Raw genomic sequence first — 57,671 nt, forward strand, 5'->3', positions numbered from 1 at the left:
ATTGCATATCTTCCGTACTTCCCCGACTGGCGCTGTCCTAGAGCCTCTACTGTCCCTATTCAAGCCACCTCCTACTGCTCCTTTCCGAAAAGGCTTTGGCTCGCTGGTTACAGTTGGATAGTGTGACACATTGAAAGATCAAGGTCTGCCACTGTGATGAGATTTGGTGTGTTATCGCGTATTGTACGGCGGGAAATGTGATTATGGTCACTTTTGATTTCAGATCTACTGGTGAAAAGTACCTTTCAGGATCTCAATTTTCGCTAAGTCATTTAGAACCAGTAGCCGAAATTAGTAACTAAACCTTGTAATCCGGTAATACAAAAGTGACGTACATCACTTTTGTACGCATTACCCATCATTAGATTGTCATAAATTGCTGCTTACTTTTGAACCAGAATCAACAATTTAAGTAATGCAGTTAGAGCAATTTAATTACGACAACAAGATTGTCAGGAATTTCGGAATCGCTACCATTATTTGGGGAATAGTTGGTATGACCATAGGATTGCTTGTGGCGACGCAGCTTGTTTGGCCCCAGATGAACTTCGGATTGCAATTTACTACATTTGGCCGTGTACGTCCTGTACATACCAATGCGGTGATTTTTGCTTTCGTGGGTAACGGTATTTTTATGGGAGTTTATTACTCCTTACAGCGGGTGCTTAAAGCAAGAATGTTCAGTGATGCTTTGAGCAAGCTCCATTTTTGGGGTTGGCAGTTAATTATTGTTGCCTCGGCTATTACACTACCACTCGGTCTTACTTCAAGCCATGAGTATGCCGAAATGGAATGGCCTATTGATATCGCAATTACCCTCATTTGGGTGGTATTCGGAGTCAATATGTTCGGTACTATTATCAAACGACGCGAACGTCACATGTATGTCGCTGTTTGGTTCTATATTGCCACATTTGTTACAGTAGCAGTATTGCATATTGTTAACTCCATCCAATTGCCTGTAGCTGGCTGGAAAAGCTATTATGTCTACAAAGGCGTACAGGATGCACTGGTACAATGGTGGTATGGTCACAATGCAGTTGCTTTTTTCTTGACAACTCCTTATTTGGGAATGATGTATTATTTCCTTCCTAAGATGGCCAACCGTCCCGTTTACTCTTACAAGTTAAGTATTCTGCACTTTTGGTCTTTAATTTTTATTTATATCTGGGCAGGTCCTCACCATTTGCTCTATACGGCGCTACCGGGTTGGGTACAGTCTTTAGGGGTTGTATTCTCCATTATGTTGATTGCTCCAAGCTGGGGCGGTATGATCAATGGTTTGTTGACCTTACGTGGTGCTTGGGATAAGGTACGGACAGAGCCTATGTTAAAATTCATGGTCGTGGCCCTTACTTGTTATGGTATGGCGACTTTCGAAGGCCCTATGCTATCCTTGAAACAGGTGAATGCGATTGCTCACTTTACCGACTGGATCGTAGCGCACGTACACGTAGGTGCTTTGGGATGGAATGGGTTTATGACATTTGGTATTCTGTACTGGTTGATACCACGTATATATAAGACAGAATTATATTCTAAAAAATTGGCATCAACACACTTTTGGATAGGTACCTTGGGTATTTTGTTCTATGCGATCCCGATGTATTGGGCAGCCGTAGTACAAGGCTTGATGTGGAAAGAATTTACACCAGAAGGGGTCTTGAAATATCCAAACTTCCTGGCGACAACATTGGAAATTCTGCCGATGCACATGATGCGCGCACTAGGTGGTGCACTTTATCTGTCGGGGGTCTTCCTAATGACCTTTAACTTGATCAAAACCATGAAACAAGGGAAGCTCTTGGCCAATGAGCCAGCAGAAGCTCCTGCATTATTGCCGGTTCAAGTAAACGAACAGTCTCAACACCGTCGCCTTGAACGTAAGCCAATTTTATTTATGGTACTGGCTCTTATCGCCATCCTCATCGGGGGTATGGTGGAGATGGTGCCGACTTTTACAATTTCTAAAAATGTTCCAACAATTGCGAGCGTAAAACCTTATACAGCATTGGAACTGCAGGGACGAGATCTCTACGTTCGAGAAGGTTGTGTGAACTGTCATACGCAAACTATTCGTCCTTTTAGATCCGAAACCGCCCGTTATGGGGAGTATAGCAAGGCGGGTGAGTTTGTTTACGATACACCGTTTTTATGGGGTTCGAAACGGACAGGACCTGATCTGCATCGCATCGGTGGTAAATATCCAAACAAATGGCACTTTGATCACCTGTTGGATCCAACGATTACCTCGCCTGGAAGTATCATGCCAACATATCCGTGGTTAATCGATCAGAAATTGGATAATGCTATTCTGCAAGATAAAATGAAGGCGTTACGGAAATTGGGAATCCCCTATACCGATGCGGAAATTGAACATGCTGAACAGGATCTCACCAAACAGGCACAGAAAATTGCTGATGATCTAAAACAAAATCAAGTGAATGTGTTAGCTGACCGTGAGATTGTGGCTGTAATTGCCTACTTACAGCGATTAGGAACAGATATAAAAGCAGCTCCAAAAGTAGCTGATAATGTTAACGCAAATCAATAAAGCCATGTTTAAGCAAATAACAAATCTAAACGGCAGTGAGCTTTATCTAATTGCATCACTTTGGATCTTCTTGGTATTCTTCATTTCAGTAGCAATCATGTTGTTTCGAATGAAAAAAGACTATGTTACTTATATGAAGGAATTGCCTTTGGAAGAAGATGAAACAGAAAAGGAACTGAATCATTCACCTGAAAGTCTATAATATATGAGTTTATTATTGGATACTGCACCAGCTACCGCAGAAGTTGTTCAATCTACGATAGGATTCGGTACAGATAATTTATACACAGATATCTTAATTGTTGTATTGATCGTTGTGATGCTGGCTCTTCTTGCTTCGGCATTGATGGTCAATCGCGCGATGAAATCCATCATTAAGATTACCATGCCTGAATTGGCCCAGGAGGAAAAACTCAAAAAGGTGGCGAATAAGGGCTGGATGAAAAGGTCGTGGAACAAGATCATGGGGATCAGACCGATTTCAGAAGAAAAGGATATTGTCATAGACCATGAGTATGATGGTATCCGCGAATTGGACAATCCGATTCCGATCTGGTTCAATTTCCTTTTTTATGGAACGATTTTTTTCGGCCTTGTTTACTTATTTGTTTATCAGGTGTCGGGTATCGGAATGAACCAGGACCAGGAGTATGAACATGAGATGGTCATTGCCGAGAAAGAGCGTCAGGCTTATCTTACTGCTTCTGCGAGTAATGTAGACGAAAGTAGCGTGGAGTTTCAGCCGGAAATGGCAGCTGATGGAAAAGCGATCTTTGCAGCAAACTGTGTCGCTTGTCACGGAGGTAGTGGTGAGGGAGGTATCGGACCCAACTTGACCGATAAGTTTTGGCTACATGGTGGTGAGATTAAAGACATCTTCAAAACCATTAAGTATGGTGTTCCTGATAAAGGAATGGTACCATGGGAACAAACGTTAAGTCCCGCTCAAATCGCACAGGTTGCCAGTTATATTGTCACCTTAAGGGATACAAACCCTGCTAACCCTAAAGCTCCGCAAGGTAATGAGGTATCCTATGGCGGTAGTCAGGCGGCAAACGGAGAGAAAGCAGCGGATGATGCCAAAACAGGTCCAGCTGAAGCAGATAAAAAAGCAGAGTAGTAAATTGAAATAGCAATGAGTACAGCAGTCGTGAATAATGCCAATAACGGTGAATCTAAGTCAAAAAAAAGACAATGGATTTATGCCAAAAAACCGCAGGGAGAGCTTTACAAAAAAAGACAGTGGGTTGGGTATTCACTACTGCTGTTCTTGTTTATCGTTCCTTTTATCAAAATAAATGGTGAACCGTTTCTCATGTTCAACATTATTGAGCGAAAGTTTTCCATCTTAGGAAATCTTTTCTATCCACAAGATCTCTACATATTCGTATTCGGTATGTTAATCGTGATGGTATGTGTGGTTTTGTTTACTGTTGTCTTTGGACGGGTATGGTGTGGATGGACTTGCCCTCAGACCATTTTTTTGGAATTAATATTTAGACGAATTGAATATTGGATCGAAGGTGACTGGCAGCAACAAAAGAAATTGGATGCGGGACCAAATACGGATCAAAAACAATTGAAAAAAATTTTGAAACATGGTATATTCTTGATCATATCATTTTTCATTTCAAATATCTTTTTGTCTTATATCATCGGTGCTGATGCGCTGATGAAGATTATCACTGATCCATTGGACCAACATATCGGTGGATTGATATCAATAATCATATTTACATTGGTTTTCTATGGTGTGTTTGCGTACGTCAGGGAGATTGTATGTATTGCAATTTGCCCTTACGGCAGATTGCAGGGCGTACTCCTGGATGACCAAAGTATAACTGTCGCCTATGATCATCGACGTGGAGAGCCAAGAGGAAAACAGCAAAAGGATGCAGTGACGACGCAAGGGGATTGTGTGGACTGCAAGCTTTGTGTACATGTATGCCCCACAGGAATTGATATTCGAAATGGCCTTCAATTGGAATGTGTAAGTTGTACAGCCTGTATAGATGCCTGTGATGCTGTCATGGACAAAATCGGAAAGCCTAAAAAGTTGATAGGCTTTTATCCAATGGGTGAGATTGAAGGAACACTGAAGAAAAAAAGCAATACGAGAGCAATAGCTTATTCGGTCGTGTTGGTTGCATTAATGTCGGTCTTTGGTTTTCTGTTGTTCAATCGTTCTCAGGTGGATGGAAGGTTGCTCCGGGCAAAGGGAAGTACCTACCAGCTTCGCGATGATAAGACAATAAGCAACCTGTATTCTTTGGAATTGATTAATAAGTCTGGTAAAGAAATGCCTTTTAAATTGGTCTGTGATGATCCGCGTTTAAAGATTCAACTGGTCAATCCTATTCAAAAATTGAGTAAAGATGGGCATGCGACACTGAGCTTTTTTCTAATTATCGCAAATAAGGATGTTGAGACTTATAAAAGTAATGTAAAATTAGCTATCTATTCGGGCGATAAGAAAGTGGAAAGTTTAAAAACCACTTTTATAGCACCTCCGGGTATGAATTAAAATGAAAAACAATGAATTGGGGTACAAAGATTTTTTTAACCTTGGCGGTATTTATGTTGTGTATAGTCGGAGCGGGAATATACATGGTGAGTCACGATTCAGATAGTCTGGAAGAAGACGATTATTACGAGCAGGGACTAAATTATGATCAAGCTTACGACAAAAAGCAAAATGTTTTGATGATGAAAGAATCACCGACAATCGAAATCAGGCAAGATACCTTGTATATTCATTTTGTCTCCAAAGAAAATAAAGGAAAATTGCTGTTTCGAAAACCTTCGGACAATCGATTGGATAAAGAATTGCCATTTCAGACAACAGGCAATTTATATACACTGCCCATTTCCACGTTCGATAAAGGCATGTGGAATTTGTATATCGACTGGAAGAGTGTAGGTAAAGATTTTTTGTTTGAAGAGCATATTTTATTTTAAGGAAATGAGTTATACCTACTTTGCATTTTTCATGGGATTGTTTGGAAGCATACACTGTGCGGTCATGTGTGGTCCATTAATTTTCGCCATTGAAGGAAGGCAAGGCTTTGGTTGGAACGTTTTCTTAAATAAAGTACTGTATCAATCCGGTAGGGTACTGACTTATGGTTGTTTGGGACTTTTACTGGGTACGATCGGAACATTTGCGCAGATCCAGGGCTGGCAGCGTAGTCTAAGCTGGGCTACAGGTGTCATCCTGATTGGAATTGCTTTATTTCAGCTTATTGGTAAACATAATCGAAAAATTGCCAGCTGGCAGACGAAGGCTGTTCAGCCAATCGTACGGTTATTGTCGAAATGGCTCTATAAACCGGGCGGTAGCTTTGTTGCCGGTGTACTGAATGGATTGTTGCCCTGTGGTATGGTCTACATGGCGCTTATGTCGTCCATAAATGCGGATAGCCCACAGCAGAGTTTCTTTTTTATGTTGTTTTTTGGCTTAGGTACTATCCCGCTCTTGTTTGCGTTTTCTTTTTTGGGAAATTTCTCCCGATCTTTCAAAATTGGATTTTCGAAATGGGTTCCTTTTCTCTATTTCTTATTGGGGATATGGTTTATACTCCGGGGTGCCAATTTAGATATTCCCTATTTAAGTCCGTTCATTCATGTCGATGGTGCAATAAACTGTGTTTAACGACAAACAATATGTCGATGCTAAGTATTATATTTGGTAAAACCCTTAGCACACAATATGGAGGTACTTCATCATATTTTACAGATTGCATTAACCTATTATTGGATTCCCTTACTCATCCTTTATATTGGTGTAATCGGGACGATTTTGATCGAAAACCGTAATCCTTCCAAGACCATTGCCTGGATTATGGTCATTGTTTTCTTACCTGGCGTTGGTTTGCTCAGTTACTATTTCTTTGGTCAGAAGTTTAAGAAGGTCAAAAGGATGAAACGTGTGTATCGCGAGCAGTCCAAAAAGTTAATGGATGCCTGGCGTAAGGAATCCGAAATTATGGAGGAACATATCGATACGTTAAATGAGCGGATCGGTAGTTTGGCCATGGTATACCGCTACCTTAAAAATCAAAAGATCTCTACTTTTTCCCTCAACAACGATGTCACCCTGTTTATCAATGGGGAAGAAAAGTTTCCAGTACTTATAGATCGCCTTAAAGCTGCGCAGCATTCCATTCACATGGAATATTATATCTGGGAAATGGATGATGTGGGGCAGGAAATCTTACATATTCTAGAAGAAAAAGCAAAGGCTGGCGTGACTGTTCGCCTGATATTGGATAGTTTTGGTGCTCCGGATGTGATTAAATATTTACGGCGGCATAAACCCGATTTTGTGTTTCAAGCCTTCCTTCCGGTGACCTTTAGTTCCTTAGCGAATAGCAACTACCGAAATCACCGTAAGATAGCTGTGATCGATGGGAAAATCGGTTTTGTCGGCGGAATCAATATTTCAGATCGATATATCAATAACGGAAAAAATGAGATTTACTGGCGGGATACTGCGATGATGGTTGTCGGCGCAGCAGTAAATACCTTGCAAATCCAGTTTTGGAACAGCTGGAACCAGACAGATGCAGAACCGTTTGAATTGGGCCGCGGTTATTTAAACCGATTTCCACTTACCGATGAAGATGAGAGTGGAGTAGGATTTACAGCCAGTGATCCTGGATCGCCAGCACCTTTCAATATGGAAGCAATTATTGCCGGTATCAACGAAGCAAAAGAATATATACAGTTGTGTACACCTTATTTTATTCCCAGCGATCAATTGACGACTGCTTTAATGCTCGCGGTATCTTCCGGTGTCCGTGTGGACTTGATGTTGCCGGCCCAGTCTGATTCGTTTTTTGTACAGCATGCCTCCTTCTCATTTATAAAACCACTACTGGAAAGAGGAGTTAATGTATACCTCTATACAAAGGGATTTCTGCATGCCAAAACCATCTGCATTGATGGGAAGCTGGCCTATATCGGTACGACAAACTTGGATATCAGAAGTTTTTACATCAACTTTGAAATCTCGGGAATTGTATCGGATAAAGAGCTTTGCGACCGTCTTAATGCACAATTTTTGACTGATATCGAAGTTTCAGACCTGATTACAATTCGAAAGTGGATGCAGCGAAGCCGCTGGAAAAGAGGAGTAGATTCTATCTGTAGGCTTTTGGCTCCATTGCTCTAATTACTTTTAGCGCGTCGGAAATCGTCCCATGAATAGGTATAATAAATGTTAAAAATACCCCAATGCGGTTGGTCTTTGCTCAAAATTGAATATATTTAGCTATTCATTTTTTATTCTAAGACTTTCAATGAAGCACATAAAACTATTGACTTTATCGATAGGACTGTTAGGAATAGGGACCACTTATGCCCAGACTACACCTACATTGCCTATTAATACAATCGTAGAACGAGTTCAGAAATATTTTCAGGTTTACCCAGTTGAAAAGGTACATTTACATTTCGACAAGCCTTATTATGCTGTAGGGGATACTCTCTGGTTTTCAACCTATTTATCCCGCAATTTGGCCGAATATGAGCCGAGTAAAATAGCTTACGTGGAAGTGCTGAACAGTCGCGATTCCCTGATTCAGACACTAAAAATTCCATTGGATAAAGGGGTAGGAAATGGGCAGATTGTACTTGATCCTCAATTTATGTCTCAGGACAATTATCGCTTTAGGGCCTACACAAAATGGATGGCCAACTTTGATAATGCTTACTTTTTTAACAAAGTGGTGCCAATCGGGGATGTAATCAATAAGAAATTGATTACGAACATTGAATTTCAAAATAACATTGGTGGTAATAAAACCCAAGCTGTCATACAGTTCCGCGATCGTACGGGAAAACCGATGATCAATTCAAAAATCAATTGGGAGTTTGTGTCGGGATGGGAAACCTTCGACAAGGGCAAAGCTGAGACCGATGGGCTGGGGAAAGTAACCATAAACCTGTCTGCAAAAGAAAAGGCAAATCTGGAGAAAGGACAACTGAAGATTAGCATTCAGGAAAATAAAAATGAAAAACCTTTGTCCAGTTCCTTCTTGCTCAAAAATGCCTTGTGGGATGCAGATGTGCAATTCTTTCCTGAAGGGGGTGATATTATCGCTGGATTGGCCAAAAAAGTTGCATTTAAAGCCATTGGATCCGATGGTAAGGGGCTAAAGGTAAAAGGTAGTATTTTGGATTCAAAGGGCAAGTCGGTAGCGGAGTTTGCAGACTTTGGAACTGGAATGGGCTATTTTTCTCTTCTGCCGCTCGCAGGAGAAAATTATCAAGCTGTTGTGAAGTTTGAGAATGGACAGGAGCGCAAATACAAATTGCCGGCTGTTGTCAGTGACAAGGCAAATGTTGTTTTTGTAAAACAGGATGCCACGAATGCGGAGTTTGCCGTGGTAACTAGCGAGGAGAATTTTTCAAAGAACCCGGGGCAATCTTATTATGTTTTGGTTCAGTCGAATGGCCATCTCTGTTTTGGCGCACAGGTGAATTTAAAATCTTCGTCTGCATTGGTCAATATTCCGAAAGAGCGTTTGCCAAATGGTATTGTTCAGGTAACCTTATTGAGTCCGGACGGAAAACCTATCAGCGAACGCTTGGCATTTGTTCAAAGTGAAAAGCTTTTAAATATTCAAGTTACCAGCGATAAGCAAAGCTATAAGGCTAAAGACTTGGTCAATCTTAAACTTGCTGTGGACAACAATGGGCAGAAGTTCCCCGGAAGCTATTCAGTCGCTGTAATAGACGAATCCAAAGTTCCTTATAATGATCAGGCAGATCTCTCTATTGTGAGCAACTTTCTGTTGACTTCGGACCTCAAAGGAAATGTAGAAAACCCAAATTCATATTTCGATGAAAAGAATCCCAATCGGGATAAAGCGCTGGATGCACTATTAATGACACAGGGATACCGTCGATTTGACTACCCGACACTTATATCGGAGAAGTTGCCACAGATCAGTTTTCTTCCCGAGCAAGGAATTGAATTATCCGGTATACTTCGGATGAATACTGGACGCCCTTATCCAAATGGAGGGTTACTTTTATCGGTTCCTTCGCGTAATATTAAGAAAGACGTTTATACGGATCAGAATGGACGATTCACCTTTAAGGATCTTGTGTTCCCGGACTCGTCTAAAGTAACGGTTAATGCCCGCTCTAACGACAATTACCGGAGCCTGGTTATTAATATGGATCAGAGCTTTTACCCGGAGATCGATAAGAATAATGGCTATAAAAGTTATTTTGTGCCGAATATAGACCAGGCTTTTGCTCCTTATTTGGCGAATAGCCGAAAAGAGTATCGAAAATCGATCCTTCTGGATGAGGTCGAAGTGACAGGCGTAGTGAAGAAAGCAATCACCAATAAAGATTTTCCATCTATTTCGGGCTTATCCATGCCGGAACACCGTATTGAACCCGAGCGTTTGACCGGTTGTAACGTGTTGACCATGTGTCTTCAAACGGTATTGACTGGCATTACTTATGATCCGCAGACATTGAAATATTATGTTTCCCGCGATTATAATGCGGGGGGACGTACGCCTGTTCAGTTCTTTCTGAACGGTATGGCTATTGATGAGCCTGGATTGAACAGCATCAATGTCGCGGATATCGAAGGAATCGAAATCTTCTTACGTGATGAATTGGGAACAGTCTCCAGAATGTATCAAAATAATGGTGTTGTGTCCATTTATACGAAAAAAGTGGAAGCGAAGAAACCGCGAATGTCATTGAGTGAAATTGAGAGCATGTTGCCAAAATCAAATGTGATCGATATGTATCCTCTAGGTTATATTAAAGAACGCAAATTCTATATTCCAAAATACGATACGCCGGAAAGAAAGGCTGTAAACGATTTGAGAACGACCATTTACTGGAATCCGAAAGTCTCAATCACAGAGACGGGGGAAGCTGCCATTCAATTTTATAATGCCGACGGAAATGGAAATTATAAAGTCATTGTCGAGGGAATGGATCAAACGGGGAACATTGGCCGTAAGGTCATCAACTACGGTGTTCAGCCTTAAACCTTGTATATTGGAGTTCATGAAAAAGAACGCTGTGCTCAGTAACTTGGGACAGCGTTCTTTTTTTGTTAAAAAAAACACCTCCTTGATGGGCAAGGAGGTGCTAACTAACCAATTATAAACCTAAATTATGAAAAGTATTTTGTCGCTATTAAAAGCGTTAATCTTCTTATTTATAAAGTATATTTCAAATCCTATGCCAAATAGCGTTTATGGTCCTTTTGGCAGATTTTAGTTAACTTTTTGGATCATTTACTTATTCAAGCCGAAATAACAGGGTCTACACCGTGGTTCATAAGCTTCTTTTTCACCCAAAAGCACGGTTTCCGTATCCTTGGTCAGGCGGTAGGAATAATTCGCTGGAGCGCCACATTGCATGCAAACCGCATGCACCTTCGTGACGTGTTCGGCTACTGCCATTAAATTGGGAATTGGACCAAATGGTTGCCCTTGAAAATCCATATCGAGACCGGCAACGATCACCCGGATACCACTATTTGCCAATTTGACACATACCTCTGTCAAACCGTCATCAAAAAATTGTGCTTCATCGATTCCGACAACTTGGGTCGATGAACTTAAGAGTAGGATCGCTGAAGAATGATCAACGGGTGTTGATGGGATGCTATTGCTATCGTGAGAAACGACCAACTTTTCATCATATCGCTTATCAACCGCTGGTTTAAAGATTTCGACATTCAAACGTGCATATTGTGCTCGTTTTAGCCTGCGAATCAGTTCTTCAGTCTTGCCCGAGAACATCGATCCACAGACAATTTCAATGCTACCATATTGTGCGGGGCGCAAAGCCAAATTATGTTCGGAAAAAAGCATTTGATTAATTTAATTTTGTCGGAAGGTCCGCAAATAAGGTGATTTTTGTAAAATGACCTCCCATTATATTCTGTTTTTGACACCGCTAATATCAGAATTAAATATTAAATTTGGGTAGCAAAAATTGGGCGTAAATCCAAATATTTCTAAATCAAAGGATTGGGTTTTCCACTTTTTGATCGGTTGCAGGTATAAGTGTTATAAATAATTAATTGGTGATTTCAAATAGAATTATGGGTACTAAAGAGGAAATTTTTAATACGATAGGCGATTTATTACAGGATTTAAATGGACAGTATCTGACCTTGTCGGAACAGGGCAGCTTGTCCGAAATTAACGAATTAGTAACACTGGAAGCGAAGGCACAGGCTGTGGCTGCCTACATAACTTTACTTAAGACCAAGGCCGTTCTTCAGGGAGCTCAATCGCAGCATACGTTAAGTACTGCTGCCTTAGACAGTAAGAAGATTGCTTTCAACGACTATTTTACACCGCCTTCCACCCTTAGATCTTCAGCGCAGCAAGTTGTTGCTGAACCCACTGAAAGCGAGATTCAAGAAGCTCAACCAGTTGAAGATTTCAACCGTGGAAATGAAGAAGCCATTGTAGCAAATGAAGAAACCAGTGTGGAGGAAAACGAAGTCCCATTTGTTTCTGAACGTGAACCGATACAATCGGGAGAGCCTAGCCCTGCAATTGCTGAACCTGTCGCGCCGCCAGTTGTTGCAACGCCACCGGTTTTTGAGGCTGCTCCAGTGGAGGAATTAGCTTATCAGGCAGAAAAGGAAGTTACAGCGCAAGTTGAAGAACCTACTGTCTTCGTTACAGAAGTCATCGAAGAACCAAAAGAAGTCGTAATTGAGCAGCCGCAAGAAGTGTTTATTCAGGAAGAAATCAATACGGTCATTGAAGAAGCTCCCGCGAGACCATTGACCTTAAATGAAATTATCTCTCAACAGAAGCAAGCTGGCGTGCAGAACCGTGTTTATCAGGTAAATCAATCTGGACATAGCGATAAACTCACAGATATTAAAGCAGGAATAAGCTTAAATGATAAGCTCTTATTTATTAAGGATTTGTTTAATGGGTATAGTTTAGCGTATAGTGAGGCTGTCGAATTATTGAATAGATTTACAAGCTATGCGGAAGCGGATGCATTTTTGCAGACAAATTATGCGATTAAAAATAAATGGGCAGATAAACCGCATACCGTTGAAAAATTATACAACGTCCTACGCAGAAGATACAACTAAAATTCTAAAGTATAAAAAAACAGCTCCCGTTCTACTGGAGCTGTTTTTTTATACCTATATTTTTGGTTTTTTAGCTTAGTTGAAATTGTAGCCAATCGTTTCCTTCATGACCATACACAAAATACTTTGGCTGAAGAATTTCGGCTAAAGATTCAAGTTCTCTCAAATAATTATATCCGGGAATCTGTGCAAATTGTTTATTGGTCATGATGAAGACCTGATCGAGCTCGATAGCTTTGGATGATGCGATAGCTGCCGAATTCAACAATTGTGGAATTTGGATAAATGTCTGTTCTCCCTGACCGATGACAATGATTTTATCGGCTTCATTTTCTGTTGTAACTGGAATACCACCGGCTATTTTTATGGCTTCCTGCAGATAGGCAGAACGGTTTATTTCAAGCGGCTGTATTTGGTCCAGTACCAATACCTTGGGCCTGTCAGTAGCCGAAATAAACTTAAGCTTATGGATGAGAATACTTGTTTCGTCTTCAATTTTTTCAACCAGTTCAACTGTTTTATCAATGGCATCGAGATCAGTCCCGATACGTTTGATATAGGAGATCATATCGTCAATGTCGACAAGTTGAGGGCGATCTGAAATTAATGTGTCGTAGGTTTCAGCTGGAATAGCTGCCGGATTTAGGTCCAACTGGTCCAAAATATGGGCGACTAGTTTTTCTTGATTGCTTTGCATGTTGCAAAAATACAAAACCTTCCTGACTTCGCAGACACCAAGAGCAATGAAAGCGAACTGAAGGTTCTTTCTGGCCAATAAGATCAGACACCTTCAGAAAAAAAAGGGAAGCATTGGCGAAAGTAAATTAGCAATAGTAGGTATGCGCAGATTTTTGTAAATTGGCCTGAAATAAATGATATAAATATGTTTGACAAATTATTTCAAGCCCAGCAAAAGGCGGAGGAAATCAAGAAAAGATTGGATTCAATTTCTGTGTCTGGTGAAGTGGAAGGTGGTTTAATCCGTGTGGTAGCGACAGCAAACAAAGAGATAAAAGAGGTTACCATCGATCCTGTATTTTTATCAAACGCAGATAAGGAAGAATTGGAGGAGTTGCTTGTGGTTGCTCTGAATAAGGCAATTGCGCAAGCTGAGAATATCAGCCAGGCTGAAATGCAGGCAGCAAGTAAAGATATGTTGGGTGGACTAGGAGGACTAGGCGGATTATTTAATCAATAGCGATATTATCATGAAAGCAACTTATTACGGACAGTCTTGTGTAGAGTTTGATTTTGACGGAACGAAGGTTCTTTTAGATCCATTTGTTACTTATAATCCACTTGCAAAAGAAATCGATGTAAATACAATTAAACCGGATTATATCTTTTTAAGTCATGGACATCAGGACCATGTGGCCGATATGGCGACAATTCAAAAAAACAGCGATGCCACTGTTTTAGCGATTGTTGAAACTGCAGGCTGGGTGAGAAGACAGGGCGTACCTGACGATAAGGTGATCGAATTCAACTTGGGCGGAACAGTTCAACTGCCTTTTGGTTCGGTCAAGATGGTGTATGCTGCACATACCAATAGTACACCTGATGGTCAATACGGCGGGTTTCCTGTGGGATTTGTCTTCCATGTAAAAGGCAAAAAAATTTATTTTGCCGGCGATACCGCACTGACTATGGAAATGAAATTGCTGGCAGACATGAACCTGGATTGGGCATTTTTACCTATAGGTGGGCACTATACAATGGATGTGGATGATGCAATTAAAGCGGCTGAGTTTGTGAATTGTGCTCGGGTAGTTGGTATCCATTACGATTCATTTCCGCCAATAACGATCGATAAACAACAAGCTTTGGATAAATTCCAAAATGAGGATATTTCATTGTCATTGCCGAAAATCGGTGCGACATTTGAACTATAAACACTAAAACAAAGCCGAGNNCTCGGCTTTGTTTTAGTGTTTTCCTGATTATATGCAGATCTCTGTTGTGTTCATTAAGACATGACAATCTTTATGAGATGACAATCTTTTTAAGATCTTCCAGGCTGAAAAGAGGGATATCGATGATTTTATTCTTCAGGATTTGTTCTTTATTTTCTTCAAAATAGAACAGCTTCCATTCCCCATTTTTATATTCTAAACTACTGAGGTTTTCAATCCAATCTCCTGAGTTCATATACGTGCAGGTTCCTTTTCGGGTAATGACTTCTTTGATTTGAGGCTGGTGGATGTGTCCACAGATAACGAAATCGTAATTTTTTTCAATCGCTAGTTCAGTCGCTGTATGTTCAAAATCTGATATATACTTGACGGCCTTTTTAACGGAGTTTTTGATCTTTTTAGAAAGAGAATATTTCTCCTTACCCATTTTATCTAGGCAATAATTAATGATATTATTGAGCTGGATAAGTTTGTCGTAACCCCATCCACCGAGTTTGGCCAACCATTTAGAATGATGAATGGATGCGTCGAAAACGTCTCCATGAAAGATCCACACTTTTTGATTATTGAGTGAAAGAAGGAGTTTATTGCTCAGCTTGATATTACCTAATTTTAGATCGGTAAACTTGCGCAACATTTCATCGTGGTTGCCCGTGATGTAATGTACTTCTGTCCCCGAAGAGCTCATGTCAATGATTTTTTTGATGACTTTTAGATGTTCTTGCGGAAAATAGCTTTTTTTAAATTGCCAAATGTCTACGATGTCTCCATTGAGTATCAGTATTTTGGGAGATACGGACTCTAGATAAAGTAAAAGCTCTTTAGCTCTACTACCGTAAGTACCTAGGTGTAAATCTGAGATTACAAGTATATCAAGGCTTCTTTTCATTTGCAATAAATTTGTTTATTCATTTATGTCTACCAAGATGTCCTTTGTAGATTTTTTTTCTATGCGTCTGTTGAGGACTATATTTGACCTTTGCCGGATTTGTCTGAAATGAATCGATCATAAACGACCTTTTTTACCGTTTTTGAAGTTATTCTAAGCCGCAATATTTCATTTAATCAATCTGTTAACTTCTATTACAAAAAAAAGATACTTTTATTTTGTACCGATGAAATTCCTGTTATTAAATCATTAAAATGTCTTGTAAAACGGTATGAGTTAGTTAATTGGAAATTAATATTAGTAGGGAATTTTCGGTACGGAGAATATTGGGAGGTCGGAGGACTGGGGGAAGAGCAATAAAAAAGGTATCCAATTTTATTGAATACCTTTCCTTATGTTAAAGATTATTTTTCTTTTTCTATTTGGCAGTCGCTGCTGCTCTATCGATGTGGAATTGTACTAAATCGTCGATAGGGGAGCGCAAGATCTTGCCTACTTTCATTCCATATTGCTCAGCTTTTTCTGCTAATACATTTCTGAAATTGTAACCAACCGAACCGATACAGTTGAAAGTATAGCTTTGATAATTAGGGTATTTGCTGACAAGATTTCTGAAAAATGCTTCAAAAGCTTCATCAACAATATTGCGTGTGTATTCGATATTTACATTGTTGTCATAGACAAATTTGCTAAAGCTTGCACAGAAACGATTTGGCATTGGTTTGGTATAAACCGCGTCCATAATTTCGTCCTTTGTCATTTTATACGTGTTATAAAATACTTCTTTAACATCTTTAGGCATCAAATTACGAACATAATCTGCCAGTAATTTTTTACCAATATAACTACCAGAACCTTCATCACCTAAAATGTAAGCACCTGAGTCGATGTTTAATGTGATTTCTTTACCATCGTATAGACAAGAATTTGTTCCTGTTCCTAAGATCGCAGCAAATCCGGCTTGAGTTCCTAATAATGCTCTTGCTGCTGCAAGAAGATCGTGTCCTACTTCAACTTCAGCTGTAGTAAATACTTGTTTTAAAGCATCAACAACAATTTGTGCTTTTTCCTTGTTATGAACACCTGCACCATAATAGTTTACCTCTGAGATTTTTTCAAAAGGTAAATCTTGCGGTAGTCCTTTTTTTAGGGAGTTTACAATGTATTCACTATCAACAAAATAAGGGTTGTACCCTTCCGTATTGAAGTAGATTTTTTTATTCGAATCGTCTAACAAACACCAGTTTGTTTTTGTTGATCCCCCGTCAGCAATGATTATCATTATTGAGTAGTTTTAATTGTGTTTATCGTTATAAAATGAGTAATCAATTCATTAATCAATTCCCCGAAAATACATTTTTTAATTTTAAATATCATAATTTATCCGCTTATTTTTCAAAAAATAAATTTTTGTACTTTGGTGACTATATAAAAAAACTGGCTTAACGGTGTTGTTAAGCCAGTTTTTGAGCTGTGTAATAAAATTGTTTAAATAGTGTACTATTTACAATTAGTGAGGGGTGTTAATGGCCTCCTTCAGCCTCTATTTCATCAATATTGATTCCTTGTTTTGTTAATATTCCCTTAACAAATATCGCAAAGAAAACAACATAACAGAATCCGATTAATGGTAGAATATACGAGTTATGGATACCGATAATATCCGCTAATTTTCCTTGTATCGGAGGAAGAACACCACCACCAAGAATCATCATCACAAGAAATGCCGAACCTTGAGCGGTATATTTTCCTAAACCTACAATGGACAAACTGAAAATTGAGGACCACATAATTGAACATGCAAGACCGCCTGATAAGAAAGCATAGATTGCAATAGTACCCGATGAGAATAGGCCAATTAACATCGCAATGATTCCAAATAATCCAAAAATAATCAATGTACGAGCAGGTTTTTCTTTACTTAGGTAGAATGCTACAATTTGAAGAATAATACATATGACGTAATAATACAGATGTGACATCTCAAATCCTGCAAGCGTATTGACGCCGATGATAATGGAGAATGCAATCAGAGGAACGATAATCAATAATCCATTTTTAGTTGATTTACTCAAGTTAAATGCTGTAATAGCACCAGCCCAACGACCGATCATCATACTTCCCCAATACATGGATACATAAGGTGTAATTTGAGAGGATTGCAAATGACCAAATTCCTTCAATGTTAATAATTCGCCGAGGTTACTACCGATTGCGACTTCGATACCGACATAGATAAAAAGCGCGAGCATACCCAAAGCCAATTGTGGATATTTCATCGCACCCCAACCTTCTGGATTTTTTTGCGCGCTCTTATTGGAGAACAATAAACCACCGATCACAACGACCAATGCTCCTGCCAACCATAACATGCGTTGCATTTCGAGTGGTTTGGCAACTTCTTTAATGTGCAGTTTGAGTTGATCGATCTGAACCTGATCTGTTAAACTTGAAACCTGTTTGTGTAACTGCTCTACCTGCAAGGCTAAGTCGCTCTTATAGCTTAAAAACACTGGCGTGAACATACCAAAAAGGAGGATGGTCATAATGATCAAGGTACGTAAAGCTTTATTCGCTTTTTCCATTGGCTCATCACTAATTCCAGCAGGAACTTTTTTACTGAAATTAAATAATGCTGCAGCCAACAGGAACAATAGACCAACACCTATATAAAGATAAACAACCTTGTTTAGCGGAAGGTTGGCGATCTCGGAGTCAGAAATAGGCTCAAAAGTTCCGAATAAGGAAAACCCGATAACAAGAGGGCCTATTGTTGTACCAAATGAGTTGATACCACCGCCTAGGTTCACACGGGAAGCACCCGTTTTTGGATCGCCCAATAAAACGGCAAATGGATTTGCTGCAGTCTGTTGTAATGAAAAACCAAGGGCTACAACGAATAGTCCCAACAACATACCAACATATAAGTTTACTTCGACAGCAACAATCATGGCTGCGGCACCCAAGGCCGAGAAAAGTAAACCGTAAACTATACTCTTTTTATATCCCCATTTTCCAACCAGGTCCTTTCCCCCGATTGAACTGAATATAAATAGTAACAATGCACCAATATAATAGGCTGTATAAAAAGCAAAGTCTATTAACTGGGATTGAAACTGGTCTAAATGAAAGTAATTTTTGCAGAACGGTATAAAAACACTGTTCCCTGCCGCAATGAACCCCCAAAAGAAAAACACAATAATCAATGTGTAGAGTGCGGGGTAATTGGTTTTAGTTTGTTGCTGTTCCATATAAGGGATCTAAAAACTTAAATTTTGAAAGGTACGAACTTATGAAAAAAAATATAAAATTCAATCTAAAAATGTTGTTAAATCGTTTTACTAGCTACAATAGTAAATATTTTTTTTGAAATATTTTGAAATAACAAAATTTGTTTTTTTCTTTGTCTAGGTTCTCAATATTTAATCCACTTCGGGTTTAAAAGAAATCATTAAGTTCTTCATCTCACTTAATCATGGAAACTTGTTTAAGTGTGTAATCAGAATTCAGAAAAAAGCTCAAAAAAAAATCCAAAAATCATACACAACACATTAATGGATATTAACGAATTAAACGCTAAACTCGTATCGGAATTGCGCGAGATTGCTAAGTTGATCGGTATCGCAGATGCTGATAAATTGCGTAAACAAGAATTAATCGAAAGAATTAGCAATACTGGTGGGGAAGAGGAAGCAGCACCAGCGCCAGCTGAAAAAGCAGCTAAAGTAGAGGAAGATAATCAGGAACATGCTGAGCGTACACGTAAACGTGTGCGGACCGTAAAAACTGCGGAACCTGTCACGGTAAGAAAACGTGAAGTTTCTGAGCATGACGAAGCCCCGGTTGCAACCGAAGATACACCAGCAGCAGATAAAGGCCCCCAACCTGAAAAAGCAACACAAACTCCTAAAGCAGAAAACACTTCTTCAAGTACAGATTTCGATAATGTGATCGTTAATGAGGGTGTATTGGAGATCATGCCTGATGGTTATGGCTTCTTACGTTCATCAGATTATAACTATCTGACTTCTCCTGATGATATTTATGTATCACAATCTCAGATCAAATTATTTGGTTTGAAAACGGGAGATACGGTACGTGGTTGTATCCGTCCGCCTAAAGAGGGTGAAAAATACTTCCCTCTGGTACGGGTTGAGGCTATCAATGGACAAAATCCGGCTGAGGTACGCGATCGTGTGCCATTTGATTATTTGACACCATTATTCCCTGATGAGCGTTTAAATTTAGATATGGGTGTTGGAAATTACTCTACACGTATCATGGATTTATTTACGCCTATAGGTAAAGGTCAACGTGGATTAATCGTTGCTCAACCGAAAACGGGTAAAACAAACTTGTTGAAAGAGGTTGCAAATGCTATTGCAAAAAATCACCCAGAAGTTTATTTGATTATCTTATTAATCGATGAGCGCCCTGAGGAGGTTACTGATATGGCGAGAAGTGTACGCGCGGAAGTTGTTTCTTCGACATTTGATGAGCCGGCTGACCGTCACGTTAAAATTGCAAACATCGTGCTTGAGAAAGCTAAACGTATGGTAGAATGTGGACATGATGTCGTTATCTTGTTAGACTCGATTACAAGATTGGCACGTGCCTATAACACAGTGGCGCCTGCGTCAGGTAAAATTTTGTCAGGTGGTGTGGATGCGAATGCTTTACACAAACCAAAACGTTTCTTTGGTGCTGCCCGGAATATTGAAAATGGTGGTTCATTGACGATCTTAGCAACAGCATTGACAGATACAGGTTCTAAAATGGACGAAGTTATCTTTGAGGAATTCAAAGGTACAGGTAATATGGAATTACAGTTGGATCGTAAGTTGGCAAACAAACGAATTTTCCCTGCGATCGATATCACCGCATCGAGTACACGTCGTGATGATCTATTGACTGACAAAGAAACATTACAACGTATTTGGGTACTTCGTAACCACTTATCGGATATGAATTCTACAGAGGCCATGGAATTTTTACAAGGTCAATTGCGTGGAACTAAATCAAATGAAGAATTTTTGATCAGTATGAATGGGTAATCCCATCAAATTTTGATATTTTAGCCATCATTTTTAATCAAATGATGGCTTTTTTTATAAAATAGATCCTGTACATGAAAAAACATATCCCAAATCTGCTGACTTGTCTAAATTTATTTAGTGGCTGTATCGCTGTATTGATGGCATTGCAAGGCAATATTCAAGTTGTCACTATTTGCGTATTTGCTTCCGGGATATTCGATTTTTTTGACGGAATGGTAGCGAGACTACTTCATGTTAAATCGCCAATAGGAAAGGAGCTGGATTCGTTGGCTGATATGGTCAGTTTTGGTTTTTTACCTGGGACAATCATGTTTACCTTGTTGACAAAGGTATTTCCTGATGGTTCTCTGTTACCTTATTTAGGGTTTATCATTACTGTTTTCTCGGCTTTACGTTTAGCAAAGTTCAACCTGGATGAGCGCCAAACTTCGGATTTCATTGGTTTGAATACGCCAATGAATACATTTTATGTGCTTTCTCTACCTTATATCGCAGACAAATACCCACAATTGGTTTTAAATCCGATTGTATTAATCGGTAGTGTTCTTTTAACCAGTTATCTTTTGGTAAGTGAAATTAGGTTGTTTTCGATGAAATTTAGTTCGATGGATTGGAAAACGAATAAATTTCGCTTCATATTTTTGATCCTGACGCTGATCTTGTTTATTGTTGGTCAATTTATGGCTTTACCGATTATTTTAATTTTATATTTCCTATTATCAGCATTGCATTTTAATAAAAAAAACGATCTGGTTTAGATCGTTTTTTCATATTGTTCCAATTCAAATAGAAGCTCTTTCATTTCAATATCGATAACACCAAAAGTGGCCCGAAGGCTGTCAAGAGATGCTTCGTTCTTTGAATTGGTCTCTAATTCCTCAAATTTTTCTTTTAGATGAAAGGCACCGATATAGTCCATAGTCGGCTTGATATGATGTGCAGCATCGCCAATCTTTTGAAGATCTCCCTCAGCCACTGCTTCGCGGAGCTTGTCGAAATCGACAGGTGTTTGAATAAGATACATGGATACAAATTGTTTGATTAAGTCTTGGTTGTCAAACATGTTTTGGTTGATCAGTTCAATATCGATATGGTTCATCGTCGCTAATTTTCTTTACAGGTAAGTCGTCTTTGCATTTATTCAATAAATATACGTTATTTTTTTTGTAAACGGGATGGATATAGGCTGGTGCTATTTCCACTAAAGGCTCCAGTGTAAACCTGCGATCAGCAATAAAAGGGTGTGGAATCTGCAACGATGGCAGATCGATAATTTCCTGGTTAAAGTAGAGTATATCAATATCAATGACTCTTTCACCCCATTTTTTTATACGGATACGTCCTAATTCCTGTTCGATGTGTTGTGTCAGGTTTAAGCATGCTAAAGGCTGTAACCGGGATGCCACTAAAACGACCTGATTTAAAAAGGGCGGTTGGTCTTCAACTCCCCAGGCCGCTGTTTCATAGATCGAAGAAGCTTCAATAATTGCTCCAACATGTGTTTCAAGTTGTTTTCTCGCTAGATCAAGCTGTTGAAAACGATCCCCAAGGTTAGTGCCCAATAGTATATAAATCTGATTCATGATGCTAAATTAAGATTTTGTGAAACTTAGTTGTTTGAATTTCGGCTATTTTTTGGATTTAGTATATTAATGGTCTATGGATATGTAAATTTCTTTCAGGCTATGAGCCTTAATTTCGCGAATAAAATGTGGGGTAGATGAAATAAAAGACTGGGTGAATAAAAAATATTGCATTACCTTTAGTGAAAATAAGTCTTTTCACAGGAAGATCGATTATGGATCGGATTTAATTACAAAATATGAAATCATTTTTTAAGTACGTACTGGCAACAATTACGGGGATTGTGATCTCTTTTGTTGTGTTGTTTATTGTTTTGATGGGGATTATTGGGGCCATCATCAGCTCGGCATCCTCGGATCAGGAGATTGTTGTTAAAAGCAACTCGGTTTTATACCTATCCTTTGATTATGATATTTCAGAGAGAAGCGAAGCGAATCCTTTGGGTAGTCTCAATCTTCCAGGTTATTCCACTAAAAATATTGGTCTAGACGATATTTTGGCGAGGATCAAGTATGCGGCGACGGATGGGAATATTAAAGGGATCTATTTAGATGCTAGTCATATCGGAGTTGGCTTTGCAAGTTTAAAGGAAGTGAGAGACGAACTTTTGGCTTTTAAGAAAACCGGGAAATTTGTTGTTGCTTATAATGCGGGGTATGACCAAAAGGCCTATTATGTAGCGAGCACCGCCGATAAGGTGTACGTTAATCCGCAAGGGACGATTGATTTTAAAGGTTTGGCAAGTTCTACGATGTTCTATAAAGACCTTTTGGACAAGGTTGGGGTGGAGATGCAAATTGTGAAGGTAGGTACATTTAAAAGTGCTGTTGAGCCTTTCTTTTTAAATAAAATGAGTGATCCCAATCGCTTGCAGGTAACATCATATTTGGGAAGTATATACAGTACCTTTATTAATGAAATAGCAGCGAGCAGAAATATTGCTGCCGATTCATTACGGGCTATTGCGAATGACTATCGTGTCCGGGATGCGGACGACGCGGTAAAATATAAGCTTGCAGATGCCAAGTTGTATAAAGACGAACTTTTATCGGATTTGAGAAAACGTTTGAAAATTTCGGAAAAGGATGAGATATCGTTTGTTTCCCTGTTGGATTATAATAAAAAGTTAAAAGATGATGCGAGCGGATCTGAAGTCGCGGTTCTTTATGCTGCCGGAGAAATTGTTGATGGTGAAGGAACAGGACCAGGTCAAATCGGTGGTGATAAATTCTCCCGCGAACTACGAGAATTAAGAGAAGATGATGCTGTTAAAGCTGTTGTTTTGCGTGTGAATTCACCAGGTGGATCTGCTTTAGCGTCCGATATTATTTGGCGGGAGGTTATTTTGACCAAGAAAGTGAAACCCGTAATCGTGTCGATGGGAGATTTAGCTGCATCAGGTGGGTATTATATCTCGGCGGCAGCAGATTCGATATTTGCTGAACCAACTACAATTACAGGATCTATTGGTGTATTTGGTGTGATTCCTAATTTCCAAAATCTGATGAACAATAAAATTGGAGTGCATTATGATGGTGTAAAGACGGGTAAGTTTGCTGATTTGATGACTTCTTTCGATCGGCCGTTGACAGCAGAAGAAAGGGATATCATCCAGCGGGAAGTGGATAAAGTATATGGTACATTTACTAAAGTTGTTGCAGACGGCCGTAAATTATCCATTGCTGATGTAGATAGTATTGGGCAGGGAAGAGTTTGGACCGGTGCGCAAGGTGTGAATAATAAATTGGTTGACCGTCTCGGAAACTTGGATGCCGCTATTCAGGCTGCCGCAAAAAAGGCCAATCTGAGTAAATATAAAGTGTCCCAATATCCGGAGAAAGAAGATCCTTTTACCTCGATATTAAATAATTCAAAAGAAAAAGTCCAAGTTTGGATTGCAAAAGAGCAAATGGGCGAATATTATCGTTATTTTGATGTCGTGAGAAAAGCTACAGCACAGACGGGGGTGCAGGCGAGAATGCCTTATAGCGTTGAGATTCACTAGTAATTGATTCGTAAAGGAAGTCCAATCGTGGTATGGTTGTAGGTGATTATAATTTATAACGATGCCGGTAATTCTTACGTTGCGTGCGGAGAAGTTCGATCCAATGTACGGATTGCCATGAATAAATAATTATTTCTAATGAAAGCAAATGCTTTTTTTTATATTTAGCTGTTCGTTTGACAAAACGACCTAATCCCAAATCAATAAAGTTACAGAATGAAAACAGTAGACGATTTAAATTTTGCAGGTAAAAAAGCCTTGGTACGTGTGGATTTCAACGTGCCTTTGGATGAAAATTTCAATATTACGGATGATAATCGTATCCAGGGAGCGGCTCCAACAATAAAGAAGATCTTGAACGATGGTGGAAGCGTGATATTGATGTCCCATTTAGGAAGGCCAAAAGATGGTCCTACTGATAAGTATTCATTAAAACATATTGTTGCTCATCTTTCACAGGTTTTAGGTACTGATGTTCAGTTTGCCAATGATTGTATCGGTACAGAGGCCGTAGAAAAAGCGGCAGCTTTACAAGCTGGTCAGGTTTTATTGCTAGAAAACCTACGCTTCTATAAAGAAGAAGAAAAGGGAGATGTTGAATTTGCTGAGAAGTTGTCAAAATTAGGTGATATCTATGTGAACGATGCTTTCGGTACAGCCCACAGAGCTCATGCTTCGACAGCAATTGTTGCGCAATTTTTTCCAGGAGCTAAATATAGCGGTTACTTGATGGCTGCAGAAGTCGGAAATGCAGAAAAAGTATTAAACAATCCGGTTAGACCATTTACGGCTATCATGGGTGGAGCAAAAGTTTCTGATAAAATTCAGTTAATTGAGGCCTTATTGGATAAAGTTGACAACCTTTTAATTGGTGGAGGTATGGCTTATACGTTCATCAAAGCTAGAGGGGGTGAAATTGGTCAATCATTGGTTGAAATCGATAAACTTGATTTAGCGAATGAGTTGGTGAAAAAAGCGAAGGAAAAAGGTGTAAACTTGGTTATTCCTACGGATGCTCAGATTGCAGATGCATTTTCCAACGATGCCAATGTATATGATGGACCAAATGATCAAATTCCTGCAGATTTGCAAGGTCTGGATATTGGTCAGGAGTCTGCAGCAAATTTCGCAGCGATCATCAAAAATTCTAAAACAGTTCTTTGGAACGGTCCAATGGGTGTTTTTGAATTTGATACCTTTGCAAAGGGTACCAAAGCTGTAGCTGATGCTGTTGTGGAAGCAACGAAGAATGGGGCATTCTCTTTAATAGGAGGTGGTGATTCTGCTGCTGCGGTAAGTAAATTTGGTATGACTGAAGATGTAAGTTACGTCAGTACAGGTGGTGGTGCGCTTTTGGAATACATGGAAGGAAAAGTTCTTCCAGGGGTGAAGGCACTTGAAGATTAATATAAATCAAATCTTTAGAAAGGGACAACATAGGTTGTCCCTTTTTTATTAAAAAAGATCGATGTTTTGTACGAAACTATGGATGTAATGTCAGATTAAATCAATTATCTGTTAAATGTTTGTGTAGCACTGGTGAGTTTTTATTGTATTTGCTAAATTTATCATGACATGGTTATATATGCAGATATTGATGGATGCTAATAAGAGTAAAGAAAAAGATAGTTCTGGTTTTTTTTCGGTACTGACGTATAATGTAGCGGGGTTGCCCGGGATTATTTCCTCTGCGATTACAGGAAGAAGCAGAAGTATTGCTGAAATTGGAAAGAAGATCAATCCTTTTGACATTGTTAATGTACAGGAGGATTTCAATTATAATAGAAGTCTATATTGGGGCGGTAATTCACATCCATATCGCACAAGAACCAAGGGACGTGTTCCCTTTGGTGATGGTCTCAATACCCTGTCTCATTTTCCGATGACCGATGTTGTCCGTGTGCCCTGGAAGAAACGTACAGGAGCCGATTTTCTGACACCAAAGGGCTTCACCTTAGTTCAGATAGAAATCGTTCCTGAAGTCTGGTTGGATGTTTATAATGTTCATGCAAATGCACAAAATAGCAGGAAAGCTTCAAGTGCACGCCGGGATAATCTCAATCAGCTACGTGATTATATTGGAGAGCATTCGAGTGGTAAGCCACTTATTGTAATGGGTGATTTTAATGCACATTATAGTTTTTGTGATGATAACCTGCATGATTTTATGGATTCCACAACATTGGTTGATAGCTGGGTTGAGCTCGAAAATGGAGGCTTAGTGCCTGAGGTGCGACATGAGTTTAAGCCGCCACATATGTTGTCTATCAGCAATCAGAGCGAATCTATCGATAAGATCCTCTATCGGAGCAGTAGTCACCTCAGTCTTGCTGCCCGGGATTATAAAATAGAGAATAATCTATTCACCAATGTCAAAGGATTGCCCTTATCGGATCATTATGCCTTGGCACTGAATTTTAACTGGGCGGTTCATCCTTAAGCAGTTTATCCTTAATAGGTGTAGTTTAAACTGAAAGTTGGAACTACACGTTGTGTTGTCGTGTTGTCATTGATATAGGTACCCTTAACGACAAATTCGAAATCTGGAAGTGGGTATCTGAAAGCATTGAAATCAAGCGACAGATAGGCTCCAAAGCTTTTTGGTGAGATCTCCCTGTGTTTGTGTATATTTTGATAATCGGCAAATATTCCTCCTTTTACACGTTTAATATAGGCTAAAGATCCTAATCCAAGGTCGGGATAAGCTATAGGGAAACGATAGTTGACCAACACCGTGTTTTTTATTTTTTCATATTTGTAGTAGCTAAATCCACTCACAAGAGGGATATCGTTGATGTATTGATAAATTCCTGATCCTGTTTGGGCGCTCAATCTAATTTGAAAACCGTGATTGCTCATAAATCCAGGTAGATAGAATACTGTTCTTGCTGATAAAATTTCACCTTTTGCATTGTTTTCAAAAGGCGTATGTCGGTAGGTGATACTAAAATTTTGTCCCCATCTTGGGTAGAGGTCCATATTGGCCATTCGAGCATTTCGATTGAGGTAAAGCTGATAGGTCAAGGGAAATGCAGTCTCATAATTAAAGTTCTTGACGTCTGTGCGGTTAAGGTCATAGCGCCGTAGATAGGCTGTCGCCAGGTTGAATCCAGTGGAGTAGACGTAGTCTCTTTTGTAAAAGGAGAGTGGGATGGAGATCTGTGAAGATATATAATGCTCGCGCCAATCGAAACGGATGCTACTGTCAGGTTTGTTAGGGATGCTTGCTGCTGCAATTTGCCCTCTGTTTTCATAGCGTAGCGAGAATTTTGGAAAGTACTTGTTGTAGGTAAGTTCTGCCGAGTATACTCCTTTTCGAATGTCGGTGTCATATTCATACCCCAGAGCAATTTGTGTGGTGTTTAAGATGTTGTTTGATAACCAGAAGACTCCGGGTTTAAAATTCTCGAAGCTTTCAAAATTGCTGCTACTTAGCGAAAGACTATGAAAATTGAACGTTCTGCCCAGTCCACGATAGGGTACAATTTGGTAGTGCTGACTAGTATCTACGGAGACTGCAGCGATATTTTTTACGCTGTCTCTGGTCAATGCGGTGGCGTAATAATGCGAAAAGTAATCCGTTTCTGGGTCGATATCAAATGCGGTATCGATAGATGTCTGGGCGATCTTGTAGCCGTTGTACTGGTAGTCGTTGAAGAATAATTGCCTTGTATCGTTATCGTAAAAAGGGTTGAACGCGCCAAATTGTGCCTTTGTCAAAAGCTGTTTCTTCCCAGATAGGAGGTCGATGCTGTAAATATTATCGATACCGTTGAAGTTAGCTTTTGTGATGATTTTCATACCCGAAAGGTATTGCGGTCTTTCATATTGCTGGTTGTCCCAAGGTGTTAGGTTGGTGATTTTGTCATTTTTCAGATCGATTTCACACAGTGCGGTTCCGGATTCGGATAATCGTATTGCTATTATTTTATCGCCTTTGGGGTTGAAAGCAGGGTGTTGCAGCTGTTCGGAATTGCCTATTTTTATCCGTTTGATGATGCTATTGTTTTTAAGGCTTATGAGCGTTAGATAGCTGTCGTTGGATAAATCTACCTCAACGCAGGCAATGGTTTCGTCTAATGGGCTTAAAATGGGTGAATAATATCTCGTCTGTTTGCTGAGCTGGCTAATTTTCCCTGTTTTGAGATCCATGACATTGATAACGCTGTATGTTCTTTTGTTGAAACGCGGATCTTTATGGAGCTCGTCCCATACGATGTAATTGCTGTTTACGTCAAAATGTGGTGTTAACTGTATGCCAGTTTTAGCGAGCCTATTTTCTGTTTTTGTTGCCACATCATACGTGTAAATTGCGTTGGTCTTTTGTGGGTTCTGCTTAATGAAATAGATCAGACCGTTCTTGTGTTTTGGTAATAAATTGCTGTTGTAATAGCTGTCGTTTTTCTTGTCTATTTCTTTGTATTTCTGGTATTGATAGTCGCTTGTTTTCTTATTCCATATGGTCTCTAAATTTGCTATTGTTTTATTGTATAAGTAGGCACTATTTCCTCCAATTTTTTTCTTTAAAACACGATTGATATTATAGGGATATAATGGTTTTTTGTTCAGCTCCGAAAAGAGGTCGGCTTCATAATTCGAAGGTAATTCCGACTTTAAAGTGGAGGTCATCAGATAGCCGATTGTATAGTAACTCGGGACTATATCTTTATAGGACCCCAATAAATATTTATTAAAACTATAGCTGTGATTCGATTGAAAGTTCGCTTTGATGGGCATTTCAAAAGCGGGTAATCTTCCTCGCCCTCCCTCCGAATATATGGTTTCTGTAAGGGTTGCATCGCCTTCAAAATACCAGGAAGGAACGGTCAGTCCGTAGTAGGCAAGGGCTAATTGTTCAAAAAATGGCGCGCGTAGTTTGCCTGTCAATTTGTCAAATTGACTTACGTGTCTTGACTCGTGAAGGATCAAATTGGGTAGCCAGGTCTGGTTGTCGGGTTCTGCGCCTGCGGTGCTGTACAGTTCAGATTTACGTGGAGACAGCTGTACAAAACCATTCGTTTGTAGATTCGTGTTATGGATAATGAATGGAATTTTCCGCGGTGTTATTTTGTAATTTCTAGCAGTTGTACGCAGCGATCGGTTAACCTGGTCAGCTAGGGTAGGGGCCTTGCTCTTCATCTCCTCAGGGAAAATTAGTTGAAAATTCTTGGTTTCAATTTTATACCATTTTTGGCTTAAGGGCGCTTGGCTGTCTTCAAAAAATTGAGCAGAACTTTTTTGTGAATATATTATTAATGATAATAATGATAATATGTTGATAATTATGTTTTTATGTTTCATTAATTTTTGTATATCGAGTGTTTGCTATTTTTTTTAGTTTTATTGTTCCTGTTTATATGAACTTTAACTTCTGTTTCAAATTTATTTATATTTGAATAATAGGCTTTTATGATTTTTATGATTTACTTCTTTTTACTATTTTTTTTCTGTAAAACAACCTGATGATATTGGGCTGTTCTGAAAAAAAGCACTATATTGAACAGGTTAAAGTATACGACGAATATACTTAAATAATTAGCGATTCTAAGACTGCGTCGAGAAAATTTGTCTGTTTTTTTTTGTGGAAAAATCAGACGACTATGGGGTGTTGCTTTCGGGAGTATGCTGGCGAGTTAGGTGTGGCCTGATTCATTTTATTGGATAAAAAAAATGGATCGGTAATTAGACGATAAATTTCATCGTCTTTCTTTTGTAGAGACCTGTTGAAGTTGTTGGCGAGAATGGTTTCCCTTAGTTTTTTACTAATGACAAAATGTCTTGTTTTTGAATTGGGCATTGAACGTTACGCGGGGTATTTATCCCAATTACTGCGACAGGCTGCAGGTTTTTATTATTTATTTTTTTATGCAGAATTTACTTTAAAAAAGCGATTTTTGTAACATATAAACTTTGTTTAGATGTAGGATTTTTAAATTGATAGGAGATATGGAAGAACTGGAAATGCAGGTGAATCAAATAGAGCAATTGATAGCAGGTGGAGATCTTGTTGGGCTGGAAGAATTTTTGAATGAATTAAATATTTCAGAAGTTGAGGAGCTGATTGATGAGTTGCCCGAACATGGTTCACTATTTATTGAATCGTTAAATTTGAATCGCGCAGTTAACGTTTTTCGTATTCTGGATTTCCCTACTCAAAACAGGATTTTTAAGAAGCTTTCTAAAGCAAAAATTAGCGCACTAATTAACGAGTTACCTCCCGATGATCGGACTTCTTTTTTTTCAGAAATGAAGGACGATATTAAGCATTTAATTTTACTGTTGCCACCCAAAGATCGTGTTGAAGCATTGGCTTTGCTGGGCTATCCGGAAGACAGCGTTGGGCGCCTAATGACACCTGATTATATTACCGTAAAAGAACATTGGAGTATTGAACGGATATTGGGGCATATTAGGCGTTATGGAAGAGATTCGGAAACGATAGATGTATTGTATGTGATTGATGGAAATGGTAAGCTGGTTGATGATATTCGGATTAAAGATGTGCTGATGGCGGAGCCAGATAGAGTCGTTGGAGATTTGATCGATCATCGGCTGATCTCGCTGAATGCTTACGATCCCCAGGAGGAAGCGATCAACATCTTCCGGATGAATAATCGCGTGGCCTTGCCTGTTGTCGACGAACAGGGGGTTATGTTGGGGATTGTGACTGTCGATGATATTCTTTGGGTAGCAAACGAGGAGTACACGGAAGATATGCAACGTATCGGAGGAACGGAGGCGTTGGATGAACCTTATCTGGATGTGTCGATTAAGAACTTGGTGAAGAAGAGAGCTGGATGGCTTATTGTGCTTTTTCTGGGACAACTTTTGACCGCTACGGTTATTGAGCATTTCGAGGAGCAAATGGCAAGTGCGATTATGTTGTTTGCACTGATGCCTGTTATTATATCCAGTGGTGGGAATAGCGGTTCGCAAGCCTCAACATTAATTATTCAAGCGATGGCCCTGGGGGAAGTTACCTTGGGTGACTGGTGGCGTGTGATGCGAAGAGAGATTCTGTCGGGTTTACTGCTGGGACTTATTTTGGGGGCTTTGGGCTTTATAAGGATTATGGCATGGCAATCTTTTGCGCATAGCTATGGTCAGTATTGGGTGTTGGTTGCATTAGTTATCTCTTTGTCCTTGGTTGGTGTGGTCCTTTGGGGGTCGTTGATGGGGTCTATGTTGCCTTTTGTGATGAAACGACTTGGGGCCGACCCTGCGAGTTCTTCAGCGCCCTTTGTGTCGACATTAGTCGATGTAACAGGTTTGCTGATTTATTTTAGTGTGGCAACGCTAATTTTGAAAGGTGTGTTGCTTTAATCGTACGCAATTGCCGATACTGGTCGTTCATCCGCTGATGGCGATTGAAGCTAAAAGAAGGATAATGTTGGTTTAAGTGCTGAAAAGGGGATTTTGTGGAGCTGTTTGAAAAAATAAAAATAAATTATTCTAATTGGAATTTAGGAAGTTGTAAAAAATGTGCTCAAAAAATTTGTAGTATTCTAATAATCTTCCGATACTTGCATCACGGAAACGCAATAGGGTCTCCGGAAAAATTGAAAAACACTCCTGAATAGCTCAGCAGGTTAGAGCATCTGACTGTTAATCAGAGGGTCGCTGGTTCGAGCCCAGCTTCAGGAGCAATTTAATAACTTACATAACCGGAGTTTTTAAAATATTCAATTTTTCATTCCTGAATAGCTCAGCCGGTTAGAGCATCTGACTGTTAATCAGAGGGTCGCTGGTTCGAGCCCAGCTTCAGGAGCAACAATGCAAATATTTTATTTGCAAATGATATTAAAATGTACTACTTTTGTACACTCTATGAGAAAGGAATTTCTCGAAAAATAAATTCCTGAATAGCTCAGCAGGTTAGAGCATCTGACTGTTAATCAGAGGGTCGCTGGTTCGAGCCCAGCTTCAGGAGCAATATTGAAACCGGCTTTATGCCGGTTTTTTTGTTTACCATGCTTATTAAAAAACTATGAGTTTAGTAATTATTGGTACGGTGGCTTTCGATACAATAGAAACACCGTTCGGTAAAACTGACAAAATTCTAGGTGGTGCCGGTACATTTGCGAGTCTAGCGGCGTCATATCTATGTGATCAAATTAAATTGGTCAGTGTTGTTGGAGAGGATTTTGGAAATGATAATCTCGATCTTATCAGGAGCCGTGGTATAGATGTTACGGGTGTTCAGGTGATTACTGGTGGGCAAACTTTTTCTTGGTCTGGCAGATATCATAACGATATGAATAGCCGTGATACCTTGGCGACAGACTTAAATGTATTGGCTGATTTTGATCCTATTATTCCTGAAAGTTACCAGGATTGCGAGTATCTTCTCTTGGGCAATCTTACGCCTCAAATACAATTGACTACGTTGGAGCGCTTGGCACACAAGCCTAAGTTGGTTGTTCTGGATACCATGAACTACTGGATGAATGTTGCCATGGATGACTTAAGAAAAGTGCTTCTCAAGGTTGATGTTTTAGCCATCAATGATTCAGAGGCAAGGCAACTTTCTGGAGAGTATTCGCTGGTTAAAGCTGCAAAAGTCATTTTAGCAATGGGACCTAAATATTTAATTATCAAAAAAGGTGAACACGGTGCGCTTCTTTTTGGAGAGAATCAGATTTTTTCTGCTCCGGCGCTACCATTAGCAGATGTTTTTGATCCAACTGGTGCGGGAGATTCCTTTGCTGGAGGTTTTATTGGCTATCTTGCCAAAGTAAAAAGTATCAACTTTACAAACATGAAGAACGCATTGATTTTTGGTTCTGCGCTAGCTTCATTCTGTGTAGAGAAATTTGGAACAGATCGGTTGGTTGATCTTACCGAAGAGGACATACAAAAGCGTTTGAATGCTTTTGTTGCCCTATCTCAGTTTAATTTATAATCATTGATCTTTCAGTTTTCCGACGATCTGAAATTTTGAAAATACAGATGCTGAATGAGGGGCTTCTTGGAGCTCCTCAGTTAGATCTTGTCCGGCCCAATGTTCGTAGTGCATTCCGTTTTTCCACAGTCTACTTTCTCCGACATCATAGATAAGTCCGCGATAAGCAACCCAGATCTGTGGTTTGTCCTGACCATTACGTAAAGCCAGTTGGCTTTTGCTGTATTCCGATAATTCTTCTGCCATTCGTCATTGTAAAAAGGCGAAGATAGAAAAACTAAGCTACTTTATAGGCCGATAGTGATCTCTTCATTAATTTTCTAGCGACATGTATTCTTGTTTTTACCGTTCCGATGGGGATATTTAAATGTTCCGATATCTCGTGGTATTTAAAACCTTCGAAGTACAATGAAAAAGGGATGTAATATTCTTCGGAAAGACTAGATAAAGCTTCATGGATGTCTTCCATGACAAATTTGCTTTCGCCCTGATTTGAGGAAGCGGATAATAGGAGGTTAGCGTTAGAAATATCCTCGTCTTTCGTAATGAAAGAGTTGGTTTTCACAATACGTCTATAGTTGTTAATAAACGTATTTTTCATGATGGTGTAAAGCCATCCTTTCAAATTGGTTCCTTCTTTGAAATTTTTAAAATAGGTTACAGCTTTCAGGATTGTGTCCTGAACGAGATCGTTGGCATCTTCGTAATCACTGGTAAAATTTCTGGCGTAGAGTTTTAATGAGTCCGATTGCTCAATAACCATGGTGTCAAATTCATTCTTTGTCATAGCTTAATGAATTATAACTGTTCTTTTTACAAAACAGTACGTTTATAAATGCGGTTCATTAAGTATGAGGCAAAAAATGCGCCAAAAATGGCAAAATTAGATTTGTTAATATAATTTTAAGATTATTTTAAGCAAAGCAAACGTGTGCGTAAGCTAACTTTAAGTAAATAAAATTAGCTCAAAGTGATGTTTAGCTAAAGTGAAGCCTGTTTTTCTTTTGCTTTCAGATTTAAAAAGAGTAAAAATACTTTTTTTAAATCTTTACAGTAAATTAACTTCACGCTCTAGATTGATGCCAAATTTGTTGGCTACATCACTTATAATTTGTTCCGATAGATTGTAAATTTCCTGTCCTGTAGCGTTTTGTCTATTTATTAGTACAAGTGCCTGATTTTTCCATACACCTGCTTGTCCATATTCTTTTCCTTTCCAACCACATTGTTCTATTAACCATCCAGCAGCCAATTTTGTTTCATTATTGGGCATTGGATAATGCGGTATTGTAGGGTATTCTTTCTGAAGAGGTCCAAAAGTTGATGCTGTCACTACAGGGTTTTTAAAGAAGCTACCTGCATTTCCCACTGTACTTGGGTCAGGAAGCTTTTCTACGCGGATTTTGGAGACAATGGTTGCAATGTCGGCAATGCTCGGGTTTGTTATGTTTTCTTTGGCGAGTTCGGCTTCAATTGCACCATAAGTTGTATTGATATGAGCTGTTTGACTTAGCTTATAAGTGACCTGAGTAATGATAAAACGCCCTTTGTGTGCTGTTTTAAAGATACTGTCGCGATAGGAGAAATCGCAATCTTCTTTTTTGAAGGTCGCAAAGTTACCGGTATGCGTATCGAAAGCCTGACATTCGTGAAAAACATACATCAACTCGGTACCATAGGCACCGATGTTTTGCACAGGTGAAGCACCAACAGTGCCAGGAATGAGGGCCATGTTTTCAATACCCGCGTAATTATGTTCGATACAATACCAAACGAAGTCATTCCAGATTTCTCCCGCTTGCGCTGTGACATAGACATCATCGCCATCAATTTTTGACTGTATGCCCTTGCTCGTCATACGAATAATATAGCCGTCGAATGCTTTGGTGAAAAGGACATTGCTACCTGCGCCAAGAACAAAGAAGTTCTCCTTAAAAATACCATTTTTAAAAATTTCGGTCAATGTTTCATTGTCATTCACTTCGATTAGAAAATTTGTCTTTTCTTCAATTCCAAACGTATTGAAAGCTTTTAAAGATATATTCGATTGAATGTTTAACTTCATGTTGACTTTAGTTTTCAGAAATTCAAAAAAATCAGCTATCTTTAGCATGATAATCGGTAAAGATAGTATAAACCGTTTATTTAACGATAAAAAATATAAGTTTAATGGGTAATGCAGATGTAAAAAGAATCAAAATTCTAGAAGCTGCGACAAGGCGCTTTGCACATTTTGGAATGGCTAAGACAACGATGTCGGAAATAGCCAAGGATCTCAATTTTTCAAAAGCATTGCTGTATTATTATTTTCCGGATAAGAATAGCTTATATTCTGCGGTTTTCGAATATGTCATCGACAAAATGATCGAGGACCTTGAGGATGTCATTGGAAAAGGGGGAGACTTTGAGGAGATTATGATGTACTCCATTGATATGCGTGTCAAGATCATCAATCAGTATTATAATTTATTTGAATACACCATGAAGATGGTCAAAGAGCTTCCGGACGAGCTGGAACAGGTGTTCAAAGAGTCTTATCTCCGTGAGGTAGAAATTATTGAGAAGATTCTCAAGATTGGTATCGATGCCGGCGAGATACAGGTGGAAGATATCAATGAAACTGCGCGGATTCTTTTGTATTCACTATTCGGTATGCGTATGGGCATATTAAAGGATATGAAAAACATGTTGTTCCCAACAAAAGAAGAATTCGATCATATTCTCAGTTTACAGAAGAAAATGATGAAAATCTTCTTAAATGGCTTACGTTTTCAAGTCTTCAAGTAAGTGTTGAGCGAATATGTCCGATAATCTGTTTGGCATGAATTCGTGAATTTTCAATAAACCAAAGGTGGGTATTTAAGCCACCGCAAACGACACCTGCCAAATAAATCCCAGCAATATTTGTTTCCATTGTTTCTTCATTATGGCTGGGAATGCAAGGTGCTTCTTGGGGAATATCAATTCCGATCTTTTTCAAAAAATCAAAATTTGGGCGATAGCCGGTTAAAGCCAGTACAAAATCATTATCGAGTTCGACGATACCATCTGGGGTTTGGATATGCGCAGTAGTTGGAGTAACTTCTGTTAAGTGGCTGTTATAATAGACATCGATTTCACCCGCGGCAATTCGATTTTCAATATCAGGTTTTACCCAATATTTTACCCGGCGGCTGATTTCGCTACCGCGGATTACCAAAGAAACTTGTGCTCCTTTTCGGTAGGTTTCAAGGGCGGCATCAATGGATGAATTACTGGCGCCGACAACGATCACCTTTTGGCTGCTATAATAATGTGGATCGTCGTAGTAATGCCTCACTTTGGGAAGTTCTTCGCCCGGGATATTGAGCAACATCGGTATGTCATAAAAACCCGTGGCGATGATGACTTTCTTGCTCAGGTATATGCTTTTGCTACTGCTGACCAGAAACTCCGTGTCCTCTTTCTTAATTTCCAGTACTTCTTCAAAAAGATGGGTATCCAGTGCGAACTTTTGCTGTATACGTCTGTAATATTCCAGCGCCTCCATGCGTTTTGGCTTGGGATTGGTGGTGACAAATGGAATATCACCTATTTCTAATCTTTCGGAGGAAGAGAAGAAGGTCATATTTTGGGGGTAATTATATAATGAGTTGACCAAACAGCCCTTTTCGAGAATAAGGTAGTTTAAATTTGCTTCTTTGGCTTCTAAGGCGCAAGCTAAGCCAATTGGCCCGCCGCCAACTATGATCAGGTCGTACCGTGTTGTCGTATCGCTCATGGTATAAATGTCGAGAATTTTAAAGAATAAATCAGCTTAAAGCTTTAGGCAGTTCATTTTCTGACATTGCTGTGCTTTTAGCGTGAAGATCCTGAACTATTTTATGGAGGTCCTGTGCAATTTTATTGAGAAAGTCCAGCTGTTCGCTCAATAACTGTCCATCAACTGAACTGACATCTGTATTATCAAATTGGTTGTTTGGAATTTCGATTGCCAAAGGAACAAATGCATTGACACTATCGGCAGAATGCAGCAGCTGAATGGATTGCTCCAAGGAGCTTAATATTTTTCGAATCGTCCGGACATGGTCCTTATTGATATAATTATTGTCCATTTCGTCGAGATGGTTCATCAATGTCACCGAAAAAGAAGCTAGAATATGGTTGAATATGACGAATTTGTTGACTTCCTTACTATATTTTTGACGTTTCTTGGGTTCCGTAAGCATACGTTGGAATGTCGACCCCATATTGGCTGTTTCCACGTAGACTGCCTTGCGTGTTAGTTTATAGTCGGTGATGGAAGGCGCTTGGCCTGCAATTTCTTTCAATGCCTGAAAGATGTAATTGTAGTTGGCTATCAGCAGCTTTCGCATGGATTCCTTGACTTGCATGCTTTCCCAATTTGGAAAAATAATATAACTGGATAAGAATGCAATCATGCCGCCGATAAAGGTGTCCAGTATGCGTTCTTTGGTGACGTCCAATGTATTGGCGCTGACGAAGCTCAGCATAATTAATACATAAGGGGTCATAAAAAGTACGGCAATGACATAATTGACCCGGAATAAGCTATATGCCGTCAGAAAAAAGAATACCAGTAGAACGAAAAGGATCGTTGGGTCATGAATGGTTAACAGGATGAGGGCTCCGATGAGCCCACCGATCGTTGTACCGATTAGACGCTGGATATTCCTCTCCTTTGTGAGCCCGAAGCCGGGCTTTAGGATAACCATGATAGTCAGGAGGATCCAGTATACATTATTCGTGATATTGGTGACCTCAAACACGTAATAAGTGACCGACATGACAATTGCCATGCGGCACGCATGTCGAAAGATGGTGGATTTTAGGGTAAGATTTTCGCGGAACTTTTTGAAATCAATTGCAGAACTTTGGACAAAGCGTTTTGCGTCGTCAATTTCTTTTCGTTTGACATCGTCCGGTTGTAGATGCGAGTAACCATAGATATTTTTGATTCGGCGAACCAAATCACGCAAATTGATCAACACTTTGCGTAAAGCAAAGGTGCTATACTCTTGATTTTTATCCAGCTGATCGATTTTAGTGTGAAGGCGACTGAGATCCGAATCGAAATCGTACAGTGGTTTTGGCTGTGTATTGGTATTGAGCTGATAAGCCAAATTGTCAAGCTCATTGGTATATTTTAGGATCACGTTTTTGAAATCTTCCAAGATTCCGGTAGGACCAAAGCGTTCGCTGATGGTGTTGTAATCATAGTGTGCCGCCATACTTTGCTCAAAGAGATCGACAATATCGTTGAAGACGAGGGTTAAATAACGTCCCACCTTTGTGGTGTCTTTAATTGATCGTTTACTTTGAAACAATACATCCCGTAGGTTTTCCTGATGCTGATTGACTTCAACTTGTTTGTCGATCAGTTTGAGGTAGTTTTTATCATTATCAATTTTAGCATCGTAAAAATTAGCTTTCAGCCGGATGTAATCAGCCACATAGCGAATTGTTTCGGATAGCTCCTGTTCGGCGAGCCTGTAAGGGCGTGCCTGGGTGATGGAAAGACTAATGGCGATATACCATAGACCACCTAATGTATAGAAGCCTAAATAGTTGATGGCTTCAGCAAGAGGATAGTGAATCTGCACATGGATCAACATCATCAGAATACACATAAGGCCTACGTTGGCGGCCCTGCTATTGAATACTGCAAACATGGCAAATATAAAGCAGGCTACGCCGATAAAAATCGCCAGTAGATAGACATTTTGATTAACTATATTGGTTAAAATAAAAGTTAACGTAGTCAAAATCGCACCCGCAATCATGCCTTTCCTTCTATGGCTAGGTGCTCCGGGCGTATCGGAGAGACCTACCAAGAGCGCTCCCAGGGAAACAATGGTTCCATTGGTAAATTGCCCGATAGTTGCAAAGATTAGGACAGGCACAATACATCCGATGGTAATTCGGAGTCCATCCGCAAAATATTGGCTATAGAAAAAACTTTTTATTTCTTGTGTCTGTTTCATAATGTATAGTACAAACTTAGATAAATTGCTTTTCATATTAAAAACAATTGTTCGGCTATGTTTGCCCTTTTTAGTACGGATGAAAGCGAGATAGCTGTTCCGTTCCTGTCAGATCAGGGATGGTTCATTTTGTAGCGGGGCTTAACAGGATCAGGTTCTCAAGGTCTTCGTTGCTATACTGCATTGCATTAATGTGTTAAAAATGAAAATTTACTAAAATTTGTTAGTATGTTTATAATATTTCAATTGTTTTTTTGATTAATTTATATTTTTTTATTTGTTTAGCTATAATATTGTTATATTTGGAGCCATAGGGTTATTTCAGAGACATTACAAATTTTCAAGAGTCACCTAAACTCTCTTGACCACTTTCAAAGATTTAAATATGAAGCAAAGTAAAAATGAAGCCGTCTTTCAGGACGAGGTATTGACACGCTTTGAGCTTTTCAAAAGTTTGTTTTTAACATTGCCATTTCAACGTGTTAAAGATACAGGTACTTTATTACCATTTTTTGCAAAGCAATGTGAAAAGGGTGTGGATCAGCATTTAACTCCTGATGAGATCATAAAAAGTTTCTTCGATCAGCATGAAGAATTTTCTTCGGAAGAACAACGGATTGATTTGTTGTTTCGATTTGTTCAATATATAGAGCGTCAGGTTGTTTTATTTGATGCGATCGAAGACTCATCCTTTCAGATGGTGGGCCGTGGCGATGACGAAAATGTCTTGGGGGCATTAATAAAAAATGCCGAAGGCAGCGATGATATGCGCCGTAAGATCGTGTCAAAATTGAAGGATTTTTCTGTACGTCTTGTGTTGACTGCACATCCTACGCAATTCTATCCGGGACCAGTATTGGGTATTATCAACGACCTGATCGATGCAATCAAGACCAATGATATCCATAGTATACATTTATTGCTACAGCAACTGGGTAAAACGCCTTTCATCAATAAAAATAAACCGACTCCAGTTGATGAGGCTGCGAGCTTAGCTTGGTTTTTGGAAAACGTATTTTATAAAGTAGCATCGGAAATTCAGTCTTTTATTGATGATGAATTGGACGTGGATACCGAAGAAGTCAAACAATTGATTGAACTGGGCTTTTGGCCTGGAGGTGACCGTGATGGTAATCCCAACGTAAGTGTTGATAGCACCAAGAAAGTTGCCGCATTGCTACGTACCATTTTGTTTAGATGTTACTATAGGGATTTTCGTATTGTTAGACGGCGCATCACATTTAGAGGTGTAGAGGAATATATGGAAAATCTCCAAACATTGTTCTACGAAAACAGTTTTAATCCGGTCGAACATCCAGCAGACGAAACTGATAATATTATCACAAATCTGAAAGCAATCAAAAATGTTTTGGAGGAATATCACAATGGACTTTTTGTAGAAATCGTTGATGACTTACTCCGCAAAGTGATGACTTTTGGTTGTTTCTTTACCACATTGGATATCAGACAAGACAGTCGGATATTACGTGAGGCTACCAATTATCTGATTCAGCACAATCAGGAAAAGACTGGAATGCCATTGGATTATCTGGAGCTCAGTGAAAATGATAAGCAAAAAGCATTAAAATTCAAAGAACTTGACTTAACGGTGGGAGAAGATGCAGATCCGTTGACGAAAGATACATCTGGTGTGATCAAATTGTTAAAGGAGATTCAACGTTCCGGTTCTGAGCGAGCTGCGCAACGCTTTATCATCAGCAATTGCCAACAGGCAAGTGATATTTTGGGACTGCGTCAGTTATTCTTGTGGTCTGGATGGAAGAAGGATGCTTTAACGATCGATTTTGTACCCTTGTTTGAGACCGTTGATGATTTGACGAGAGCAGCAGATGTGATGAAAACCTTGTATAGTAACAAGGAGTATAAAGCGCATTTGAAGCGTAGAGGAAACAAACAGACCATTATGTTGGGCTATTCAGATAGTACCAAAGACGGTGGATACTTGATGGCGAACTGGTCGATTTATCGTGCAAAAATCGAACTTACGGCGATATCTCGCGAGTACGATGTCGATTTGGTGTTTTTTGACGGTCGTGGTGGACCTCCGGCACGTGGCGGTGGTAAGACACAGCGTTTTTATGCATCGATGGGTAAAGAGATTGCCAACGATCATATTCAATTGACGATTCAAGGACAAACAATCAGTAGTCAGTATGGTTCTTTAGATACGGCACGATTTAATATAGAGCAATTGTTGCACGCTGGAATTATTTCAGATTTGAAACAACGCGTAGGCGATACCTTAACCAAACATCAACAGGAGATCATTGATAAGCTGGCTGAGCTGAGTCATCATAAGTTTATGGATCTACGGACGAATGAATTGTTTTTACCTTATCTGGAAACGATGTCGCCATTGAAAGCGCTATCGTCGATCAATATTTCAAGTAGACCTGTAAAACGTAACTCAGGCCGTGAATTGCGATTGGAAGATTTGCGGGCGATTAGTTTCGTAACTTCATGGAGCCAGCTGAAACAAAATATTCCTGGGTTTTATGGTGTCGGAACAGCATTGCAATGGGCTGAAAAAAATAACCTTTGGAAAGACGTGCAGCAATTGTATGTGTCATCTGGATTTTTCCAAACATTGATCGACAATTGTATGATGTCGATGACAAAGTCCAACTTTGATATTACAGCATACATGAAAGATGATCCTATTTATGGTGATTTTTGGAAAACTTTGTATGCCGAGTACCAAATAACAAAAGAATATTTGTTAAAACTAAGCGGAACCTCAAAATTGATGGAAAACTATCCTGTGGATCGTGAGTCTATTTTAGCGCGCGAGGGAATTGTATTACCGTTATTGGTTATACAGCATTTTGCGATTCGTGCATTGAATTCGGATCAGCTGACTGATGCACAACGTGAAGATTATTCGAAATTAATAGCGCGTACAATCTTTGGCGTGGTGAATGCCGGAAGAAATGTTGCGTAATTTTTCTTTCTTTTCACGGATAGGGTTTCGGAGAACATATATTTTATCTACTTTTGTATAGTTAACAAAATTGATATGAAGATTAATAAGTTATTTATTGTTGCGGCTTGTGCGGGTACATTATTTGCATCTTGTGGTCAAACAGCTGCAGATAGACAGCGTCAATACTCTAATGCATCCTTAGCGGATGGTGATGCCTTTGCAATGATTAAATTCGTTGGCGAAAATGGAAACTACTTGGTAAATCTTGCTGATGTAGCTGCAAAACAATCTACCTCAGCAGAGGTGAAAAATGTAGCTGCAAAGATTAAAGAAGCTTACGCAACAGTGTTACCAGAATTGGACAATTTAGCAAAAGAATTGCATGTTGGCGATGCGCAACGTGGCGTGCCTGCATTTCAAGTTCCTGCTTCAATTGGTTCGGACAGTACAGCGGCATTCAATGATAAAGCATTTTTAGCGCTAGTGGTTGAAAAACAAGGTGAGATCAATACTAGATTGTCTCATGAAGAGCACAATACAAACAAGGATGTTATTCACCTTTCGGAGGAGTCTTTGAAAAAAGTGGAAGAGATCTACAAATTAGCTGGCGGTAAAGTTGAAGAACACCATCACTAAGAAATAAGATAAATAAAAGGAAAGGAGTATTCATTAAGATGAATATTCCTTTTTTTATGATTTTTTTGTTGACAATACTAGATTTTCTGCATGGAATTGTGATAGGTACTGAGTTTCGATAGGATGTGCTATCTGTATTCCGACTCAGTTGATTGCCAGCGAGATGATTTTGGCAGGAAATGAGTTTGTATTCTTGATAAAATGGAAATTTTAGTTATTGTAAGACATATCAGTGTTGTGTACACAAGAATTCCCTGGAATAATCGTTTGTTATTTGTTAAATTAATGATAACTTAACATTTATATAACACAGTTTTTAATAACTGTGTTTATTTTAGCGTAATTTAATGAAATCGTATATAAAGTGAGATACGCCGCAATAGATATAGGTTCCAATGCAGTCCGTCTTTTGATAGCTGACATTATTGGACAGAAAGACCAATATAATTTTAAGAAAAATACACTGTTACGTGTTCCACTTCGTTTGGGGGATGATGCGTTTATTCATCAGGAAATTTCACCTAGGAAAGCCGAGAGTTTGGTTAAAACGATGAAGGCCTTTCGGGAGTTGATGGATGTTTATAACGTGGAGGATTATATGGCCTGCGCGACTTCGGCCATGCGTGATGCACGAAATGGCGCTGATATTGTTGCGGAGGTCAAGAAAAACGGTATCAACATCGATATTATAGAAGGGGCAAAGGAGGCAGAGATTATTTACAATAGCCATTGGGATAATAAGATGGAAAAGGACAAAGTTTACCTTTACATTGATGTAGGTGGGGGTAGTACAGAATTATCGTTATTTGCCAATGGTGTTTTGGTTAATTCCAGGTCCTTCAATTTGGGCACAATCCGTATCCTCGACAATCAGGACAAGGCAGAAACCTGGGATGAACTGAGGGAATGGGTACGTAGCAATACGCATATGTATAAGCAAGTGGTTGGTATTGGTACTGGCGGCAATATTAATAAGCTTGCGCGCCTTTCCAATGAAAAATTGGATAAACCATTATCCTATGCTAAATTAAAAGCCGTGTATGAGCATTTATCTTCATTTTCTTTGAAAGAACGCATTATCTTATTGGGTTTAAACGAAGATCGTGCCGATGTCATTATTCCTGCGAGTGAGATTTTTCTAACGATTATGAAGCATGGTCGTCTAAAACAAATCATTGTTCCAAGGGTTGGGCTTGTCGACGGTGTAATTAGAACCTTGATCAATAGGAATTTAGTAAAATAATGCTGTAAAAAGCGATTTTCGACTTGTAAAAGAGCGAAAAATCTTTATTTTTGTGATACCAAAGGTGAATATGAGCCCAGGTGGCGAAATTGGTAGACGCACCATCTTGAGGGGGTGGCGCTCGCATGGGCGTGGCAGTTCGAATCTGCTCCTGGGCACTTAAGGAGACACTAGTCAATAGTTGTCTCCTTTTTTTATGAACAAAAATATTGTCACTCAGATCATAGGGGCAATTGAGCACAGTTCGATTTTTTGGGATCAAGCTGAAGGCATATGATAAATTTGAGAATAATAAAGCCTTATTTGTTTCCCGCTTTTCAAACATTGAATGAATATAAAATACGCGTTAAGAAACTAAAGATTATTTAGCGTAGAACTAAGGTCTTAATCCATTCAGGGCTGTATGTGGATGATTTTAAAGGAGTATACCTTGCTGGTACCAGGTTCGTAACTGATAGTTTTTGTCGGACTTTAGTTTGGCTAGTTTTCTTGGTAATAAAGTCCAAATGTAGTCGTTTTGACAGTCTGTTTGCTCCCTTTTATTGCCTATCTGTTGTTTTGTACCGAGGTCGTTTTGATGTTTATGGACCTAAATCTTATAAGAAGCTATTCTGTAACTTGCTCGTGGTCTTTATCTTGTATAGATAGGTTTTCCGGGAAACCAGTTAGCGCCATTACCGCCACAAGTAACTAGAAAATAGAGTAGGACAACAATATAAACGAGTATGGTAACGCGCCAAATCATGTGTAAGCCGCGAGAACCTCTATCGTTTTGTTTTCTTTGTTTGTCCCTTATCTTTCTGCTTTCTCGATTATTTTCCATTTTCTTTTAAATAATAATGTTTGCAGCTCGCTACCCTAATTTTACCGCCATTTGCGCCGGCATATTTGGATATTGTTACCGAATTTGTCCGATGCTGTTATAATTAGGCAGCTGAACCACAGAATATTTTGAATCAGATTTCTAAAAATATAAATAATGGTAGAGACATGCAATTTGTAAAAATAGGACTTGCGGTTAAGATTACCCTAACAAACAGTTGTATTGCGAATAATAGACTAAAAACCACGAATATTGAACGAACTGCAACAGATAATAAATAACCGTAAAATTAATTAATGGTGTTTTTATTTTTACTTCCATAAAATAAAGACTTGCTTCAAAAGCATGTTATGGTTTAATAAAAAGATAGAAACAATGAAAAAATTAATGATGAGTTTGATGGCTGTTGCACTGCTATCTACAGCCGCTTCTGCAAAGACAACGGAAAAGGCACCGAAAGAAAATGTCAATGCTAAGACAACGACTTACCGTCTTCCTAACACGAATACACTCGTGAAAGTCACCGAAGAGGTCAAAGAAAGCGAAGGAAAATTGACACACTGTATTTTTGTGTTGAGTTTTTATGATTATGACACGGCGCAACTGGTCGGTACACATACTTCAGACACCTATACAAATGGTGGTTGTGGATCTTTCTTTAAAGCATGTAGGGCATTTTGGGGTGTTTAATGCAGTCGATCCCTGTTGGTTTCAACCGGCAGATAGGTTTCGGCGTTTTCGCGCTGTTACAAACGATTAATTTAAGCGGGGTGAAAACCCCGCTTTTTTTTCGCCCTAAATGGTTAGACTGTTAAGTCTTTTTGCTGTGCAGAAAATTCAGTTTTTAACCCGCTTTTTCGCTTATAATACGCTAGGAAGGGTATGCTTTGATGATTTGTGATCAACTACTGGTAGTCTTATCGCGTAAGTTATTACCTTGTTTTTCGTTTAACGAGGTTGAAGCGTTTTGATTTGAATTGTAAAAATATGCTATAACGGGATGGTACGTGTTGGACTGATGTAAAAAAACATTATCTTAGATTATTATATTTAATTTATCAGATAAAAAAGTGTAGCTAACCTTTTTTAATGATAACCGAATTTGGAACTGAAGAACTTCAATATGTACACTAGAAATTTTTTACTTCTTCTTAGCGCACTAATATGGCTAAGTTGCACAAAAGATCCCATCGAGCCAAACGTAGAGCCCCCAGAGGTGGCACCTTCAGATACCACCAAGAATGAGCCCACTGTTCCGCCTGATAAGTACGAAATTCGGAAAGTACAATTTCAGATGAGCGAGCTTTTCTCTGATGATAATATTGATGAAAAGGTTTTCCTGGGCGGACTTTGGAGTCTCAAAGACACCCTTGAAGGCCCACGGCTAGAAAGCCTGGAAGCAAAAGCGAAAAAAGTAAAATTCCATTTCTTGTCTTACAATGACTTCTCCGTAGATATGGGATTCTTTGAGCCCAGCTATAAAAATGGTCTTGCTTATGCCAATAAGTTTGAAAAGTCGAAACAGGCAAGTAGTATGAACTTTACTTCGAGCAGTTTTGGAGATTACGCCGAAATACAGGGATTTCTCGGTAATTCGAAGGATGTAAAAAAGGCATTATCCCTTGTAAAACATGCCGACTCAACGACGATCAGTAAGCAAAACAGCACGCTTCGTATAGGCAAAGTCAATAAGCTTACAATTTATATTGACCACACAGAGTATTTTGATGCTTATCCGGAATCGGAGGTAGCTGTATTGACCCAAGCAGGTTACTCTCCCTATGTGCTTGCTTCGGTGACTTATGGTACCCATATGATTCTGATGGGTGAAACTGATTCAACACGGGCAGGCCTCAATACGGCAATAGACAAAATACTGGAAAATAAAACACTGGATGATGTAGATACCAAAGTCCTCGATTGCAGCAATCTGCTGATCTACTATCGGGGCGGCGGCAAGAACAGTTTTATTCAGTATCCGAAAGGAGCCAAGGCTATTGGAATAGCACTCCGCGATATGCTCCTTTATGTGAGTCAGACGGAAAATATCTTTAATTATCCACTTACCTATGACTTTATGAGCCTGAAGGACTATAGCACGCTACGGTATTACAATATATTTGACATTCGGGTCAAAAAACAAAAGTAAACGAACGAAAAAAGGCATCGGCAAGATAAAAAAACGGCATCCAGATCTAGGTGCCGTTTTTACTTTTGCCAACAAGCTTCTGACTTGCGCATTGATTTCGCAAAGCTCTTCAATATGCAGGGTATTTCACCTATTCCTTTTCGCTAATATCCTTTAGCCGTTGCAAAGCATTTGGCCAAGCCTCATTAAAGTAATCGATGTATTCGTCGTTTGTATCAACATCTACTTTCAATAATGTTTGTCCTTCGATGTCCGAAAAAGAATAATTTTCTAATGCTCCAGCCCAATCTTCGACAGCTGGTCCGGATAAAATTTCTTGGCCATTGTCTAGGATACCAAGATGCCGAATAGACACATATGAATTTGGAATGTATTCGGCGATTTCTGCTACCATTCCGCCTTTTTCACCATTTTCATCGACGCCGGTAAAATGAATTTTTTGCCCCTTGTCCCAGATGCCTTCGAAATCTGAACTTGGATTGAATGCACTGGTCCATTGTTTATAGGTTTCTTTGTCAAGCATTGTTTTAAAAACCCGCGGCACAGGCGCATGGATCTTAATTTGATAAGTTAATTTCTTCATCTTTCTATTGTTTTGGAAAATTGGGATCGGCTTTTATTTCAGCGATCTGTTTGGTATGACGTGCAGAATGCGCAGCAATAAACATCAGGGCTTGATAACCATCAATTGGACCAGTTGGGGAATCGCTGACATGATTTCTGAGATCTTCCGCATCAGCTTTTTTGATGTAATCAAGCACGGGGTGGCGGGCGGCATTGAAATCAGTCAAAGCGGTGTTCACATTTTTATAAATTCCCTCTGGTTGGAGTTCCTTGGGTGCCTGATATTTGTGACTTCTGTCTGTGAGTGCATTTTTTAGATTGTCGTCGGTCATCTTGATCTCTTTTCTCCTTTCAGGTTGTGGATCTTGATCCAGGCCCTTTTTTGCCATGTCAAATATCATTCGTTCTGAACGAATAATATGCTCAAGGCATTGACTGATCGACCATTTGTCGGGCGCTGGCTTAAATTGGAGCTGCGCTTCGCTTAAACCCGCAACCTGCTTTTCAAGCTCCGCAGTTGTTTGGTTAAAATATTGCAATAGCGAGTCGGTTCCAACATAATCGTGTTTTAAAGCCTGTTTTTTTTCTATCAGCGTAATGTTTTGGTCCTTTTGCTCGAGCAATGACCCTGATTTGGCAGATGATGGAGCCAAGGTAGCAGTTGCTATGCTGGCAAGTGCTATCATGTTCATAATTAGATTCATAGTTTAATACGTTTTAAGATCGTAAAATAAATGTCACTATTTCTTTACAATTATAAGGGATTTTTGTTTGGTATATCTTCTCATAGGACAAGAAAAGCTGCGTTTGCGCCTTCCCAGATTAGACGACGATTCCTATTTGACGCAGTCGATTGCAACCTGATAAAATACGTATTCTGTAATAAGTGTTTTTTGTACATTTATTAAAATAAAACCTTATCTTTAACAGAATAACTAACCGACTATTTGAGTTAATCTATGTTAAATCACAATTATACGCGCTATTTTAAACGTTTACCAGTAAAACGTTATGCTTTGGTATGTATGCTATCTTTGTTGGGGACAATTGCCGCAGCACAGCAGACATCGGTATCGAGTCCGGACGGAACTTTGACCGTTAAATTGGATCTGAAAAACGGTCATCTATTTTATCAGGTTGAACTGGAAGGAAAGACAATGTTGGAAGCTTCACCGCTTGGGCTTCAAAGCAAGACGATAAATTTAAGCGATAATTTGCGTCCTATAGCAGAAAAAAGAGCTGAAATTTTGACCAATTATAACGAGCCAAAAATCAAACGCAGTCAGGTACAGTATAAAGCGAATGAATTGCGTTATGTGTTGGAGAATACTTCAAAGCAGCAGATCGAGGTTACTTTCCGTGTTAGCAACAACAATATAGCGTTCCGATATTATGTGCCTCAGGTGGGCGAGCCGGCCAACTTTGCATTGATAAAGGAGAATAGCGGCTTTAAATTTCCACTCGTTACAACAACATTTTTAACAGCCCAAGCTTCCCCCATGATAGGCTGGATGAAAACAAAACCAAGTTACGAAGAGGAGTATCAGGCAGATCAGGCGCTAGGCGTACCTTCGAAGTATGGTGTTGGCTATACTTTTCCTGCGCTCTTTCATGTTGGAGATCGGGGATGGGTACTTGTTTCGGAAACGGGAGTTTCAAGTGCATATTGCGCATCCAAGTTAAGCGAAGGCACGAAGGATGGGCTTTATAGCATTGCTTTTCCGGAAGAAGGGGAGAACAATGGCATTGGACGAGCTGCTCCCACAATTTCATTACCCGGTTATACACCTTGGCGCACACTGACTGTCGGAAGCAATCTAAAACCCATTGTGGAGACGACCATTCCGTTTGATGTTGTTGAACCGCAGTATCCGGCATCGAAGAAATACGAATTCGGACGGGCGACATGGAGCTGGCTGGAATGGCAGGACGGCAGTATTAATTTTGAAGACCAAAAGAAGTTCATTGACCTTTCGGCTTCAATGGGGTATGAATTTGTATTGATCGACAATTGGTGGGATACAAAGATCGGCCACGAGAAAATTGAACAATTGGTGGCTTATGGGAAGGAGCGGGGCGTAGGTATTTGTCTGTGGTACAATTCGAACGGATTCTGGAACGACGCACCTCAGACGCCAAAAAATAAAATGAATACTTCGATTGCACGTAAAGCCGAGATGCAATGGATGCAGCATGTGGGCATTAAAGGAATCAAAGTCGACTTTTTTGGAGGCGATAAACAAGAAACACTGAAGCTTTACGAAGATATTCTTTCGGATGCAAATGATTATGGATTAACCGTTATATTTCATGGATGTACTTTACCGCGTGGTTGGGAGCGCATGTATCCGAATTTCGTGGGCAGTGAAGCCGTATTAGCCTCTGAAAATTTGATTTTCACACAACATGCAAATGATACGGAGGCTTTTAATGCGACTTTACATCCCTTTATTCGCAATGCCGTGGCGGCAATGGATTTTGGTCCGGTTTTGCTGAACAAACGTCATAACCGCGAGAATAGCGGCGGTACTATCCGCAAAACGACAGAAACATTTCAATTGGCAACGGCGATTTTATTTCAGACTCCGGTACAAAATTTTGGATTGACACCCAATAATTTACAGGAAATGCCAACCCATGTGATTAATTTTATGAAGCAGGTGCCAACTACCTGGGATGAGACTGTTCTTATTGATGGTTATCCAGGTAAATATGTCATACTTGCCCGGAGAAAGAATGATACATGGTATATCGCAGGGATAAATGCCGAGGGCAAAGAAAAAACTGTATCGGTGAATTTGCCCATGTTGAGTACAGATGCGGTACAGCTAATCGACGATAACATTGCCCGGGAGTCAAAACAGAAGCAGATTCGACTTTCTAAAACAAAGTCCATCAAATTGACGTTGCAACCTGAAGGCGCCGTTGTTTTAATCGGAAAATAAATTAAGCGCTCTTCTGATGAACTGAATCACTTTTGATGAACTGAATTATCCAGGCTAAGTGAATCACGCCTGACTAATGGAAGCTATCTCCCAGATCCATTAGTCAGGACGAAGAGTTCTTATTTCTAGGATCTTGTGACTTGTAAATCCTGCCCCGGCCTTAATTTTCAGTTCTATTTTGGTTTTACCTGCACTCTCCATGGGAAGCTGTATATGTATTGTTTTCATGGTGGATCTCTCATCCTTGTCTTCCAATGTACTGATGGTTTTACCATCGATCATTACCTCAGTTACCCTGGATGAGTTGTCTGCCAGCAATTTGATCGCGACCAGTTGGGTCTGTGGCGTTATTTTCATCACATAACTGAACCAGCCTTTTGTATCGCGCCAGCGTGTATCACCGAATGCCCCAGCATTGCTATTTTGCTCGCGAAAAAAGTGATCTGATTCTGGTTGTTGCTCCCCAGCGACTACTTTATCGACCGTTTTGGCCGCTAGCGCTAAGCTTTCCACTTCATCGCGGCGCATTTTGTCCTGTAATGCCAGTAATTCTTTCTGCGTTGCTTGAGGCCAATAGATCATATAACGGGAATCATGAATACCGAAAAAGGGTTCTAGTTCCATTTGAATATCTTTTTTTCCCAAATAGAGATTTGAGAGTGTAAAGTGTAAGGGCTTTGACGCTATTGGTTTTACAAGTGCCGGAATATTGTTCGGTTCTGCTTGAAGAATCGGGAGATCACGTAAAGGGATTTGTTTTCCAGAAGCAATGTGCCCCATTCGGCTGTCGTCGGCTCGAAGTCCCAAAAGATCTTCCTGTCCAGTTCGGGCTCCCAAAACAAGAGGTCCATATAAAATGCTATAATAATTGCTTTTATCAGGCAACTGCTCAGTATGTATCCCCATGGGTAATTGAAGGCTGACGATATCGCCCTTTCGCCATGTACGTTTGATCTGGATATGCTCATTTGTGGAACTGAAATTGCGGTAAGGCTTTCCATTGATCAACACATGGGGAGCTGTGGTGAGCCAGCTGGGTTTACGAATAAACAAGCTGAATGACATCGGTTTTTTAGGGTTCATTCGTATGCTTGTTTTGGCTTCTGTCGGGAAGTTCGTTTCTTGAATAACTTCCATATTTTTCTCCTTCCAGTCCAGGCGTGAAGGAATAAATAGATTGACAAATAGGTCATTGTTGCGGTATGCGTAGATCATTTCACCATATTTGGCGTGATTTTCCATCCCTGATCCGACGCAGCACCACATACTTGTCTGCGCTTGAGAATAAACACGATAATGCCCCGGACGAATTTGCGTGAAATAGACTAATCCACCATGTTCGGGGTGTTGTGTCGATAAGATATGGTTGTAAAGAGCACGTTCATAAAAATCGAGGTATTTCCCTTGCGGATCGGTCTGATAGAGCATTTTTGTGAGCCGTAACATATTGTAGGTATTGCAAGTTTCTGGTCCCTCAATGCTATAGAGCATTTTTGAAAAATCTTCCGTTGGGTTAAAATGTTCACTTACACTATTTCCTCCAATAGCAATCGAGCGCTGCTCAACGACATTGTCCCAAAAGTAACGAACAGCCTCCGCCCATTTTTCGTTGTGAGAAAGGTCAGCGATGCGTTTAAAACCGAGAACTTTTGGAATTTGTGTATTTGCATGCAATCCTGTTAAATGATCTTCATGCGCTAATAAAGGCTCAAGTATGGATTGATGACTGAATTTACGAGCCAACTCGAGATAAGTCTGATCTTGGGTAATTGCAGCAACATCAGCAAAAGTTTCGTTCAGTCCGCCATGTTCACTTCGTAACATTTCCTGTATTTGAGCATCTGAAAGTTGAGCGACCAACTTAAGCGCCCAATCAGTCATTTGAATCAGCATGTCTTTTGCAGATTCATTGCCTGTCAACAAGTAGGCGTCTCGCAGGCCAGCATAGGTTTTGTGTATATTATATAGCGGCACCCATTTTCCATTCAGGTTAAAGCTACCGGCGTTGATTCTACCTTGCTGAATCTCTGTCCAAATAATTTTACCCCCAGGTACTCCGCCTATGTAGCCGTTTCCATTTGCTTCCTGACAACGTTTCAAGTTGCTGAGCATATAATCTAGGCGTTCCTTAATACGAAGGTCTCCTGTAGCGGCATGCATATGTGCGAGAGCAGATAGATAATGCCCTCCGATATGGCCATCTAATCCTGTATTTTCCCAATTGGTATAGGAGTCTTTTTTTAGCGGTAAATTGGCTTCGTGTAAAAAGGGAGCCAGCAATCTGTCCGGGTCCATTTCCAATAAATAATTGATGTCAAGATCTTCAGCATGTTTAAAAATCCCAGGTAACAACCTTACTTCTCTTAAATCGAAATAATTCAATTGAGAAGTTGTTTGGGCAGATAGCGCCAGACTAAATAAGCTTAAGAGAGCACTGTGCAAAAATTTGTTTTTGAAGATCATATGGACTGAAATTATCATTTGTTATTAACAAGATCTGATGAGCTTGTCTGGTTAGCCGTTATGTATAAAAAGACCGGTAAATCAAAGATATTAAATGTGTTATTTATTTTAAGTGTTTTTTTTACATTTATATTTATGCGCGAAAATAATGCGTGTATTTTTTTGTATATTATTGATAGTGAGTTTGTTTTTTTATTAAAAAGAGCTGATCCGTTTATTTTTAACTATACTTGTATATGAAGAAAGTTAATAGTATTGTTATTTTTTGTGCTTCCAGTTTAGGGAATTCGGCCGTGTATGAAGAGCAAGCCTCCTATGTGGGAAAGGTTTTGGCTGAATACGGTATTCGTTTGGTTTATGGTGGTGGAAGGGTTGGCCTAATGGGAGCTGTTGCGAATGGAGCTCTTGCACAGGGAGGTGAGGTAATAGGTGTCATTCCTGATTTTTTAAATTCGAAAGAAAGAGAGCATAGGGGGGTAACAAAACTGATTACTGTAGATACCATGCACGATCGTAAACGGATTATGAGTGATTATGCCGAAGGAGTTATTGCGCTGCCGGGTGGTTTTGGTACCTTGGAAGAACTTTTTGAAATGATTACATGGGCTCAATTGGGTTTACATAAAAAGCCAGTTGGTTTGTTAAACATCAATGGATTTTACAATCATCTCATTCAATTTATTGATCACATGGTCGAAGAGGGCCTTCTTAAGCAGGAAAATCGAGCGATGTTATTGGTGGCTGATACGATTGAGGAGCTGATCGAGAAGATGCAACAGTATGAAGCGCCACTGGTTCCCAAATGGATTGAGAAGGATGAGATTTAGCGATATAATAAAATCGTTCAGAATTGACTAAGTCGAAATTAGTTCGAAGGATTATACCTCATATAATCCGAAACAGCTGTCGGAAGCATTCCGACTAGAAGCTTCATTGTTAAATAGACCACATCGTATTCAAGTGGTGAACAGTAAGAATTTTAGTGATCAAGTGGTACTCAACCTCACCGAAAGTGCTATCTCTGCGGATAGCTATTTCGGTGGCGGCTATATCATCGCGTAGTGTTCTCTCATTTTTTTTTATTATTTAAGAAATGAACAACATTTTTAAAGAAATGAACAACAATGAATTGAACTAGAGGCGATACCTTTGTTATGGCTAGATGTTAGAGTCGGTTGATCAGCATAAAAACAGCGCTGATCTTCGATTCGGGGGAATCCCTTATATTTTAACCGGCTTTGGGATTCCCCTAATTTATGCGTGGACAGGAGATATTCTTCTCCCTACACAAAAGGCCCGATCGTATGATCGGGCCTCTTTTATTTCGTGATTAATATAATTTACAATTGATTTGCTCGGGCAGTGATTTCGGCAATATCCAGCACTTCTATCTCTGATTCTTTTTCTTTTATCTTTACGCCATCTTTTAGCATGGTCATACAGAAAGGACATGCTGCTGCTACAACTTGAGGCTGTGCATCGATGACTTCTTCGATACGTTCGATGTTAATGTCTTTTACTCCAGGCTCTGGTTCTTTGAACATTTGTCCGCCCCCTGCACCGCAGCAAAGTCCATTGCTCTTACAACGTTTCAGTTCGATCAACTGGGCATCCAAGCTTTCCAATACTTTTCTCGGCGCCTCATACACCTCATTGGCACGACCAAGATAACAGGGATCATGATAGGTTATCTTCTTTCCTTTAAATACATTATTATCCGCTGGTTTTAATTTTCCTTCATCAATCAGGTTTTGGATCAATTGTGTATGATGAATGACCTCATAGTTGCCACCAAGAGATGGATACTCATTTTTTAAAGTATTGAAACAGTGCGGGCAAGCAGTTACTATTTTTTTGATTTCATAGCCATTGAGTACTTCGATGTTCATCATGGCCTGCATTTGAAAGAGAAATTCGTTTCCACTTCTTTTGGCAGGATCCCCCGTACAGCTTTCTTCTGTACCTAGGATGGCATATTTTAAACCGACATGTTGTAATATTCTGCAGATATCGCGCGTAATTTTCTGTGCACGTTCGTCAAAACTCCCAGCACAGCCTACCCAAAATAGTATATCTGGAGTTTCTCCTTTAGCCAACAGTTCTGCAACTGTGGGGACTTTTAATTCATTTTCCATCATAAAACTATTGTTGTTGAGTCCAATTGGCACGGTCTAATTGCGCATATTTCCATGGCGCACCATTGTTCTCAATATTTCCAAACATATTGTTAATACTTGCAGGAGCTTGTGATTCTTCCATAACGGCAAAGCGACGTAGTTCAATAATAATATCCAGTGGATTAATATTGACTGGACATTGTTCTACACATGCATTACAGCTTGTACAGGCCCATAACTCTTCTCGACTGATATAAGTATCGATCAGCGATTTTCCGTCATCCTGAAAGCTCCCATTTGTTTTGATATTTGTACCGACTTCCGTCAGTCGATCCCTTGTATCCATCATGATTTTCCGTGGGGATAGCAGCTTTCCCGTTATATTTGCGGGGCAAGAAGATGTACAACGTCCACATTCTGTACAGGTATAGGCATCCAATAAGCTCTTCCAGGTTAAATCCTGAACATCTTTGGCTCCAAAACGTGCATTTGCATCTGCTGGTGGTGGAGTGAAACTTGGGTCAAGCATGGCTTTTACCTCGTTGGTTACGGCAGGCATGTTGGATAGTTTGCCTTTCGCATTCAGATTAGAAAAATAGGTGTTCGGAAAAGCTAAAATAATATGAAGATGCTTAGAGTAGGGGAGGTAGTTCAAGAACGCAAGTACACCTAGGATATGAAACCACCAACAAGACCGCTCTATTAAAAATAAAGCTTCCGTCGAAGTTGGAAGGTATGGAAGAAGATAGTGGCTTACCGGAAAGGAACCTACCGATTTAAAATGTGCAAAGCCATAGAGTTGCAATTTAAGATCAGAAGCGTTCATCAGCAGGAAAGCCGACATTAAAAGAATCTCTGTGATTAAAATAATATTCGCATCCGTCTTGGGCCAATGTTTTAATTCCGCGCTATTTAAGCGAGCTACTTTAGCGATATTTCTCCGAATTAAAAAGATGACACAGGAGAGCAGTACAGCAAGGGCGAGCCATTCAAATGCACCAATCAGAAAATTATAAAAACTCCCTAGAAATGAAAAGATACGATGTGTACCAAAAAGCCCGTCTATGACAATCTCCAACATCTCAATATTGATGATGACAAATCCGAGGTACACAAATAAATGCAATACTGCGGGGAAAATGCGCTTAAACATTTTCTTTTGTCCAAAGGCGACGAGGAGCATCATCTTCCAACGCTCTGGTGATCTGTCCGAACGATCTGCCGGTCTACCCAGCTTGATATTACGATAAATCTGTTGTGCATTTTTGCTAAAAAGGAATAATGCTACAGCGAAACAAACCGCAAATATTAGTTGACCTATCATATGCTTGGATCTTGGTTATAAACAAATATACTATATTATTTTGTTATGCTAACATAGTAAAAATAAATCAAAAATAATGCCCTAAGGCGATAATTTATTGGAAATTTTTACGGGGGAAATATAGGCTGTAATGAAAACGTCCAAGAAGGAATTCTTTCTTCTTGGACGTTTTATCTAATTATAATGGAATATTCTATAGCTGAACATCGGAGAATGTCTGTTCTAATATTTTACGAATGGTTTTCTGAATCCGTTCTTTTCCTGCTTCGGTATTGACATCGATACCGCAAAAGGTACTGCCCGTAGATTTTGCCTGAAGGCTTAGATAGTAGATTGAACTGACTAAGATCGCCAATGTTGCTCTCAGGTCGTTTTCGGAGTTTTCGAATTTTGAATCGACATGTTTAAATAGTTCCTCGCCAAACATTTCCCTTCTGTCGGCGATATTTTTAAGCGCTTTGGTTTTTTCGCCCAGGCCCCAGTGAATGACTTTTTGCTTCGTTTTATCCTTCAAAAAGGTGTCGAATTGAGATTTAAGCAATTCTTCTATCAAGGAAACGCTGATGGTGCTTGGGTTTGTGACCATTTGCTCTAAGACTCCTTTGTCTCCGATTTGCCAAAAATCTTTTTGTGTCAGGTAAGCTTCCACCAGTTGATCGAGACCGCCAAAATAGTTCCATATTAATGCTTTGTTCAGTCCACATTCCAAAGCAATATTAGGCCCATTCAATGCATGGTATCCTTTCTTTTGAATGACCTTTCCAACAGCGGCGATCATGCGAGCTTTGGTGCGCTCCTTGTCTCGAATAGGACCGGAAGTTACCTTTCTTTCTTTTTTAGGATTATCCTCAATTACTTTCTTTTTCATGCGAATAAAATCATTTTAACGACGAAGCTTTCCTGAGTACCTCATATTCGTTAGTTAATGAACAAATTTGAGCCCATGAAGTTTTCATTAGGGTAGATATGTTTGTTTTCCGAACCAATATCTACAATTTAGCTGGTAAATGCAAGAAAACTAAGTCGTAGATTTTTTATTTACACTATAATTTGACTGAACCGATAAGCTTTTTAGTTTATCTTATTCTTTTGGCTATAGAACTGACGAATATTTACTGCTGTCGGCGGTATACGCCGATTGCGATTTACTTGCTATTTGAGAAAATGGATAGGCAATAAAAAAGGGATTATCTCTAAAGATAATCCCTTTTTTATTGCCTTGTATTGCTGGCTTATTTTCTTGTTGGAGCAGCAGGAGCAGCTGTAGCTGAAATACCTAATTTTGTTTTAACAGCAGCAGTTAAATCCTCTCCACCTTGGTAGTAAGGGATAAGTCCAGGATTTGAAATATCAAATACATAAGCCATTCCTTTTTCTTTAGAGATAGCACTAACAGCATCCATAACTTTTTTATGTACAGGCGCAATTAATTCTTCCTCTTTTTTGTTCAAGTCTTCTTGAGCA

46 protein-coding genes and 4 tRNA genes (1 of these 50 running past the window's edge) are annotated in these 57,671 nt (G+C 39.5%); 30 read left to right on the forward strand and 20 right to left on the reverse strand.

From position 1 onward, the window contains the following. Positions 1-415: 415 nt before the first annotated feature. From ccoN to B3600_RS20705, 8 genes are all read left to right on the forward strand, one after another. A complete protein-coding gene (gene ccoN, locus B3600_RS20670; RefSeq protein ID WP_286754261.1) occupies positions 416-2,554 on the forward strand; it encodes a cytochrome-c oxidase, cbb3-type subunit I in 2,139 nt (712 codons plus the stop codon). 4 nt (positions 2,555-2,558) lie between these two features. Further along, positions 2,559-2,756: a hypothetical protein gene (locus tag B3600_RS20675; protein ID WP_046671935.1), complete on the forward strand. Its 198-nt coding sequence runs from the start codon at positions 2,559-2,561 to the stop codon at positions 2,754-2,756. 3 nt (positions 2,757-2,759) lie between these two features. Continuing rightward, the gene (locus B3600_RS20680; RefSeq protein ID WP_286754262.1) at positions 2,760-3,674 is read left to right on the forward strand and encodes a cbb3-type cytochrome c oxidase N-terminal domain-containing protein; all 915 of its coding nucleotides are present in this window, start codon (positions 2,760-2,762) and stop codon (positions 3,672-3,674) included. Between the two features lie 15 nt (positions 3,675-3,689). Next, positions 3,690-5,078, forward strand: coding sequence for a cytochrome c oxidase accessory protein CcoG (ccoG, locus tag B3600_RS20685; RefSeq protein WP_286754263.1), 1,389 nt, complete (start codon positions 3,690-3,692; stop codon positions 5,076-5,078). A gap of 11 nt (positions 5,079-5,089) precedes the next feature. Next, entirely contained in the window at positions 5,090-5,512 is a 423-nt protein-coding gene (locus B3600_RS20690) for a FixH family protein (RefSeq protein WP_046671889.1), read from the forward strand. Further along, a complete protein-coding gene (locus B3600_RS20695) occupies positions 5,490-6,206 on the forward strand; it encodes a sulfite exporter TauE/SafE family protein (protein WP_286754264.1) in 717 nt (238 codons plus the stop codon). Before B3600_RS20690 ends, B3600_RS20695 begins: the two co-directional genes overlap by 23 nt. A 57-nt stretch (positions 6,207-6,263) precedes the next feature. After that, positions 6,264-7,727 (forward strand): cardiolipin synthase, encoded by a 1,464-nt coding sequence (gene cls, locus B3600_RS20700; protein WP_286754265.1) that lies wholly within the window; start codon positions 6,264-6,266, stop codon positions 7,725-7,727. A gap of 127 nt (positions 7,728-7,854) precedes the next feature. Beyond that, positions 7,855-10,578 carry a carboxypeptidase regulatory-like domain-containing protein gene (locus B3600_RS20705; RefSeq protein ID WP_286754266.1) on the forward strand — a complete coding sequence of 908 codons (2,724 nt, stop codon included), beginning with the start codon at positions 7,855-7,857 and terminating at the stop codon, positions 10,576-10,578. A 252-nt stretch (positions 10,579-10,830) separates the two neighbouring features. Here B3600_RS20705 and B3600_RS20710 read toward each other — a convergent pair whose 3' ends face one another. Then, on the reverse strand, positions 10,831-11,412 hold the full coding sequence (locus B3600_RS20710) for a thymidine kinase (RefSeq protein WP_046671893.1): 582 nt from the start codon (positions 11,410-11,412) through the stop codon (positions 10,831-10,833). 233 nt (positions 11,413-11,645) lie between these two features. Here B3600_RS20710 and B3600_RS20715 point away from each other — a divergent pair, with 233 nt between their 5' ends. After that, on the forward strand, positions 11,646-12,665 hold the full coding sequence (locus B3600_RS20715; RefSeq protein WP_286754267.1) for a hypothetical protein: 1,020 nt from the start codon (positions 11,646-11,648) through the stop codon (positions 12,663-12,665). Positions 12,666-12,735: 70 nt separating this feature from the next. Here the strand turns inward: B3600_RS20715 and B3600_RS20720 are convergent, their stop codons facing one another. After that, positions 12,736-13,362, reverse strand: a complete 627-nt coding sequence (locus B3600_RS20720) for a hypothetical protein (protein ID WP_139145107.1) — start codon at positions 13,360-13,362, stop codon at positions 12,736-12,738. Positions 13,363-13,548: 186 nt separating this feature from the next. On the opposite strand from B3600_RS20720, the gene B3600_RS20725 reads away from it, so the two are divergent. Then, positions 13,549-13,863, forward strand: a complete 315-nt coding sequence (locus B3600_RS20725; protein ID WP_046671896.1) for a YbaB/EbfC family nucleoid-associated protein — start codon at positions 13,549-13,551, stop codon at positions 13,861-13,863. 10 nt (positions 13,864-13,873) lie between these two features. Next, positions 13,874-14,557 carry a metal-dependent hydrolase gene (locus B3600_RS20730; RefSeq protein ID WP_046671897.1) on the forward strand — a complete coding sequence of 228 codons (684 nt, stop codon included), beginning with the start codon at positions 13,874-13,876 and terminating at the stop codon, positions 14,555-14,557. A gap of 91 nt (positions 14,558-14,648) precedes the next feature. On the opposite strand, the gene B3600_RS20735 is transcribed toward B3600_RS20730, so the two are convergent. The 3 genes from B3600_RS20735 to B3600_RS20745 form a co-directional block, all read right to left on the reverse strand. Further along, on the reverse strand, positions 14,649-15,467 hold the full coding sequence (locus B3600_RS20735; protein WP_046671898.1) for a UDP-2,3-diacylglucosamine diphosphatase: 819 nt from the start codon (positions 15,465-15,467) through the stop codon (positions 14,649-14,651). Between the two features lie 418 nt (positions 15,468-15,885). Further along, positions 15,886-16,749: an N-acetylglucosamine kinase gene (locus tag B3600_RS20740; RefSeq protein WP_046671899.1), complete on the reverse strand. Its 864-nt coding sequence runs from the start codon at positions 16,747-16,749 to the stop codon at positions 15,886-15,888. A 241-nt stretch (positions 16,750-16,990) separates the two neighbouring features. Further along, a complete protein-coding gene (locus tag B3600_RS20745; RefSeq protein WP_201639488.1) occupies positions 16,991-18,718 on the reverse strand; it encodes an MFS transporter in 1,728 nt (575 codons plus the stop codon). Positions 18,719-19,021: 303 nt separating this feature from the next. Between B3600_RS20745 and rho the strand changes: the two genes are divergently transcribed. After that, the gene (rho, locus tag B3600_RS20750; protein WP_201639487.1) at positions 19,022-20,521 is read left to right on the forward strand and encodes a transcription termination factor Rho; all 1,500 of its coding nucleotides are present in this window, start codon (positions 19,022-19,024) and stop codon (positions 20,519-20,521) included. A gap of 74 nt (positions 20,522-20,595) precedes the next feature. Then, positions 20,596-21,282, forward strand: coding sequence for a CDP-diacylglycerol--serine O-phosphatidyltransferase (gene pssA, locus B3600_RS20755; RefSeq protein WP_070570444.1), 687 nt, complete (start codon positions 20,596-20,598; stop codon positions 21,280-21,282). Here pssA and B3600_RS20760 read toward each other — a convergent pair. Both B3600_RS20760 and folK read right to left on the reverse strand, forming a co-directional pair. Then, a complete protein-coding gene (locus B3600_RS20760) occupies positions 21,279-21,623 on the reverse strand; it encodes an Hpt domain-containing protein (RefSeq protein ID WP_286754268.1) in 345 nt (114 codons plus the stop codon). The genes pssA and B3600_RS20760 overlap by 4 nt on opposite strands. Beyond that, entirely contained in the window at positions 21,604-22,107 is a 504-nt protein-coding gene (gene folK / locus B3600_RS20765) for a 2-amino-4-hydroxy-6-hydroxymethyldihydropteridine diphosphokinase (protein WP_070570448.1), read from the reverse strand. Before folK ends, B3600_RS20760 begins: the two co-directional genes overlap by 20 nt. Before the next feature lie 239 nt (positions 22,108-22,346). Between folK and sppA the strand changes: the two genes are divergently transcribed. The 3 genes from sppA to B3600_RS20780 all read left to right on the forward strand — a co-directional run bounded on the left by sppA (position 22,347) and on the right by B3600_RS20780 (position 26,553). Next, the gene (sppA, locus tag B3600_RS20770) at positions 22,347-24,113 is read left to right on the forward strand and encodes a signal peptide peptidase SppA (protein ID WP_286754269.1); all 1,767 of its coding nucleotides are present in this window, start codon (positions 22,347-22,349) and stop codon (positions 24,111-24,113) included. A 216-nt stretch (positions 24,114-24,329) separates the two neighbouring features. Next, positions 24,330-25,520: a phosphoglycerate kinase gene (locus B3600_RS20775; protein WP_070570453.1), complete on the forward strand. Its 1,191-nt coding sequence runs from the start codon at positions 24,330-24,332 to the stop codon at positions 25,518-25,520. Between the two features lie 163 nt (positions 25,521-25,683). Then, positions 25,684-26,553: an endonuclease/exonuclease/phosphatase family protein gene (locus B3600_RS20780; protein WP_286754270.1), complete on the forward strand. Its 870-nt coding sequence runs from the start codon at positions 25,684-25,686 to the stop codon at positions 26,551-26,553. Between the two features lie 11 nt (positions 26,554-26,564). On the opposite strand, the gene B3600_RS20785 is transcribed toward B3600_RS20780, so the two are convergent. Continuing rightward, positions 26,565-29,252 (reverse strand): hypothetical protein, encoded by a 2,688-nt coding sequence (locus tag B3600_RS20785; protein WP_286754271.1) that lies wholly within the window; start codon positions 29,250-29,252, stop codon positions 26,565-26,567. Between the two features lie 807 nt (positions 29,253-30,059). On the opposite strand from B3600_RS20785, the gene mgtE reads away from it, so the two are divergent. The 5 genes from mgtE (at position 30,060) to B3600_RS20810 (ending at position 33,015) form a co-directional block, all read left to right on the forward strand. Then, positions 30,060-31,436, forward strand: coding sequence for a magnesium transporter (mgtE, locus tag B3600_RS20790; protein WP_286754272.1), 1,377 nt, complete (start codon positions 30,060-30,062; stop codon positions 31,434-31,436). A gap of 247 nt (positions 31,437-31,683) precedes the next feature. After that, positions 31,684-31,757 (forward strand) — tRNA-Asn (locus B3600_RS20795). A 50-nt stretch (positions 31,758-31,807) separates the two neighbouring features. Then, positions 31,808-31,881, forward strand: a tRNA-Asn gene (locus B3600_RS20800). An 88-nt stretch (positions 31,882-31,969) separates the two neighbouring features. Beyond that, positions 31,970-32,043: transfer RNA gene (locus tag B3600_RS20805), tRNA-Asn, on the forward strand. A 57-nt stretch (positions 32,044-32,100) separates the two neighbouring features. Next, positions 32,101-33,015, forward strand: coding sequence for a PfkB family carbohydrate kinase (locus B3600_RS20810; RefSeq protein ID WP_070570461.1), 915 nt, complete (start codon positions 32,101-32,103; stop codon positions 33,013-33,015). Here B3600_RS20810 and B3600_RS20815 read toward each other — a convergent pair whose 3' ends face one another. The 3 genes from B3600_RS20815 to murB form a co-directional block, all read right to left on the reverse strand. Continuing rightward, positions 33,016-33,261 carry a cytochrome b5 domain-containing protein gene (locus B3600_RS20815; protein ID WP_112374185.1) on the reverse strand — a complete coding sequence of 82 codons (246 nt, stop codon included), beginning with the start codon at positions 33,259-33,261 and terminating at the stop codon, positions 33,016-33,018. It lies immediately after the preceding gene. A gap of 31 nt (positions 33,262-33,292) precedes the next feature. Then, entirely contained in the window at positions 33,293-33,802 is a 510-nt protein-coding gene (locus B3600_RS20820; RefSeq protein ID WP_046671910.1) for an RNA polymerase sigma factor, read from the reverse strand. A 261-nt stretch (positions 33,803-34,063) separates the two neighbouring features. Further along, on the reverse strand, positions 34,064-35,080 hold the full coding sequence (gene murB / locus B3600_RS20825; RefSeq protein ID WP_286754273.1) for a UDP-N-acetylmuramate dehydrogenase: 1,017 nt from the start codon (positions 35,078-35,080) through the stop codon (positions 34,064-34,066). Between the two features lie 104 nt (positions 35,081-35,184). Between murB and B3600_RS20830 the strand changes: the two genes are divergently transcribed. Continuing rightward, positions 35,185-35,802, forward strand: a complete 618-nt coding sequence (locus B3600_RS20830; protein WP_112374184.1) for a TetR/AcrR family transcriptional regulator — start codon at positions 35,185-35,187, stop codon at positions 35,800-35,802. Here the strand turns inward: B3600_RS20830 and B3600_RS20835 are convergent. Beyond that, a complete protein-coding gene (locus B3600_RS20835; protein WP_286754274.1) occupies positions 35,795-36,775 on the reverse strand; it encodes a YpdA family putative bacillithiol disulfide reductase in 981 nt (326 codons plus the stop codon). The genes B3600_RS20830 and B3600_RS20835 overlap by 8 nt on opposite strands. 31 nt (positions 36,776-36,806) lie before the next feature. After that, positions 36,807-38,999 (reverse strand): FUSC family protein, encoded by a 2,193-nt coding sequence (locus B3600_RS20840; protein WP_286754275.1) that lies wholly within the window; start codon positions 38,997-38,999, stop codon positions 36,807-36,809. Between the two features lie 385 nt (positions 39,000-39,384). Between B3600_RS20840 and B3600_RS20845 the strand changes: the two genes are divergently transcribed. The 6 genes from B3600_RS20845 (at position 39,385) to B3600_RS20870 (ending at position 46,794) form a co-directional block, all read left to right on the forward strand. Continuing rightward, the gene (locus B3600_RS20845) at positions 39,385-41,961 is read left to right on the forward strand and encodes a phosphoenolpyruvate carboxylase (protein WP_070570474.1); all 2,577 of its coding nucleotides are present in this window, start codon (positions 39,385-39,387) and stop codon (positions 41,959-41,961) included. A 75-nt stretch (positions 41,962-42,036) separates the two neighbouring features. Continuing rightward, positions 42,037-42,579 (forward strand): hypothetical protein, encoded by a 543-nt coding sequence (locus B3600_RS20850; RefSeq protein WP_070570475.1) that lies wholly within the window; start codon positions 42,037-42,039, stop codon positions 42,577-42,579. 364 nt (positions 42,580-42,943) lie between these two features. After that, positions 42,944-43,822 carry an exopolyphosphatase gene (locus B3600_RS20855; protein WP_115047823.1) on the forward strand — a complete coding sequence of 293 codons (879 nt, stop codon included), beginning with the start codon at positions 42,944-42,946 and terminating at the stop codon, positions 43,820-43,822. A gap of 74 nt (positions 43,823-43,896) precedes the next feature. Then, positions 43,897-43,980 (forward strand) — tRNA-Leu (locus B3600_RS20860). Between the two features lie 1,040 nt (positions 43,981-45,020). Next, positions 45,021-45,335 (forward strand): hypothetical protein, encoded by a 315-nt coding sequence (locus B3600_RS20865; RefSeq protein ID WP_146753017.1) that lies wholly within the window; start codon positions 45,021-45,023, stop codon positions 45,333-45,335. 433 nt (positions 45,336-45,768) lie between these two features. Continuing rightward, positions 45,769-46,794: a hypothetical protein gene (locus B3600_RS20870; RefSeq protein ID WP_286754276.1), complete on the forward strand. Its 1,026-nt coding sequence runs from the start codon at positions 45,769-45,771 to the stop codon at positions 46,792-46,794. A 130-nt stretch (positions 46,795-46,924) separates the two neighbouring features. Here the strand turns inward: B3600_RS20870 and B3600_RS20875 are convergent, their stop codons facing one another. Beyond that, on the reverse strand, positions 46,925-47,377 hold the full coding sequence (locus tag B3600_RS20875; protein ID WP_070570483.1) for an SRPBCC family protein: 453 nt from the start codon (positions 47,375-47,377) through the stop codon (positions 46,925-46,927). A gap of 4 nt (positions 47,378-47,381) precedes the next feature. Next, positions 47,382-48,062, reverse strand: coding sequence for a DinB family protein (locus B3600_RS20880; protein ID WP_286754277.1), 681 nt, complete (start codon positions 48,060-48,062; stop codon positions 47,382-47,384). 255 nt (positions 48,063-48,317) lie between these two features. On the opposite strand from B3600_RS20880, the gene B3600_RS20885 reads away from it, so the two are divergent. After that, complete coding sequence (locus B3600_RS20885; protein WP_286754278.1) at positions 48,318-50,303, forward strand: glycoside hydrolase family 97 protein; 1,986 nt, start codon at positions 48,318-48,320, stop codon at positions 50,301-50,303. A gap of 99 nt (positions 50,304-50,402) precedes the next feature. Here B3600_RS20885 and B3600_RS20890 read toward each other — a convergent pair whose 3' ends face one another. Next, complete coding sequence (locus B3600_RS20890) at positions 50,403-52,766, reverse strand: glycoside hydrolase family 127 protein (RefSeq protein WP_286754279.1); 2,364 nt, start codon at positions 52,764-52,766, stop codon at positions 50,403-50,405. Between the two features lie 236 nt (positions 52,767-53,002). Here B3600_RS20890 and B3600_RS20895 point away from each other — a divergent pair, with 236 nt between their 5' ends. Next, on the forward strand, positions 53,003-53,593 hold the full coding sequence (locus tag B3600_RS20895; protein WP_070570493.1) for a TIGR00730 family Rossman fold protein: 591 nt from the start codon (positions 53,003-53,005) through the stop codon (positions 53,591-53,593). A 513-nt stretch (positions 53,594-54,106) separates the two neighbouring features. On the opposite strand, the gene B3600_RS20900 is transcribed toward B3600_RS20895, so the two are convergent. The 4 genes from B3600_RS20900 to B3600_RS20915 all read right to left on the reverse strand — a co-directional run. Next, positions 54,107-54,901 carry a (Fe-S)-binding protein gene (locus B3600_RS20900; RefSeq protein WP_112374414.1) on the reverse strand — a complete coding sequence of 265 codons (795 nt, stop codon included), beginning with the start codon at positions 54,899-54,901 and terminating at the stop codon, positions 54,107-54,109. A 7-nt stretch (positions 54,902-54,908) separates the two neighbouring features. After that, on the reverse strand, positions 54,909-56,207 hold the full coding sequence (locus B3600_RS20905) for a 4Fe-4S dicluster domain-containing protein (protein ID WP_112374402.1): 1,299 nt from the start codon (positions 56,205-56,207) through the stop codon (positions 54,909-54,911). A gap of 193 nt (positions 56,208-56,400) precedes the next feature. After that, entirely contained in the window at positions 56,401-57,075 is a 675-nt protein-coding gene (locus tag B3600_RS20910; protein ID WP_046671927.1) for a TetR/AcrR family transcriptional regulator, read from the reverse strand. A 364-nt stretch (positions 57,076-57,439) separates the two neighbouring features. Continuing rightward, positions 57,440-57,671 carry the 3' end of an OmpH family outer membrane protein gene (locus tag B3600_RS20915; RefSeq protein ID WP_286754280.1) on the reverse strand. The gene runs 338 nt beyond the window's last position, so only the last 232 of its 570 coding nucleotides appear in the window; its start codon lies beyond the right edge, outside the window; its stop codon occupies positions 57,440-57,442.

The organism is Sphingobacterium sp. UBA2480, assembly GCF_002341965.1.
Taxonomy (GTDB): Bacteria; Bacteroidota; Bacteroidia; order Sphingobacteriales; family Sphingobacteriaceae; genus Sphingobacterium; species Sphingobacterium multivorum.

Bases quoted from the DNA above. Each gene is read 5' to 3' on its own strand.
- ccoN (WP_286754261.1), top strand. From the start codon at position 416: ATGCAGTTAGAGCAATTTAATTACGACAACAAGATTGTCAGGAATTTC.
- B3600_RS20675 (WP_046671935.1), top strand. From the start codon at position 2,559: ATGTTTAAGCAAATAACAAATCTAAACGGCAGTGAGCTTTATCTAATT.
- B3600_RS20680 (WP_286754262.1), top strand. From the start codon at position 2,760: ATGAGTTTATTATTGGATACTGCACCAGCTACCGCAGAAGTTGTTCAA.
- ccoG (WP_286754263.1), top strand. From the start codon at position 3,690: ATGAGTACAGCAGTCGTGAATAATGCCAATAACGGTGAATCTAAGTCA.
- B3600_RS20690 (WP_046671889.1), top strand. From the start codon at position 5,090: ATGAATTGGGGTACAAAGATTTTTTTAACCTTGGCGGTATTTATGTTG.
- cls (WP_286754265.1), top strand. From the start codon at position 6,264: ATGGAGGTACTTCATCATATTTTACAGATTGCATTAACCTATTATTGG.
- B3600_RS20705 (WP_286754266.1), top strand. From the start codon at position 7,855: ATGAAGCACATAAAACTATTGACTTTATCGATAGGACTGTTAGGAATA.
- B3600_RS20710 (WP_046671893.1), bottom strand. From the start codon at position 11,412: ATGCTTTTTTCCGAACATAATTTGGCTTTGCGCCCCGCACAATATGGT.
- B3600_RS20715 (WP_286754267.1), top strand. From the start codon at position 11,646: ATGGGTACTAAAGAGGAAATTTTTAATACGATAGGCGATTTATTACAG.
- B3600_RS20720 (WP_139145107.1), bottom strand. From the start codon at position 13,362: ATGCAAAGCAATCAAGAAAAACTAGTCGCCCATATTTTGGACCAGTTG.
- B3600_RS20725 (WP_046671896.1), top strand. From the start codon at position 13,549: ATGTTTGACAAATTATTTCAAGCCCAGCAAAAGGCGGAGGAAATCAAG.
- B3600_RS20730 (WP_046671897.1), top strand. From the start codon at position 13,874: ATGAAAGCAACTTATTACGGACAGTCTTGTGTAGAGTTTGATTTTGAC.
- B3600_RS20735 (WP_046671898.1), bottom strand. From the start codon at position 15,467: ATGAAAAGAAGCCTTGATATACTTGTAATCTCAGATTTACACCTAGGT.
- B3600_RS20740 (WP_046671899.1), bottom strand. From the start codon at position 16,749: ATGATAATCATTGCTGACGGGGGATCAACAAAAACAAACTGGTGTTTG.
- B3600_RS20745 (WP_201639488.1), bottom strand. From the start codon at position 18,718: ATGGAACAGCAACAAACTAAAACCAATTACCCCGCACTCTACACATTG.
- rho (WP_201639487.1), top strand. From the start codon at position 19,022: ATGGATATTAACGAATTAAACGCTAAACTCGTATCGGAATTGCGCGAG.
- pssA (WP_070570444.1), top strand. From the start codon at position 20,596: ATGAAAAAACATATCCCAAATCTGCTGACTTGTCTAAATTTATTTAGT.
- B3600_RS20760 (WP_286754268.1), bottom strand. From the start codon at position 21,623: ATGAACCATATCGATATTGAACTGATCAACCAAAACATGTTTGACAAC.
- folK (WP_070570448.1), bottom strand. From the start codon at position 22,107: ATGAATCAGATTTATATACTATTGGGCACTAACCTTGGGGATCGTTTT.
- sppA (WP_286754269.1), top strand. From the start codon at position 22,347: ATGAAATCATTTTTTAAGTACGTACTGGCAACAATTACGGGGATTGTG.
- B3600_RS20775 (WP_070570453.1), top strand. From the start codon at position 24,330: ATGAAAACAGTAGACGATTTAAATTTTGCAGGTAAAAAAGCCTTGGTA.
- B3600_RS20780 (WP_286754270.1), top strand. From the start codon at position 25,684: ATGACATGGTTATATATGCAGATATTGATGGATGCTAATAAGAGTAAA.
- B3600_RS20785 (WP_286754271.1), bottom strand. From the start codon at position 29,252: ATGAAGAGCAAGGCCCCTACCCTAGCTGACCAGGTTAACCGATCGCTG.
- mgtE (WP_286754272.1), top strand. From the start codon at position 30,060: ATGGAAGAACTGGAAATGCAGGTGAATCAAATAGAGCAATTGATAGCA.
- B3600_RS20810 (WP_070570461.1), top strand. From the start codon at position 32,101: ATGAGTTTAGTAATTATTGGTACGGTGGCTTTCGATACAATAGAAACA.
- B3600_RS20815 (WP_112374185.1), bottom strand. From the start codon at position 33,261: ATGGCAGAAGAATTATCGGAATACAGCAAAAGCCAACTGGCTTTACGT.
- B3600_RS20820 (WP_046671910.1), bottom strand. From the start codon at position 33,802: ATGACAAAGAATGAATTTGACACCATGGTTATTGAGCAATCGGACTCA.
- murB (WP_286754273.1), bottom strand. From the start codon at position 35,080: ATGAAGTTAAACATTCAATCGAATATATCTTTAAAAGCTTTCAATACG.
- B3600_RS20830 (WP_112374184.1), top strand. From the start codon at position 35,185: ATGGGTAATGCAGATGTAAAAAGAATCAAAATTCTAGAAGCTGCGACA.
- B3600_RS20835 (WP_286754274.1), bottom strand. From the start codon at position 36,775: ATGAGCGATACGACAACACGGTACGACCTGATCATAGTTGGCGGCGGG.
- B3600_RS20840 (WP_286754275.1), bottom strand. From the start codon at position 38,999: ATGAAACAGACACAAGAAATAAAAAGTTTTTTCTATAGCCAATATTTT.
- B3600_RS20845 (WP_070570474.1), top strand. From the start codon at position 39,385: ATGAAGCAAAGTAAAAATGAAGCCGTCTTTCAGGACGAGGTATTGACA.
- B3600_RS20850 (WP_070570475.1), top strand. From the start codon at position 42,037: ATGAAGATTAATAAGTTATTTATTGTTGCGGCTTGTGCGGGTACATTA.
- B3600_RS20865 (WP_146753017.1), top strand. From the start codon at position 45,021: ATGAAAAAATTAATGATGAGTTTGATGGCTGTTGCACTGCTATCTACA.
- B3600_RS20870 (WP_286754276.1), top strand. From the start codon at position 45,769: ATGTACACTAGAAATTTTTTACTTCTTCTTAGCGCACTAATATGGCTA.
- B3600_RS20875 (WP_070570483.1), bottom strand. From the start codon at position 47,377: ATGAAGAAATTAACTTATCAAATTAAGATCCATGCGCCTGTGCCGCGG.
- B3600_RS20880 (WP_286754277.1), bottom strand. From the start codon at position 48,062: ATGAATCTAATTATGAACATGATAGCACTTGCCAGCATAGCAACTGCT.
- B3600_RS20885 (WP_286754278.1), top strand. From the start codon at position 48,318: ATGTTAAATCACAATTATACGCGCTATTTTAAACGTTTACCAGTAAAA.
- B3600_RS20890 (WP_286754279.1), bottom strand. From the start codon at position 52,766: ATGATCTTCAAAAACAAATTTTTGCACAGTGCTCTCTTAAGCTTATTT.
- B3600_RS20895 (WP_070570493.1), top strand. From the start codon at position 53,003: ATGAAGAAAGTTAATAGTATTGTTATTTTTTGTGCTTCCAGTTTAGGG.
- B3600_RS20900 (WP_112374414.1), bottom strand. From the start codon at position 54,901: ATGGAAAATGAATTAAAAGTCCCCACAGTTGCAGAACTGTTGGCTAAA.
- B3600_RS20905 (WP_112374402.1), bottom strand. From the start codon at position 56,207: ATGATAGGTCAACTAATATTTGCGGTTTGTTTCGCTGTAGCATTATTC.
- B3600_RS20910 (WP_046671927.1), bottom strand. From the start codon at position 57,075: ATGAAAAAGAAAGTAATTGAGGATAATCCTAAAAAAGAAAGAAAGGTA.